Below are 57671 nucleotides of genomic sequence, written 5' to 3' on the forward strand. Positions count from 1 at the left end.
GACCGCTCGCTCTTCGTCTGCCTGGTCCTGGACGACGCGACTCACACGATCACCGCCGAAACCGTCCGGGGTATCCGCCGGCTGCGCTCCGTGAACGCCGGGGCGGTCCTCTCCCTGCGCACCCTGGACGACGTGCCCGAGGAACTGCACACGGCACTGCTCGGCGCGGTCGGCTGCACCATGGCCTTCCCCGGCGTCACCACCTGGGACGGCAAACGCTTCGCCGAGGCCTGGGGCAAGGAGTGGGTGGAGGTCCGAGAGGTGGCCCAGCACGGTGTCTTCGCCGACCAGCCACTCACCCGAGCCGTGCACGCCCTGCGGAAGCTGGCCACCGGCAAGGCCGTCACCACGGACGCGGTGACCGTGCGCCAGGTCGAGCGGGAACGGTGGTCGGCCTCCGGACTGGCGTACGAGCTGCCCGCCGGCCATGCGGTCCTCTCTCTCACCACGGTCGACGGCGACCATGCGCCCCCGCTCCTGGTGCGGCTGGGGGAGTGAGGGTTACGCCGGAGTAGCCGTGCGGACGGTCCGCCGACGGTGACGGGGACTCTGCCACCCTGGCAGAATCGGCGGGAGCCGTTCATACGGGACGGCGAAAATCACCCCCTCCCAAAGGTCCCCGATCCCCATGCCCCCCACTCTCGCCTCGCTCGTCCAGCACTCGGCGCTCAAGCTCACGGTGCGTGCGGGGGCGGACCGGCTCGACGCGCCGGTGCGCTGGGCGCATGCCAGTGAGCTGGCCGACCCCGTCCCCTACATGGAGGGCGGCGAGCTGCTCCTGGTCACCGCGACCAACCTCGACGCGGAGAACCCGGAAGTGATGCGTCGGTACGTACGACGGCTGGCCGGGGCCGGAGTCGTCGGGCTGGGTTTCGCCGTCGGGGTCACCTACGACGACGTACCGCAGGCCCTGGTCGACGCCGCCGAGGAAGCCGGGCTGCCCCTGCTCGAAGTGCCGCGCCGCACCCCGTTCCTCGCCATCGCCAAGGCCGTGTCCTCGGAGATCGCCGCCGATCAGTACCGGGCCGTCACCGCGGGCTTCGAGGCGCAGCGGGAGCTGACCAGGGCGGCGCTCGCCGGGGACGGCCCCGCCGAACTCCTCACCCGGCTCGCCGCGCACGTCGACGGCTGGGCCGCGCTGTACGACGCCTCCGGGGCCGTCGTGGCCGCCGCCCCCGACTGGGCGGCCCGCCGCGCCGCCCGGCTCACGCCCGACGTGGAACGGCTGCGGGAACGCCCGGCACCGGCCAGCGTCGTCGTCGGCGGCACCGACGACCGGGTCGAGCTCCAGTCCCTGGGCACCGGACGGCGAGTACGCGGGGCGCTGGCCGTGGGCACCGGGGCGGCACTCGGTACCGCGGAGCGCTACGCGGTGCACTCGGCGGTCGCCCTGCTCACCCTCACCACGGCGCGTTCCCGCTCGCTCCAGGGCGCCGAACAGCGGCTCGGCGCGGCGGTGCTGCGCATGCTCCTGGCCGGTCAGCCCGACCACGCGCGCGGTGTCGCCGGGGACCTGTACGGCGGGCTGCTCGACGCGCCCTTCCGGCTGCTCATCGCCGAGGCCGCCGAACCGTCGACCACGGCGCAGCTGACCGAGGCCATGGAGACGGCCGCCGCCCGGTCCGGCGAGGCGCTGCTGATGGTGCCCGAGGGTGAACGCCTCGTCGTGCTGGCCGCCGACGGCGGGGCCGCGGTCGCCGCCTGCGCCGCCTACGCCGAGGCGCAGGAGGACGCGCCCCCGCGCGAACCGTCGGCGGAGGACACCGACGTGGTCGTCGGCCTCTCCGCCCCCGCGGGACCGATCGCCGTCTCGGCCGCGTACAAGCAGGCCGAACAGTCGCTCTCTGTCGCCCGCCGCCGCGGCAGGGCCCTGGTCGAGCACGAGGAACTGGCGGCCGGGTCCGTACTGCCGCTGCTCGCGGACGACGCGGTCAGAGCCTTCGCCGACGGCATGCTCCGCGCCCTGTACGAGCACGACGCCAAGGGGCGCGGCGACCTCGTGGCCTCCCTGCGGGCCTGGCTCTCCCACCACGGGCAGTGGGACGCGGCCGCGGCGGACCTGGGCGTCCACCGCCACACCCTGCGCTACCGCATGCGGCGGGTGGAGGAGATCCTCGGCCGCTCCCTGGACGACGCGGACGTGCGGATGGAGCTGTGGCTGGCACTCAAGGTCGCGAACCCCCCGACCGCGTCGTAGGGACCCCGCCGGCTCCCCGTCCCTCATCCGACAAACCGGCGCACCCCGGCACGCCTCTTGCTCCATGCCGGACAAACACCAGGCGGACGATGCGGCCCTACGGTGGGGACGGAACACCCCACGACATCGAAGGGCCGGAACCTCCATGACCTCCACCCACGCCTTCTGGCTGGCCGGCCGCGAGGCCACCGGCGAGGAAAGCTTCGACGTCACCAACTCCTGGGACGGCCGACTCGTCGGCACCGTCAGCGTGCCCACCGAGGCCCAGGTCGAGGAGGCCGTCGCCGCCGCACACGCCGTGCGCGACGAGTTCGCCGCGACCCCGGCCCACGTCCGCGCCGCCGCGCTCGACCACGTGGCACGGCGCCTGACGGAGCGCACCGAGGAGATCGCCCAGGTGATCTCCGCCGAGAACGGCAAGCCGATCAAGTGGGCGCGCGGCGAGGTCGGCCGGGCCGTCTCCGTGTTCCGGTTCGCCTCCGAGGAGGCGCGCCGCTTCAACAGCGGCGACGCCCAGCGCCTGGACACCGACGCCGGCGGCACCGGCCGCCTCGGCCTGACCCGCCGCTTCCCGCGCGGCACGGTCCTCGGCATCGCACCCTTCAACTTCCCGCTGAACCTGAGCGCCCACAAGGTCGCCCCGGCCATCGCCGTCGGCGCCCCCATCATCCTGAAGCCCGCCCCGGCCACCCCGATCTCCTCGCTGATCCTGGGCGAGCTGCTGGCCGAGACCGACCTGCCGGCCGGTTCCTGGTCCGTGCTGACGGTCCCCAACGACCGCATGCCCGCCCTCGTCCAGGACGAGCGGCTGCCCGTGATCTCGTTCACCGGGTCCGCCCCGGTCGGCTACTCGATCATGGACTCGGTGCCGCGCAAGCACTGCACCCTGGAACTCGGTGGCAACGGCGCCGCGGTCGTCCTCGGCGACTACGCCTCGGAGAAGGACCTGGACTGGGCCGCGACCCGTATCGCGACCTTCTCCAACTACCAGGGCGGCCAGTCCTGCATCTCGGTGCAGCGCGTCATCGCGGACGCCGCGGTCTACGACCGGCTCCTGCCGAAGATCGTCGCGGCCGTCGAGGCCCAGGTCACCGGCGACCCGTCCGACGCCACCACCGACGTCGGCCCGCTCGTCGACGAGAACGCCGCCAAGCGCGTCGAGTCCTGGGTCGACGAGGCCGTGCAGGCCGGCGCCCAGCTGCTCGCCGGCGGCAAGCGCGACGGGGCGACGTACGCGCCGACCGTCCTCGCCGACCTTCCCGACGGCGTCACCCTCTCTCACGAGGAGGTCTTCGGACCGGTCCTCTCGGTGCAGAAGGTGGAAGGCGAGGCCGAGGCGTTCGCCTCGGTGAACTCCTCCAAGTACGGCCTCCAGGCAGGCGTGTTCACCCACGACCTGCAGACCGCATTCCGCGCCCACCGCGCCCTGGAGGTCGGCGGCGTGATCATCGGCGACGTCCCCTCGTACCGTGCGGACCAGATGCCGTACGGCGGCGCCAAGCAGTCCGGTGTCGGCCGCGAGGGAGTCCGGTACGCGATGGACGACTACACCTACGAGCGTGTCCTGGTCCTCACCGGCCTCGCCCTGTAAGACCCCTGCCGCCCGCCGGCCGCCCGCACTCCGCCCGGACAGCGAGACGGCAGGCGGCGGGCGGCAGGTGAACGGCCCGAACCCGCTGTGCGGGGGTTCGGGCCGTTCTCGCGTACAGGGTCCGTCCGCGCGTGACCGGCGGGGGACTCCGGGGGCACAAGGCCGAACCGGCTTCCCACGCCCCTCCGAGGAGATGCCCGTCCGGCTCCCTCAGGCGCCGCGCCTGACCACCGTGCGATGACTCCAGCCGTTCCTGGCATGCCGCACGCCCCGGCGGGCAGTGGAGTGGTGACCGACCCGATCGGCGCCCGAAGGCTGGTGGCACCGTCAGGAATCGGGTACATACGGACGAGTAGAACCGATAGGTACGCAAAGGGCGGACGGTCCCCCGGCCGCCCGCGGACCTGTCGGAACCACCCACCCGACGAAGCGGCGAGGTGAGCTCCTCATGTCCGCACCATCCGCACAACGTCCGTCCGCACAGACGCCCACGCCCAAGGTCACCGAACGCGAAGCACGACAGGTGGCCGAGGACGCACGCGAGCAGGACTGGCGCAAACCCAGTTTCGCGAAGGAACTCTTCCTGGGCCGTTTCCGGCTCGACCTGATCCATCCGCATCCGCTGCCCGCCGCCGAGGCCGTCCGGCGGGGCGAGGAGTTCCTCGCGCGACTGCGCGACTTCTGCGAGACGCACATCGACGGCGCCCTGATCGAGCGCGAGGCGAGGATCCCCGACGAGGTGGTCAACGGCCTCAAGGAACTCGGCGCGCTGGGCATGAAGATCGACGTGAAGTACGGCGGCCTCGGGCTGACGCAGGTCTACTACAACAAGGCCCTCGCCCTGGTCGGCTCCGCCAGCCCCGCGATCGGCGCCCTGCTCTCCGCCCACCAGTCCATCGGGGTTCCGCAGCCGCTGAAGATCTTCGGCAGCCAGGAACAGAAGGACACCTTCCTGCCCCGGCTGGCCCGTACCGACATCTCGGCGTTCCTTCTCACCGAGCCGGACGTGGGCTCCGACCCCGCACGGCTCGCCACCACAGCTGTGCGCGACGGGGACGACTACGTCCTCGACGGGGTGAAGCTCTGGACGACCAACGGGGTCGTCGCGGACCTGCTGGTCGTCATGGCGCGCGTACCGAAGTCGGAGGGCCACAAGGGCGGCATCACGGCCTTCGTGGTCGAGGCCGACGCTCCGGGCATCACCGTGGAACACCGGAACGCCTTCATGGGCCTGCGCGGCCTGGAGAACGGCGTCACCCGCTTCCACGGGGTGCGGGTCCCCGCAGCGAACCGCATCGGGCCGGAGGGGGCAGGGCTCAAGATCGCTCTCACCACCCTCAACACCGGGCGGCTCTCGCTGCCGGCCATGTGCGTCGGCTCCGGGAAATGGTGTCTGAAGATCGCCCGCGAATGGTCGGCGGTCCGTGAGCAGTGGGGCCGCCCCGTGGCCCGGCACGAGGCCGTGGGCGCCAAGATCTCCTTCATCGCGGCGACCACCTTCGCCCTCGAAGCCGTGGTCGACCTCTCCTCGCAGATGGCGGACGAGGACCGCAACGACATCCGGATCGAGGCGGCGCTCGCCAAGCTGTACGGCTCCGAGATGGGCTGTCTGATGGCCGACGAGCTGGTCCAGATCCGCGGTGGCCGGGGCTTCGAGACCGCGGACTCCCTTGCCGCCCGCGGCGAACGGGCCGTTCCCGCCGAGCAGATGCTCCGGGACATGCGGATCAACCGGATCTTCGAGGGCTCGACGGAGATCATGCACCTGCTGATCGCCCGTGAGGCGGTGGACGCCCACCTCAAGGTCGCGGGCGACATCATCGACCCCGACAAGCCGCTCTCGGCCAAGGCCAGGGCGGGCGCGAACGCGGCCGGCTTCTACGCCAAGTGGCTGCCGAAGCTCGTCGCCGGACCGGGACAGCTCCCGCGCACCTACGGGGACTTCCACCCGTCCGGCCACGCCGACCTCTCCGGTCACCTGCGCTACGTCGAACGGTCCTCCCGCAAACTGGCCCGCTCCACCTTCTACGCCATGTCCCGCTGGCAGGGCCGGATGGAGACCAAGCAGGGCTTCCTCGGCAGGATCGTCGACATCGGTGCGGAACTCTTCGCCATGAGCGCCGCCTGTGTCAGGGCCGAACTGCTGCGCACCGAGGGCGACCACGGCCTCGAGGCGTACCAGCTCGCCGACACCTTCTGCCGCCAGTCCCGCATCCGGGTCGAGGAGCTCTTCACCCGGCTCTGGTCCAACACCGACGACCTCGACCGGCGGGTGGTCGACGGCGTCCTTTCCGGCACGTACACCTGGCTGGAGGAGGGCATCATCGACCCGAGTGGGGACGGCCCCTGGATCGCCGACGCCACCCCGGGCCCCTCGGCCCGGGAGAACGTGCACCGGCCGATCCGCTGAGCCCCTGACACCCCCGGGCCCGGCCGGCGGGGCACGTCCACTCGCTGGACGTGCCCCGCCCACGCGCGCGCGGCACGGCAGGATGGGCGCCCGTGACCGTCATCCATGTCCCCGGTTCCAAGTCCGTCACCGCGCGCGCCCTCTTCCTGGCCGCCGCCGCGAACGGCACCAGCACCCTCCTGCGCCCCCTGCGCTCGGACGACACCGAAGGCTTCGCCGAAGGTCTCACCGCCCTCGGCTACGAGGTGGTGCGGGAGGCCGAGGCCTGGCACATCACGGGCCGCTCGTCCGGGCCCGCCGCCACCGCCGCCGACGTCTACTGCCGGGACGGCGCGACCACGGCCAGGTTCCTGCCGACCCTCGCGGCGGCCGGCGCCCGCGGCAGCTACCGCTTCGACGCCTCCGCCCAGATGCGCCGCCGCCCCCTCGCCCCGCTCACCGAGGCGCTGCGCACCCTCGGCGTCGACCTGCGCCACGAGGCCGCCGAGGGCCACCACCCGCTGCGCATCGAGGCCGCCGGCATCAAGGGCGGCGAACTGACCCTGGACGCCGGACAGTCGAGCCAGTACCTCACCGCGCTGCTGATGCTCGGACCGCTGACCGCGGAAGGGCTGCGGATCACGGTCACCGATCTGGTGTCGGCGCCGTACATCGAGATCACCCTCGCGATGATGCGGAGCTTCGGCGTCGAGGTCACCCGCGGCGGCCCCGGCAACGCCGTCTTCACGGTGCCGCCAGGTGGCTACCGGGCCACCACGTACGCCATCGAGCCCGACGCCTCCACCGCCGGCTACTTCTTCGCGGCGGCCGCCCTCACCGGCCGTGAGGTCACTGTCCCCGCACTCGGGCGGGGCGCCCTCCAGGGCGATCTGGGGTTCGTCGACGTACTGCGCCGCATGGGCGCCGAGGTGCACATGACGGCCGAATCCACCACGGTCCGCTCCACCGGTGAGCTCCGCGGCCTCACCGTCAACATGCGCGACATCTCCGACACCATGCCCACACTGGCGGCGATCGCTCCCTTCGCCTCGGGGCCGGTCCGCATCGAGGACGTCGGCAACACCCGGGTCAAGGAGTGCGACCGGCTTGAGGCGTGCGCCGGGAACCTCCGGCGGATGGGCATCACGGTCACCACCGGTCCGGACTGGATCGAGATCCTGCCGGGCACCCCGCGGCCGACGGAGATCGCGACCCATGGCGACCACCGCATCGTCATGTCCTTCGCCGTCACAGGTCTGCGTACACCCGGCATGACGTACGACGACCCCGGCTGCGTGCGCAAGACGTTCCCCCGCTTCCACGAGGCCTTCGCCGAGTTCGCGGAGCTCATGACCGGACAGGGCGCCGGGCCGGGGAATCTCCGGGCGCGAGGCGTTGCGGGCGGGACCCCGTAACCCCGGCACGGGACAAACGAGAAGCCCTAGACTCCGCGGCATGATGTCCGCATCCGATGTGCTGTCCGTTCTGTCCGTGGTGCGTGAGGCCGGTGCGGATGTGGTGATCGCCGGTGGCTGGGGTGTCGACGCCCTGCTCGGTGAGGAGACCCGCGGCCACAAGGATCTCGATCTGCTGCACCGCCGCGAACAGGAAACCGCTCTCGTCGCCGCCCTGACGGCGGCCGGCTATGCGCAGACGCTCGACTGGCGCCCCGCACGGTTCGTCCTGAGTCACCAGTCCGGACTCGAAATCGACCTGCATCCCTTGCAGTTCGCCCCCGATGGTTCGGCGACGCAGTCCTCGCTCGACCCGGGGGAGCCGTTTCGCTACCCGGCGGACTGCTTCGTCACCGGCACCATCGGCGGGACACGGGTGCGCTGCATTTCGGCGCAGCAACAGGTCGAGTTCCACCAGGGGTACGACCCCGGCGCAGCCGACCTGCACGACATGGCCCGGCTCCGCAGGGAGTTCGGGGTGGCCACGCACTTCTGAGCAGGAGCGAACCGGCCGGGCCGGCAACGTCCCGGACCGGTCCCACGCGGCAGCAGTGGGCGTCGGCCGGGAGCACGACGAAGCAACACGGGAACCGGCGAAGCAACACGGGAATCAGGGAATCGGGAATGGGGACAGGCATGTACGGGGCGAGGAACCTGCGGGGGCGGTGGCGCCGGGTGGCGGTCATCGGGATTGCGGCCACGATGGCTCTGGGCGTATCCGCCTGCGGCGGTGACGAGGACAACGCGGGCGGGGCCGGTGGCCCGGCCGGTTCGGACAAGGACAGCAAGGCCTCGGCCAAGCCCTCCGCGCCCGGGGCAGCCGACGGGGCACGGCTGAAAGCCGCGTCCTTCACGGACGGCGAGAAGGTCGGCCGCTACACGGCGTCCGAGTACGTCGTCGGCGGCCCGCTCGGCGACGGGTACACCGCCGCCCCGGCCGGCTGCCAGCCGCTCGTCAGCCTTGCGGGCGAGGTCGGCGACCCGGACCCGGCCGCCCAGGTCCAGCGCCAGGTCGATGTCCCGGACGAGATGCTCGGCCTCACCGTCGACGTCACCCTGCGCAGCTACGCGAACGGCGGCGCCGCCACCGTCATGAAGGCCCTCGGCAAGGCCGGCCGGGACTGCGCCGGCGGCTTCACCGAGCAGCGGGTCGTCGCGGCCGCGAAGTACCTGAAGGTCGAACCCGCCAAGGCCCCCGCCTTCGCGGCCGAGGCCGACGGGGCGAAGGCGTACCGCTTCACCATCCTCGACGTGAAGGGGAAGGAGAAGCTGTACGAGTACCTCACCGTCGTGCGCTCCGGCTCCACGACGCTCGCCTTCCGGGCGGAGATCATTTCCACCAAGGACATCGGCGGGGTGCCGTCCGAGGTCATGGCCGCCCAGTGGGCCAAGTTCCGTGCGACGAAGGGCTGAGGGCTCGATGAGTGAGCAGCCACGACGCGGCGCGAGGGGCGCCCTGTCCACACGCACAGCCGATGCGGCAACAATGGGGGGCATGAGCGACAGCCCCGCCCCCCTCGCCGACCCGCACCTCGTCTTCGACGCCGTGGAAGGCCGCAGGGATCTCGTCATCCTCGGCTCCACCGGGTCCATCGGCACCCAGGCCATCGACCTGGTGCTGCGCAACCCCGACCGCTTCCGCGTGACCGCGCTCTCCGCGGCGGGCGGCCGGGTCGCCCTCCTTGCCGAGCAGGCGCGCCGGCTGAGGGTGCGCACGGTCGCCGTCGCCTCACCCGAGGCGGTGCCCGCCCTGCGCGAGGCGCTGCGCAAGGAGTACGGCGCGGGGGAGCAGCCTCCCGAGATCCTGGCCGGACCCGACGCCGCTACGGAGCTGGCCGGCAGCGACTGCCACACCGTGCTGAACGGGATCACCGGCTCGATCGGTCTCGCCCCCACCCTGGCCGCGCTGAAGGCGGGCCGCACGCTGGCGCTCGCCAACAAGGAGTCGCTGATCGTCGGCGGTCCGCTGGTCAAGGCGCTCGCCGCTCCCGGCCAGATCATCCCGGTCGACTCCGAGCACGCCGCGCTCTTCCAGGCACTCGCGGCCGGCAAGAGGGCCGATGTGCGCAGGCTCGTCGTCACCGCGTCCGGCGGCCCGTTCCGGGGACGTACCAGGAGCGAGCTCGCCGACGTCACGCGGGAACAGGCACTCAACCACCCGACCTGGGCCATGGGCCCGGTCATCACGGTCAATTCGGCCACCCTGGTCAACAAGGGTCTTGAGGTCATCGAGGCGCATCTCCTCTACGACATCCCGTTCGACCGGATCGAGGTCGTGGTCCACCCCCAGTCGTACGTTCACTCCATGGTGGAGTTCACCGACGGCTCGACCCTCGCCCAGGCCACCCCGCCCGACATGCGCGGACCGATCGCGATCGGCCTCGGCTGGCCGCAGCGCGTCCCCGACGCGGCCCCCGCCTTCGACTGGACGAAGGCCTCCACGTGGGAGTTCTACCCGCTCGACACCGAGGCCTTCCCGTCCGTCGGACTCGCGCGGCACGTGGGCACGCTGGGCGGCACCGCGCCGGCGGTGTTCAACGCGGCGAACGAGGAGTGCGTGGACGCGTTCCTGGCCGGGCGGCTGGCGTTCAACGGCATCATGGACACGGTCACGGCGGTGGTGTCCGAACACGGAACGCCTCCGCCGGGAACTTCGCTGACGGTCACGGACGTCCTTGAAGCGGAGGCCTGGGCACGGACCCGGGCCCGGGAACTCTCGGCCAAGGCCACCGCGGAGGCGCGCGCATGAGCATGACGACGATCCTGCTGACCATTCTCGGCATCGCGGTCTTCGCCGTCGGCCTGCTGTTCTCCATCGCCTGGCACGAGCTGGGCCACCTGTCGACCGCGAAGCTCTTCGGTATCCGCGTCCCCCAGTACATGGTCGGCTTCGGCCCGACCGTCTGGTCGCGGAAGAAGGGCGACACGGAGTACGGGATCAAGGCCATTCCGGCCGGCGGCTACATCCGCATGATCGGGATGTTCCCGCCGGGACCGGACGGGAAGCTGGAGGCGCGGTCCACCTCGCCGTGGCGCGGCATGATCGAGGACGCCAGATCCGCCGCCTTCGAGGAGCTGGAACCGGGCGACGAGAAGCGCCTCTTCTACACGCGCAAGCCGTGGAAGCGCGTCATCGTCATGTTCGCCGGCCCGTTCATGAACCTGATCCTGGCCGTGGCGATCTTCCTCGGCGTCGCCATGACCTTCGGATTCCAGACGCAGACGACCGACGTCGCCGGTGTCCAGAAGTGCGTGATCTCCCAGAGCGAGAAGCGGGAGACCTGCAAGAAGTCCGACCCGGTCTCGCCCGCGCAGGCCGCCGGCTTGAAGGTGGGCGACAAGATCGTCGCCTTCAACGGCCAGAAGATCGACGAGTGGTCCGTACTCTCCGACAAGATCCGCGACACGATCGGCCCCGCGACCATCACGGTCCAGCGCGACGGCCAGGAGAAGACCCTCCACGCCGTACTCAAGAAGAACGCCGTGGCGAAGAAGGACTCCGACGGCGAGGTGGTCCCGGGGAAGTTCGTCTCCGCCGGCTACCTCGGCTTCGCGGCGCAGACGGAGATCATCCCGCTCTCCTTCGGCGATTCCGTCGTCCGCATGGGCGACATGATCGAGAACGGCGTCGATTCGATCGTCGCCCTGCCGTCCAAGATCCCCGCCCTCTGGGATGCGGCCTTCAGCGACGGCGAGCGGGCGGCCGACTCCCCGGTGGGTGTCGTCGGCGCCGCCAGGATCGGTGGCGAGGTGATGACGCTGGACGTACCCGCGCAGAACCAGATCGCGATGATGCTGTTCCTGCTGGCGGGCTTCAACCTCTCGCTGTTCCTCTTCAACATGCTGCCGCTGCTGCCGCTCGACGGCGGCCACATCGCGGGGGCGCTGTGGGAGGCGCTGCGCCGGAACGTGGCACGGGTCTTCAAGCGCCCCGACCCCGGCCCGTTCGACGTCGCCAAGCTGATGCCGCTCGCGTATGTGGTCGCCGGGGTGTTCATCTGCTTCACCCTGCTCGTCCTGGTCGCCGACGTCGTCAACCCGGTCAAGATCTCCTGACCGGCCCGTCCTGGGGGCGCCTGTACCCCGAGTGACGGCGGATGCGCACGGTGCGTCCGGGACCCCATATTTTGCCCGGGTTCCCGGACGCGGTGTGCTTCACGCCGTGCTCGGTGCCGTAACCTCGAAGGCCGGAGCCCGCCGACTTCGGGACCTCGATCCACACCTTGGGGATGCTCAGCGCATGACTGCGATTTCTCTCGGAATGCCCACCGTTCCGACCCAGCTCGCCGTACGGCGGGTCAGCCGCAAGATCCAGGTCGGGTCGGTGGCGGTCGGTGGGGACGCGCCGGTCTCGGTGCAGTCGATGACGACGACGCGTACGTCGGACATCGGTGCCACGCTCCAGCAGATCGCGGAGCTGACGGCCTCGGGCTGCCAGATCGTGCGAGTGGCGTGCCCGACGCAGGACGACGCGGACGCGCTCGCGACGATCGCGTCGAAGTCGCAGATCCCGGTGATCGCGGACATTCACTTCCAGCCGAAGTACGTCTTCGCCGCGATCGACGCGGGCTGCGCGGCGGTGCGGGTGAACCCCGGGAACATCAAGCAGTTCGACGACAAGGTCAAGGAGATCGCGCGGGCGGCGAACGACGCCGGGACGCCGATCCGGATCGGTGTGAACGCCGGTTCGCTGGACGCGCGACTGCTGAAGAAGTACGGCAAGGCCACTCCTGAGGCCCTGGTGGAGTCGGCGCTGTGGGAGGCATCCCTCTTCGAGGAGCACGGCTTCCGGGACATCAAGATCTCGGTCAAGCACAACGACCCCGTCGTGATGGTCAACGCCTACCGGCAGCTCGCCGCCCAGTGCGACTACCCGCTGCACCTCGGCGTGACCGAGGCCGGCCCGGCGTTCCAGGGCACCATCAAGTCGGCCGTCGCCTTCGGCGCCCTGCTCAGCGAGGGCATCGGTGACACGATCCGGGTCTCGCTGTCCGCGCCGCCGGCGGAGGAGGTCAAGGTCGGACTCCAGATCCTGGAGTCGCTGAACCTGAAGCAGCGCCGGCTGGAGATCGTGTCCTGCCCGTCGTGCGGCCGTGCGCAGGTGGACGTGTACAAGCTGGCCGATCAGGTGAGTGCGGGCCTCGAGGGCATGGAGGTGCCGCTGCGGGTCGCCGTGATGGGCTGTGTCGTCAACGGCCCCGGCGAGGCGCGCGAGGCCGACCTGGGCGTCGCCTCGGGCAACGGGAAGGGCCAGATCTTCGTCAAGGGCGAGATCATCAAGACCGTGCCCGAGTCGAAGATCGTCGAGACCCTCATCGAGGAAGCCCTCAAGATCGCCGAACAGATGGAGAAGGACGGCATCGCCTCCGGCGAGCCCGAGGTCTCCATCAGCTAGGGGCCCCCGCCCATGACAACCACGACAGCGCCCCGCCGGAGGAACCCTCCCTGCGGGGCGCTGTCCGTGAGCCAGGTCACCGGCATCCGCAGAAACGGTTCACAGCCACGAGCGGCGCCCCTCAGCCTCTTTGGGTACAGTGCGGAAATCAGCAGACCGCATGGTGAGGCCCCCTCGTGTTGACGCAGACCACCACCCGGGTCCTCGAACCCAGCGACCTCGGCGCCGCCCTCGCGGTGCTCGAGAGCGAACCCGTAGCCAACGCCTTCGTGACCTCCCGGGTCCAGATCGCAGGCCTCGACCCCTGGCGCCTCGGCGGCGAGATGTGGGGCTGGTACGCCGACGGCCGCCTGCGCTCGCTCTGCTACTCGGGGGCCAACCTCGTCCCCATCTGCGCCACCCCCGAGGCCGTCCGTGCCTTCGCCGACCGCGCACGCAGGGCCGGCCGCCGCTGCTCCTCGATCGTGGGCCCGGCCGGGCCCACCGCACAACTGTGGCGGCTCCTCGAACCGGGCTGGGGCCCCGCCCGCGAGGTCCGGGCCAACCAGCCACTCATGGTCACCGAGAGTCCCTCCGCCGACGTGGCACCCGACCCGCTGGTCCGTCGTGTCCGCAAGGACGAGGTCGACGTGCTCATGCCGGCCTGCGTCGCCATGTTCACCGAGGAGGTCGGCATCTCCCCGCTCGCGGGCGACGGCGGACTCCTCTACCAGGCCCGCGTCGCCGAGCTCGTCGGCACCGGCCGCTCCTTCGCCCGGATCGAGGACGGCAAGGTCGTCTTCAAGGCGGAGATCGGCGCCACCACCGCGCAGGCCTGCCAGATCCAGGGAGTCTGGGTCGCCCCCGAGTTCCGTGGCCGAGGCCACTCCGAGACCGGCATGGCGGCCGTCCTGCGGTACGCGCTGGCCGACGTCGCACCGGTCGTCAGCCTGTACGTGAACGACTACAACACCCCCGCGCGCAAGGCGTACCGCCGCATCGGCTTCCGTGAGACCGGTGCGTTCATGAGCGTGCTGTTCTGATCCCGCCGGCCCGCCCCGGCCCGTACCCCGCACCCCGCCACGGACAGTAGGGTCTGCTCATGGCAGCAGCTTCCGGGGGCGGCCCCCACACTACCGGCGTCCGGATCGGACCGATCGATCTTGCCGCGCGCGTGGACGAGGCGCTCGCCGTACAGGCCGTCGCCTTCGGACTCGGCCCCGAAGAGATCGAAGTACGCCGCCACATCGTCCTCAGACATCTCGACCACCCCTGCGCCCGCGCGCTCGGCGCCCTGACCCCGGACGGCGGCCTCGTCGCCTTCGTCTACGGCATGCCCAACGAACGCGGCCACTGGTGGTCCACCGTCGTCGAGCCCTACCTGCGGGCCACCGGCTCGGCCGGCTGGCTCGACGACTCCTTCGTGATCACCGAGCTCCATGTCCACCCGGAGTTCCAGAACCGCGGCATCGGGCGCGCCCTCATCACCACTATCACGGACGCCGTCGACCAGCCCCGCTCGATCCTCTCCGCGATCGATACGGAGAGCCCGGCACGCGGTCTGTACCGCTCGCTCGGTTATCGGGACCTCGCCAGGCAGGTGCATTTCCCCAGCGCTCCCACGCCGTACGCGGTCATGGGAGCACCGCTTCCGCTGCTCCGCCCCGGGCACGCCTGAGACCGACCGGCAATGGGGGGCGGCGTCGCGGGGCCGGGCGCGCTCATCCGCCGCGTCGTCGCCGATCACCATGTCCCCGAGCTCCCGGCTCCGCCCGGGCAGGGGAGCCCCGTTCGCCATGTCCCGATCCGCCGCCCTGCAGCGCCGCGCACCCGGCTGCGCTCCTTCTTCCACCCCCATGTGCCGGTCGGTCCGGGGCAATCGATTTCCGCCCGCCCGTGCCACCCGGCTAACCTCCTGCACATCACCCTTCCGAGCAGGAGTTCATCATGGCCCAGGTCCAGCGCATGTCCCGATTGATGATCAAGACACTGCGCGACGACCCGGCGGACGCCGAGACGCTCAACCACAAGCTCCTCGTCCGCGCCGGTTACGTACGCCGCACCGCGGCCGGAATCTGGTCCTGGCTGCCGCTCGGCAAGAAGGTCCTGGAGAACATCACCCGCGTCGTCCGCGAGGAGATGGACGCCATCGGCGGCCAGGAGGTACTGCTCCCCGCGCTGCTCCCCAAGGAGGCGTACGAGGCGAGCGGCCGGTACGACGAGTACGGCGACCTGCTGTTCCGGCTCAAGGACCGCAAGGGCGCCGACTACCTCCTCGGCCCGACGCACGAAGAGGTCTTCACCCAGGTCGTCAAGGACATGTGCTCGTCCTACAAGGACCTGCCCGTGATCCTCTACCAGATCCAGACGAAGTACCGCGACGAGGCCCGCCCCCGCGCCGGCGTGCTGCGCGGCCGCGAGTTCCAGATGAAGGACTCGTACTCCTTCGACACCACGGATGAGGGGCTCGCCGAGGCGTACCAGCTGCACCGCGCCGCCTACATCCGGATCTTCGAGCGGCTCGGTCTCGACCACCGCATCGTCTCCGCGGTCTCCGGCGCCATGGGCGGCTCGGCGTCCGAGGAGTTCCTCGCGCCCGCCCCGGCCGGCGAGGACACCTTCGTCGACTGCCCCAACTGCGACTACGCCGCCAACACCGAGGCCGTGACCTACAAGGCCACCCCGGTCGACGGCTCGGCGACCGCCGCTGTCGAGGAGCTGGACACCCCCGACACCCCGACCATCGAGACCCTCGCCGCCCACCTCGGCGTCCCGGCCTCCGCCACCCTGAAGAACCTCCTGGTCAAGGTCGACGGCGAGATCGTGGCCGTGGGCGTGCCCGGCGACCGCGAGGTCGACCTCGGCAAGCTCGGTGAGCACCTCACCCCCGCCGTCGTCGAGCTCGTCACCGCCGAGGACTTCGTGGGCCGCCCCGACCTAGTCCGCGGCTACGTCGGCCCGCAGGGACTGGAGAAGGTCCGCTACATCGCCGACCCGCGCGTCACCGCCGGCACCGCCTGGATCACGGGTGCCAACAAGGAGGGCAAGCACGCGAAGAACGTCGTCGCGGGCCGTGACTTCGAGGTCGACGACTACCTCGACGTCGTTGTCGTCGAGGCGGGCGACCCCTGCCCCAACTGCGGCGCCGGCCTCCAGGTGGACCGTGCCATCGAGATCGGTCACATCTTCCAGCTCGGCCGCAAGTACGCCGACATCTTCTCCCTCGACGTGCTCGGCCAGCAGGGCAAGCCCGTCCGCGTCACGATGGGCTCGTACGGCATCGGCGTCTCCCGCGCGGTGGCCGCCCTCGCCGAGCAGACCGCTGATGACAAGGGCCTGTGCTGGCCCCGCGAGATCGCCCCGGCCGACGTCCACGTCGTCGCCGCGGGCAAGGCGCTCCAGACCGAACTCGCTCTCGACGTCTCCGAGAAACTGAACGCCGCCGGCCTGCGCGTCCTGGTCGACGACCGCCCGGGCATCTCGCCCGGCGTCAAGTTCACCGACTCCGAGCTCATCGGCGTCCCGAAGATCCTCGTCGCCGGCCGCCGCTCGGCCGAGGGCGTCCTGGAGCTGAAGGACCGCCGCACGGGCGAGCGCGAGGAGCTCACCGTCGACGAGGCGATCGCCCGTCTCACCGAGCAGGGCTGACCACCACCCCGTCATACGCCGGAGGGCGCCGCACGGATGTCCGTGCGGCGCCCTCCGGCATGTGGGGGCTACAGCCAGCCCGCGAACTCCAGCGTCACTTCGCCTTCCTGGCGGCGCCCGGCCGCCAGCGCACGGGTGCCCGACTCCACCGCACGGAACAGCGTCCAGCCGTGCAGCCGCTCACGGTCCACGTCCAGCGCGTCCGCGAGCTTCTTGATCCTCCGCCGGGCGGTGACCGCACCACCGGGTGAGGCGATCAGGTCCTCGACCCGGTCGCGCACCAGCCGCGCCAGATCGTAAGCGCGCTCCCCGACCACCGGCTCGGGGCCGACGGTCAGCCAGGGCGCGCGTTCGCCCGAGAGCACCTTGCTCTGCCGGAAGTTGCCGTGCAGAAGCAGGTCGGTCTCGGGGGAGTGGGCGACCAGTTCCGCGCGTGCCGCCAGGGCCGCCGAGACCAGGGGTTCCAGGGCGGGATCGGCCGCCGCGGAGGCCCGCATCGCATCGATCCGGAGCCCGGTCCGCCCGGCGACGGTCTCGAAGGCGTGCCCGGCGGGAGGTTCGACCCAGAGCCGCCGCACCGTCCCGGCCGCCTCCAGCAGTGCCTTCGCCTCCGGGAGCGAGCGCAGCGACACCTCGGGGTGCAGCCGCTCCAGCAGCAGGGCGCCGCCCTCGGTATCCGTGGCGGGCACCTCGTCCGGGGTCGCGATCAGCTTCACCGCGCCCCAGCCGTTCCAGTGCGCCAGCGCCGCCCTTTCGAGCTCGGGCGCCGCCCCGGCCGGGGCAAGCTTCAGCGCTGCCGGGGTGCCGTCGGCCTCGCGTACCAGCAGGACCAGGCTGCTGCGCCCGCCCGGGGCGGCGACCCGTTCCACGGTCGCTTCCCGTCCGGTCGCGGCCAGCGCCTGCTCGGTCAGACCGGGAAGCCGTGCGAGCCAGTCCCCGGCGGCCGTATCCCCGTACGACTCGCCGAGCGCTCGCACCAGACGCTGCGGCGGTTCAAAACCCATACGTGCCGTGTTCCCTTTCAGAGTTCTCTCAGCGCGCCGTGCCGGCCCGGGCCTCGGACCGGCGGGCCGTCACCTTGTCGCTGTCACCGGTCCCGTCGGTCCGGGACCCGTCCGCGGCCCGCTCGGCGAGCCCGGGAAAGGGTACGCCGCTGCCGCGCCAGCGGACGGCGCGCACCGCTGCCTCCCGCAGGGCGTCCGCCGCCGAGCGCCGCAACGGCCCCTCACAGGCCCGTACGAGGTCGGAGTAGACATCCGCGACCCGGTCCTCCAGCACCGCGGCGAGGCGCGCGGCCGAGGCGGCGTCCGGTACCGCGAAGGGCAGAGCGTACGCGGGACCCGCGGCCACCGGCTCCCCGCCCAGGTCGCGCACCGTCCGCACCAGCGCGTCGCGCCTGGCCCGGTGGGCGTCGTACGCGGCGGTGGCTTCGGTGCGGCGGTCCGCGGCGACCCGGGCGCCCGCCACCCCGTATCCGTACACGGTCGCGTGTTCGGCGGCCAGCGCGGCCTGCGCGGCCTCCAGGACCCCGTCGTCGCTCATGCCTTCGTCTCCTTGGCCAGTTCGGTCAGCAGATAGGCGTGGGCCGAGGCCGCCGCGGCGACCGAGGCGAGCAGCCGGGCGAGCTCCGGCGGGGCCTTCATCAGCGCCTGGGTGTGCGAGGCCGCGGCACGGCGTTCCGCGGCGGCCAGTTCCCTGACCGCCGCCGCGGCGTCACCGGTGCCGGGCCGGGTCCGGACGAGGCCGAGCGCGTCGCCGGGGCCCAGGGCCGTGATGTGGGCGCGGACGGCGTCCCGCAGGGGGGTGAGCCCGGCCGCGGTCGCCGGATGGGCCCGGACCACGTGCTCGTACTGGGCGAACAGCGACGTGCTCACGCCGCGGGCCTGGCTCCGGAGCGACGTCTCAGCCGACGACCGGTCGGCCGCGGTCCGCGCGTCGGCCCGTGCGGAACCCTTGCGTCCGGCGCTCTCGTCATCGCCGCTGCCGCAGCCGGCCAGCACCGCCCCCATGGCGATCGCTCCCGTCGCGGTCAGCGCTCCCCTGCGCGTCGTCCCCGTGCGCCGCACTTGTTCTCCTTCGGGCCTGGACCTGTCTTGACTGGATCTGTCCGGAAGTGATCACCGTTGGCGAGCGTACCCGCGCCCCGGGGGCCGACGGACAGCAACACCCCTTGGGACCGGATACCCTTTGACCAGACACACGACGATCCCCACAACAGCACACGCGGCCGAGGAGTCACCCGGATGAGCACCACCCAGAGCGAGAGGCTGCGCGGGCTGGTAGAACCGCTCGTCAGCGCCGAGCAGCTGGATCTGGAAGAGATCGAAGTGTCCCGGGCCGGCCGTCGCCGGGTGCTGCGGATCATCGTGGACTCCGAGGAGGGCGTGGAGCTCGACGCCTGTGCGGATCTGAGCCGCGCGATCTCCGAGAAGCTCGACGAGACCGACGCGATGGGCGAGGAAGAGTACGTCCTGGAGGTCAGCTCTCCCGGTGCCGACCGCCCGCTGACGGAGCACCGCCACTACGTACGTGCCACGGGCCGCCTGGCCAGGCTGACGTTGAGCGAGGGCGGCGAGCTGGTGGCCCGCATCCTCGCGGTCGACGAAGAGGGCCTGGATCTTGAAGTACCGGGCGTCAAGGGCCGTAAGCCCACGTCCCGCCGCATCGCCTTCGCCGAGATCGCCAAGGCGCGCGTGGAGCTGGAATTCAACCGCAAGGACAAGAAGGAAGAGGAGGCGTAGCCGTGGACATCGATGTGAAGCTTCTGAAGGGCTTGGCGCAGGACAAGGAGATCCCGTTCGACGTGCTCGTCGAGGCGATCGAGTCGGCCCTCCTCATCGCGTACCACCGCACGGACGGCAGCCACCGCAAGGCGCGGGTGGAGCTGGACGAGCGCGGCCACGTGACCGTGTGGGCCAAGGAGGACCCGGCCGACCTCGAGGAGGGCCAGGAGCCCAAGGAGTTCGACGACACCCCGTCGGGCTTCGGCCGGATCGCCGCGACCACCGCCAAGCAGGTCATCCTGCAGCGGCTGCGCGACGCGGAGGACGACCGGACCTTCGGCGAGTACGCGGGCCACGAGGGCGATGTCGTGACCGGCGTCGTCCAGCAGGGCAAGGACCCGAAGAACGTCCTGGTCGACATCGGCAAGCTGGAAGCCATCCTGCCGGTCCAGGAGCAGGTGCCCGGCGAGGAGTACACCCACGGCCTGCGGCTGCGCACCTACGTCGTACGTGTGGCCAAGGGTGTCCGCGGCCCGTCCGTGACGCTGTCGCGGACCCACCCCAACCTGGTGAAGAAGCTCTTCGCGCTGGAGGTCCCGGAGATCGCCGACGGTTCCGTCGAGATCTGCGCGATCGCCCGCGAGGCCGGCCACCGCTCCAAGATCGCCGTACGCTCCACCCGCTCGGGCCTCAACGCCAAGGGCGCCTGCATCGGCCCGATGGGCGGACGTGTGCGCAATGTCATGGCCGAGCTGCACGGCGAGAAGATCGACATCGTGGACTGGTCGGACGATCCGGCCGAGATGGTCGCCAACGCACTGTCGCCCGCACGGGTGAGTGAGGTCGAGGTCGTTGACCTCGGTGCGCGCTCCGCCCGGGTCACCGTGCCGGACTACCAGCTCTCGCTGGCGATCGGCAAGGAGGGGCAGAACGCCCGCCTGGCCGCGCGTCTGACGGGCTGGCGCATCGACATCCGCCCGGACACCGAGACCGACGCCGAGCGCGACGTCGCGGACCGTGAGCGGGCCGAGCGGGCCCGGGAGCGCTCCGAGCGGCGCTGACCGACGACGACCCCGAAGGCCCCGTCGGACCCCGGTCCGGACCGGGGTCCGACGGGGTGACAAGGAATAGATCTCGTCGGCACGCCGCTGAGATCACGACAACATCCGTTCGATTTTTGCCCCAAACGGGTGAGGTCGGTACGGGGAGGTAGACTTAAACGTGTCTGGCCGGACGCACGCCCGCGCTTGCCCCGAGCGAACCTGTGTGGGATGCCGGGAACGAGTGACCAAGAGCGAGCTGCTGCGCATCGTGGTGGACGGGGACGCATGCGTCCCTGATCCTCGCGGTACGCTGCCCGGCCGGGGTGCATATGTTCACCCCGTCTCCGTCTGTCTGGACCTGGCGGTTCGCCGCCGGGCATTCCCCCGGGCCTTCAAGGCCAAGGGGCCGTTCGACCCTGCTGCGGTGCAGCGGTTCGTCGAGCGGGTGACACCGTAAGAAATTGAACGGCACGGGTCCCCGTGCGGTCAGGTACCTCGCGAGTTGGAAGTAGGTCGAGATTGCGATGAGCACTCGATGAGTACGCGATGAGTACGCCCATGAAGTAGCGACGGTCCGGCGGTAACCCGGACCTAAAAGGAGCGAAGTGGCTAAGGTCCGGGTATACGAACTCGCCAAGGAGTTCGGGGTTGAGAGCAAGGTCGTCATGGCCAAGCTCCAGGAACTCGGTGAGTTCGTACGTTCGGCGTCCTCGACGATCGAGGCGCCGGTTGTACGCAAGTTGACTGACGCACTGCAGGGGCCCGGCGGCAACGCCGGCAAGTCCGCTGCAAAGCCCGGCGCGCCCCGCAAGGCAGCGCCCGTGAAGCCCGCAGCGCCCTCCCCGGCCGCTGCGGCACGTCCCGGTGCCCCGAAGCCCGGCGCACCGGCTCCCAAGCCGGCCGCTGCCGAGGCCCCGGCGAGCACCACCCCCGCTGCACCCTCCGCGCCGTCGGCGGGCCCGCGTCCGGGCCCCAAGCCCGCGCCGAAGGCCGCCCCGGTCACCCCGGTGCCCGCAGCCGAGTTCTCGGCTCCGGCTCCGGCCCAGCCGGCAGCACCGCAGCAGCAGCAGGCCCCGCGTCCCGCGGGTGCCACCCCGGGTCCCCGCCCCGCCCGTCCGGCTCCGGCCGGCGGTCAGCGTGACGGCGGCCGCGAAGGTGGTCAGCGTGACGGCGGCCGCGGTGGAGAGCGTGGCGCCGAGCGCCCCGCCCGCCCCGCAGGCCAGGGCGCCCCGCGCCCCGGCGGCGCCCGTCCGGCCGGTCCCCGTCCGGGCAACAACCCCTTCACCTCCGGCGGCTCGACGGGCATGGCCCGTCCGCAGTCGCCCCGTCCCGGTGGCGCCCCGCGTCCCGGTGGCGGTCAGGAGCGCCCCGGCGCCCCGCGTCCGCAGGGCGGCCCCGGCGGCGCCCCGCGCCCGCAGGGTCAGGGCGGCGCACGTCCGTCTCCCGGCGGCATGCCGCGCCCGCAGTCCCCTCGTCCCGGCGGCGCCCCCGGCGCCGGCGGTAACCGTCCGAACCCGGGCATGATGCCGCAGCGTCCCGCTGCCGGCCCGCGTCCCGGTGGTGGCCCCGGCGGTGGCCGTGGTCCCGGTGCCGGCGGCGGCGGTCGTCCCGGCGGCGGTGGCGGCGCAGGCCGTCCCGGTGGCGGCGGCGGCTTCGCAGGCCGTCCGGCCGGTCCCGGTGGCGGTGGCGGCGGCTTCGCCGGCCGTCCCGGTGGCGGCGGTGGCGCTCCCGGTCGTCCGGGTGGTGGCGGCGGCTTCGGCGGTCGTCCCGGCTTCGGCGGTCGTCCCGGTGGCCCCGGTGCCCGTGGTGGCACGCAGGGCGCCTTCGGCCGTCCCGGCGGTCCCGCGCGTCGTGGCCGCAAGTCGAAGCGGCAGAGGCGCCAGGAGTACGAGTCGATGCAGGCCCCGTCGGTGGGCGGCGTCATGCTGCCCCGCGGCAACGGGCAGGCTGTCCGGCTGTCTCGCGGTGCTTCCCTCACCGACTTCGCCGAGAAGATCAACGCCAACCCGGCGTCGCTCGTCGGCGTGATGATGAACCTCGGCGAGATGGTCACTGCGACGCAGTCCGTCCCCGACGAGACGCTGAAGATGCTCGCGGACGAGATGAACTTCGTCCTGGAGATCGTCAGCCCCGAGGAGGAGGACCGCGAGCTGCTCGAGTCCTTCGACATCGAGTTCGGCGAGGACGAGGGCGGCGAAGAGGCCCTGGTCTCCCGTCCGCCGGTCGTGACCGTCATGGGTCACGTCGACCACGGTAAGACCCGACTTCTGGACGCGATCCGCAAGACGAACGTCGTTGCGGGCGAGGCCGGCGGTATTACGCAGCACATCGGTGCGTACCAGGTCGGCGCCGAGGTCAATGGCGAGGACCGCAGGATCACCTTCATCGACACCCCGGGTCACGAGGCGTTCACCGCCATGCGTGCACGTGGTGCGAAGTCCACCGACATCGCGATCCTCGTGGTCGCGGCCAACGACGGTGTGATGCCGCAGACGATCGAGGCGCTGAACCACGCCAAGGCGGCCGACGTGCCGATCGTGGTCGCGGTCAACAAGATCGACGTCGAGGGTGCCGACCCGGTCAAGGTGCGCGGTCAGCTCACCGAGTTCGGTCTGGTGGCCGAGGAGTACGGCGGCGACACGATGTTCGTCGACATCTCCGCCAAGCAGGGCCTCAACATCGAGGCTCTTCTGGAGGCCGTCGTCCTCACCGCCGACGCCTCGCTCGACCTGCGGGCCAACCCGGAGCAGGACGCTCAGGGTATTGCGATCGAGTCCCACCTCGACCGTGGCCGCGGTGCCGTCTCGACCGTCCTCGTCCAGCGCGGCACGCTGCGCATCGGCGACACGGTGGTTGTCGGCGACGCTTACGGCCGAGTCCGCGCGATGCTCGACGACAAGGGCGAGAACGTCGAGGAAGCGGGTCCCTCGACCCCCGTCCTCGTGCTGGGTCTCACCAACGTCCCGGGTGCCGGCGACAACTTCCTGGTTGTCGACGAGGACCGCACGGCCCGTCAGATCGCCGAGAAGCGTGCCGCTCGTGAGCGCAACGCCAACTTCGCCCGCAAGGGTGTCCGGTTCTCCCTGGAGAACCTGGACGAGGCGCTCAAGGCCGGTCTGGTCCAGGAGCTCAACCTCATCATCAAGGGCGACGCGTCCGGTTCGGTGGAGGCTCTCGAGTCCTCGCTGCTCCAGCTCGACGTCGGTGAAGAGGTCGACATCCGGGTCCTGCACCGCGGTGTGGGTGCGGTCACCGAGTCGGACATCAACCTGGCGACCGGCTCCGACGCCATCGTGATCGGCTTCAACGTGCGCGCCGCAGGGCGTGCCGCGCAGATGGCCGAGCGCGAAGGCGTGGACGTCCGGTACTACTCGGTCATCTACCAGGCGATCGAAGAGATCGAAGCAGCCCTCAAGGGCATGCTCAAGCCGGAGTACGAAGAGGTCGAGCTCGGTACGGCGGAGATCCGCGAGATCTTCCGCTCGTCCAAGCTGGGCAACATCGCCGGTGTGCTGGTCCGGTCCGGCGAGGTCAAGCGCAACACCAAGGCGCGCCTGCTGCGTGATGGCAAGGTCATCGCGGAGAGCCTCAACATCTCCGGTCTGCGCCGCTTCAAGGACGACGTCACCGAGATCCGCGAAGGCTACGAGGGCGGTATCAACCTCGGAAACTTCAACGACATCAAGATCGACGACGTCATCGCGACGTACGAGATGCGCGAGAAGCCGCGAGGCTGACCCGTACCTCAACAGTCGGGGCCGGTCGACGGGACGTATATCCGTCGATCGGCCCCGGCCGTTCCGTGTACGGTTCTTGTGTCCCTGCCAATCACCGGCGGGGCGCGAACCCGAACCGGCGGGACATCCGGACACACATGTATGTGGGGACACTGTCCTTCGATCTGCTTCTCGGCGACGTACGGTCGTTGAAGGAGAAGCGCTCCATAGTCCGTCCGATCGTTGCCGAGCTCCAGCGGAAGTACGCGGTGAGCGTGGCGGAGACGGGCGGTCAGGACCTCCATCGCAGGGCCGAGATCGGCCTCGCCGTGGTCTCCGGGGAAACCGGGCACCTCACAGACGTACTCGACCGGTGCGAGCGGTTGGTCGCGGGCCGGCCGGAAGTGGAGCTGCTGTCCGTACGGCGGCGGCTGCACAGCGACGAAGACGATTGAGCAAGGCGAGAAGGAGACGGACCAGTGGCCGACAACGCGCGGGCTAAGAAGCTGGCGGACCTCATCCAGGAGGTGGTCGCCGAGAAACTGCAGCGTGGAATCAAGGACCCGCGCCTGGGTACGCACGTGACCATCACGGACACCCGCGTCACCGGCGACCTGCGGGAGGCCACGGTCTTCTACACGGTCTACGGCGACGACGAGGAGCGGGCGAGCGCGGCGGCCGGGCTGGAGAGCGCCAAGGGCATCCTGCGCTCGGCGGTCGGCTCGGCTGCGGGGACGAAGTTCACCCCCACCCTCGCCTTCGTGGCGGACGCGCTGCCCGAGAACGCCAAGGCGATCGAGGACCTCCTCGACCGGGTACGGGCCTCCGACGCCAAGGTGCGCGAGGCGTCCTCGGGCGCCACGTACGCGGGTGACGCCGACCCGTACCGCAAGCCGGAGGACGAGACCGACGAGGACACAGCCTCCGAATGACAGCGCAGAACAAGACGCCGGACGGCCTTGTCATCGTCGACAAGCCGTCCGGCTTCACTTCGCACGACGTCGTCGCCAAGATGCGCGGTATCGCCAGGACCCGCCGCGTCGGCCACGCCGGCACGCTGGACCCGATGGCGACCGGTGTGCTCGTGCTCGGCGTCGAGAAGGCCACCAAGCTCCTCGGCCATCTCGCACTGACCGAGAAGGAGTACCTCGGTACGATCCGGCTCGGCCAGGACACCGTCACGGACGACGCGGAGGGCGAGATCACCTCGTCCACCGACGCCTCCGGGGTGACGCGCGAGGGCATCGACGCGGGCGTCGCCGCCCTGACCGGCGCCATCATGCAGGTGCCGTCCAAGGTCAGTGCCATCAAGATCGACGGCAAGCGGTCCTACGCACGGGTGCGTGGTGGCGAGGAGTTCGAGATCCCGGCCCGGCCGGTGACCATCTCGTCCTTCCACGTCTACGACGTCCGTGAGGCCGTCGCCGAGAACGGCACCCCGGTGGTCGACCTGGTCGTCTCGGTGGTCTGCTCGTCGGGTACGTACATCCGGGCGATCGCCCGGGACCTCGGCGCCGGGCTCGGCGTGGGCGGGCATCTGACCGCCCTGCGGCGCACCCGCGTCGGTCCGTACGGTATCGACGCCGCGCGGACGATCGACCAGCACCAGGAGGAGCTGGTCGTGATGCCGGTGGCCGAGGCCGCCGACTCGGCGTTCCCTCGGTGGGACGTCGACGACAAGCGCGCCAAGCTGCTGCTCAACGGCGTGCGGCTGGACATGCCCGCGTACCCGCCGGGGCCGGTCGCGGTCTTCGGGCCCGACGGGCGGTTCCTGGTTCTCGTCGAGGAGCAGAAGGGCAAGGCCAAGAGCCTCGCCGTCTTCGCCTGACCTCCGGGCCCCTCCCGGGACGTAGGGCCTTTCGTCCGGATCATGCCGGGTCCCGCGAGCCCTGCATGATCGAGACGAAAGACCCTGGTCGTGGAGCGGGCAGGGCCTCTGAGCCCGCTCCACGCCCCCACCGGATTCTGTCCGGCGAACGCCCCTGATTCACCCCAACGAGCAGGCGCTCGGAGTGAATCGGGGGTGCGAACGGGGCGCTTTTACCCTGTTCGCCTCTCGTGCGGATCACCGTCGTCCTAACGTCGGATCATGGGATGCGGGGACCGGGCGACACTGGTACGACTGTGCGATCCGGCGGGCCGGCCGCGGGGGACGGGCTTTGTCGCGGACGATCGGGGCACGGTCGTGACCAGCCACGAAGCCGTCGACGGCCTCCCGCACCTCCTTCTGCACGGCCCGGACGGCCGTAGCTGCCGCGTCGAGGCTCACGACATCACCGCACTGCCGCAGTCCGACCTCGCGCTCCTGCCCACGGGCGGACCGGACGTGCTCGGAGCGCCGCCCCTGCCGATCGTCCAGCGGGAGCGGACCGACGCCGGTACCTATGTGGCGATCGCCGCGCACGGCTGGCGTGAGGCACGCGTCCTCGGCGCGACCTCCGTGACGTACACCGCCGGCGGCCGCACCCACACGATCGGCCGGGCGCTGGAACTGGCCCTCGGCACGGACGGCAGCGATGCGCTCCGGCTCGGCGGCGCGGCCGTCGGCGGGCCCGTGCTCGACCCGGACAGCGGCGCCGTCATCGCCGTCCTGGGCACCGCCCTGCGCGCCGGTCACGCCGCCGCCGGATGCGCGGTGCCACTCGCCGGACCGGACCGGGACGGCGAGCTCGGCGCGCTGCTGCGGCGCAATGCGAGGGTGGTACCCGGATACGGAATCGATCTGAACGCTGCGGGGGCGCTCCAGCTCACCGCAATGTCGGTCGGCTCCGCGGGCGGCCCGAGTGCCTGGCCCGATCCGGTGGAACGGCCCGACGCCCTCGCGGAGTTCAACGCCTTCACGTCGGCCGGCCGGACGGTGGACGGGGCCGATCCCGCGGTGGTCCTCGGCCTGGTCGGAGCGCCCGGCACCGGCCGCACCACCGAACTTGCCGCGCTCGCCGCGCGACGGGCCCGCGGCGCGGTACCCGAGCTCACCCTGTGGCTGCGCGGAGCCGATCTGCTGGCCGACGACACCTCCGTGGCCGACGCGATCGCCCGCATGCTGCAACAGGCCGGGCGCATCGTCACCGCCGCCGGAGCCGTCGGTGACATGGCGACCGCCACTCCCGAGCGGGTGGCCCGGCTGGCCGCGGATAACGGCAGCCCGCTGCTCGTCCTGCTGGACGGCCCCGAGGAGATGCCGCCCGTCCTGGCACACCGGCTGGCCGGGTGGACCGGGGGGACGGTCGACTGGCTGCGTGAGCACGGGACGCGGCTCGTCGTCGCCTGCCGGCCCGAGCACTGGGAGACCGCGGGTGCGCTCTGCCCGCCCGGCGCGCTGCACCGCCCGGCCCGCCCCGCCAGGCGGCTCCCCTCGGCTGTCCGCATCGGTGACCTGACGGGGGACCAGGCGGAGCGGGCCCGGACGGGGTACGCGCTCCCGCCCGACGGACTCGCGGTCGGCCACGACCGGCACCCGCTCACGCTGCGGCTGCTCGCGGAGGTACGTGAAGCCCTCCCGGCGGACATCCCCGGGCGTCCCGACACGGAAGAGGTCTTCGGCGCCCACCTGGACCTCATGTGCTTGCGCGTCGCGGTCCGGATCGCCGCCCGGTGGCGTCCCGCGCCGCACGGCACGGCGGTGCGACGGCTGGCCGCGCGGGTGGCGGGCCAGGTCCACGAGGCGGCCAGGCGCTGCCTGGGGCCGGGGCAGGGGGAGCTGGACCGGGCCGCGTTCGAGGAGGTCTTCCCGTGGCGCACGGGCTGGGCGTCGGCGGTGCTGGCCGAGGGCCTGCTGGTGCCGGCGGGAGCGGGATACCGGTTCGCGCACGAGGAGCTGGGCGACTGGGTGCAGGGGGCGCATCTCGACCTGGAAGCGGCCCTGCGGGCGCTGGTGCACCGGTGGCACGCGGATGCGGTGGCAGGGGGAGGGGGCCGGGTGCCGCAGCCCCGTCGGCCGGCCGGGCAGGCCGCGCCGGAGACGGCACCCGCACCGGAGCAGCCTCATTCCCTTCCCGTCCCGCGCCACCGGATCGGGCCGGTGATCCAGGCACTCCTCCTCCTGGGCCGTCGCCAGGGCCCGGCCGCGCTGGCCCACCGGCTCGCCGATCTGATCGAGGCGCTGGACCGGCTCTCGGCGGGGGAGGCCGCACAAGCCGAAGAGGCGGCTGAGGCGGCAGAGGCCACAGGGGCCACAGAGGCCATGGACTCCACGGATGCAGCCCCGGACAGCGGCGTGCCGTTCCCCGACGCGCGCTGGTGGGCCGTGCATCTGCTGTCCGAGACGCTGCTGCGGGTCCCCGACGCGCGGCCGCATCTCGGGGTGCTCCGGTTGCTCGCCGGGCGCATCGTCCGGAGCTCGGCCGAAGGCGGCGGGTCCGGGGCGCGGGGTGCGTACGCCGAGTTCGGGCCATGGTTCTGGCGGCGGCTGCGGCTGCCCGAGGCGGACAGGACGGATCTGTTCCGGCGGCTCGTCCCCGCCGACGGACCACCGCGCGCCGACGCCGACGGCGGTGGGCGGTTCCTGGACGCCGTGGCCCGGCGGCTCGCCGCCCATCCGCGCACGCTCCAGCCGCTCCTGTGCACCTGGTTCACCGACGACCGCCCGCTCGCCGCCGAGGAGGGAGTGGCCCTGCGGCCCACCGTGGCGGCGGCCGCGCAGGCGCTCCTCTACGCCCGCCGCGACCTCGCCGTGGACGATCTGACCGACGCGCTCGTGTCCTCGGGCCACCCCCGGGCCGACGAGCTGCTCGCCGCGCTGGCCGAGGACGAACCGGCAGCGCTCTGCCGGGCCGTCGAGCGGTGGTCACGCGACGACGACTGCCGCGTCCGGCGGATGGCGGCCGCCTCGTACGGGGCGCTCGTCGCCCCGCATCTGTCCCGTGAAGCGGATCGCGCCCTGCTGCGCCGCGCCGCGCTCGCCCTGCTGGCCCGCCCCGCCGACAGCGATGTGCACGGCTCCGCGCTCGCTCTGCTCGTGGCCGATCCGCAGACCCGGGACCGCTATCTGCCGCAAGCCCTCCGGGCCTTCGCCGCGGACGGGCCGAAGGTGTCCGCCGCCGCGCTCGCTGTCGCGCTGCCCACGCATCCGGAGCCGGTGCTGGCCGGGTACCGGGACCGGCTCGTGCGGTCCGGGGACGGCGCCGGTGAGGTGCTCCGCGCGCTCGCCGGGCTCGACGCCCCCGCGCTCGCCCTGCACCACGCCGGGCTCGTACGCGCCTTCGTCGACAGCCACCCCGGGGACGCTTCGCACATCGCCGCGTACCTCGACCGCAGGCTGGAGCACGGGCCCGCCGCACGGGCTCTGCTGCTTCCCCTGCTGAGCGGACTGCTCCGGGACCGTCCTGCGCCCGCGCCGGTCCGCGGCGCACTCGCGGGGGTGCTCGCCTCGCCCGGCAGCCCCGCGTCCCAGCAACTGCGGGACACCTTGCTGGAGGTGCTGCTGGACTTCGAGCAGGGCGGCGCGTACCGCGACCCGATCGTGCTGGAAGCGCTGCTGCGGGCAGCCGCGACCGGCTGCGCGGGGCGGTCACCGGCCCGGACCCGGGCCCTGGTGCACCGCACCGGGATGCTGCTCGTCCGCACCACCGAAGGGGCCGGTCTGTTCGACCGGCTGGTGGTCGCGCTCGCCCGTGACGTGCCCGGGTTCGGCGCCCTGGTCATCGGGTGGCTGGCCGACGCCCCGCAGGAGTGGGCGGCGGTCATCGGGCCCAGCGCGCGGCGGACGGTGGAGGCACTCGGTGCCCCGATGACCATGCCGATGCAGGCCGCAGGGCGTGAGCATGGCAGTCTTAGACCTGCGTAAGAGACAAACCCACGTACACAGGTTCGGGCGAGGAGCGGTCAGAGTGCAGCGCTGGCGTGGCTTGGAGGACATCCCCCAGGACTGGGGACGCAGCGTCGTCACCATCGGTTCCTATGACGGGGTGCACCGCGGACACCAGCTGATCATCGGCCGGGCCGTCGAGCGGGCCCGCGAGCTGGGGGTGCCGTCGGTCGTCGTGACGTTCGACCCGCACCCCAGCGAGGTCGTCCGGCCCGGCAGCCATCCACCGCTGCTCGCACCGCACCACCGTCGCGCCGAACTGATGGCCGAGCTCGGCGTGGACGCGGTGCTGATCCTGCCGTTCACCACCGAGTTCTCGAAGCTCGCTCCGGCCGACTTCATCGTGAAGGTGCTCGTCGACAAGCTGCATGCGCAGCTGGTCATCGAGGGCCCCAACTTCCGGTTCGGTCACAAGGCCGCCGGGAACGTGCAGTTGCTCACCGAGCTCGGCGACACCTACGACTACCGCGTCGAGGTCATCGACCTGCGGGTGCGAGGCGAGGCCGGAGGCGGCGAGCCGTTCTCCTCGACCCTCACCCGGCGCCTGGTCGCCGAAGGGGACATGGCCGGTGCCGCGGAGATCCTCGGCCGTCCGCACCGCGTCGAGGGCATCGTCGTCCGCGGGGCACAGCGCGGCCGTGAGCTCGGCTTCCCCACCGCGAACGTGGAGACCCTGCCGCACACCGCGATCCCGGCCGACGGCGTGTACGCGGGCTGGCTGCATGTGGACGGCGAGGCGATGCCCGCCGCGATCTCGGTCGGCACCAACCCGCAGTTCGACGGCACCGAGCGGACGGTGGAGGCGTACGCGATCGACCGTGTCGACCTCGACCTGTACGGCCTGCACGTCGCCGTGGACTTCCTCGCGTACGTACGCGGCATGCTGAAGTTCGACTCGATCGACGATCTGCTCGTGGCGATGGCCGCCGATGTGAAGCGGTGCAGCGAGCTGATCGCCGCGTACGACAAGGGCTGAGGGCTCACCTCGTCCCTACGGCTCCGGCCGGAACCGCTGTCACGCGGTCCCGGCCGGAGCCGTAGCAGTACGGGGGCTGCTCAGCTGTTGAGCTCCTCCAGCGTCTTCCCCTTGGTTTCCACGGCGAACAGCGCGATCACCGCACCCACCACCGCGATACAGCCCAGCTGGGTGAAGACCATGGCCAGTCCGGCGCCCGAGCTGATGATGGCGCCGACCACGATCGGTCCCAGGATGACTCCGAGCCGGTTCCACACCCCGCCGAACGACGCCCCGCGCGCCCGGCTCCGGGTCGGGTAGAGCTCGGGTGTGTAGAGGTAGAGGCTCACGTTGGTGGCGAAGACGAAGAGCGTCGCGACCGAGGCCCATGCCGCGACCTGGCCACCAGAGGTGGCGCCGGAGACGGCCAGCGAGAGCAGTGCGACGGCTGCCCCGCCGAGACCGACGGTCAGGGAGACCCGGCGCCCCACCTTGTCGATGACGAGCGCGACCAGCAGACAGCCGATCAGACCGGTCACGTTGCTCAGCAGCGAGTAGTTGAGTGCGGTAGGCAGATCGAGACCGAACTCCTTGGTGTAGAGCGACGGCAGCCACGTGGCGATGCCGTGGTTGACGTAGTACGCGACGAACCACAGCGCCGACACCACGACCGTGCGCCGCAGGTACCGGCCGGTGAACAGGTCACGCATCCCGCCCCGCTCGGTCTCGACGACCGTCGCCGGTCCGGGTTCGGGGAGCGGAGCGCCGGTGGACCTCGCCACGTCCTTCTCGATCCGCTCGATCACCTGTTCGGCCTCCGCGACCCGGCCCCGGGAGAGCAGCCAGCGGGGCGACTCCGGGACCTGGCGGCGCAGGACGACGACGAGGAGGACGGGCAGGGCGCCGATCATGAACATCACCCGCCAGCCGAAGCTGGGCACCACCCACCTCGCGACGAGCGTGGCCGTGGCGAGACCGGCCGGGAAGATGAGTTCGTAGAGCAGCACGAACCGTCCGCGGTGCTCCGCCCGGGCGATCTCGTTGATGTACGTGGCGGCGACCGGCACGACACCGCCGATGCCCAGGCCCTGGACGAAGCGGAAGAGGGTGAACAGGGCGAAGCCGGGGGAGACGGCGACGGCGAGGCTGGCCAGCGCGGTCACGGCCACGCCCAACGCGACGGTGTTCACCCGGCCGATGCGGTCACCGAGCCAGCCGGCCACGAGGGCGCCGAGCAGCATGCCGACGGAGCCGCTGGTGACGATCATCGTGCCCTGACCGGTGCTCAGCTTCCACTGTTCGGTCAGGACGGGCAGGGCGGAGGCGGTCAGCAGCTGATCGAACGCCTCGAAGAACGTGACGGTGCCGATCAGGGTGCGGACCTTGATGTGCCAGCGAGAGCTCGGCAGGCGTTCGAGCCTGGCCGAGACGGAGCTCACCGTGGGGCCGTTGGCCACGATTGACATGGGAATCCTTCCGCGAACAGAGGAGTTGCGGTGACCCTAGAAAGAAGTGTCTTAGCGGTCAATAACTAAGTGCTTAGATTTAATAACGAAGTGAAACCGGTCCTGAGCTGGGGTTTCGTGGATGGGGATGACCCCGGGCATGACGGACCGGCCCGGGGCGAACGGTGCCAGGGGCTGGGTGGCGGATGCCGGTGCGGGTCGGCGCAGGCGGGACCGCGGGGTGTCGAGGGTCCGTATCCCGTTGGGGCGGGGTGTGTGGGCCGCGCCGATGGCAGAGAGTTACCTAATGGCTCAAACAGCTAATGGTGAGAGTTCTAGCACTAAGAAATTGCCGTCGCAAGGGTTCCATGACCGTCACCGGTTGTACCGTGAACACCTCACCGCTGCGCCGTGCGCGGTGTTCAGGTAAGGAGGCGCGGGGTCGCGGCATCGCGCCGGTCTCCCAACGCACATGACTCGTGGAGCTTCCGGCCGCCCCGACGCGGTCGACCTCATCCTGGAGCAGTGGAAGCGTGAGCTGCCCGCTCTCGATGCCTCGCCGATGGAGGTGCTCGGCCGGCTCCACCGCAGCTTCCTGCGCTACCAGGGGCTGCTGTCCGACCTCTTCGAATGCTTCGACCTGAACATGGCATCCTTCGATGTGCTGGCAGCTCTTCGCAGGTCAGGGCCACCCTACCGACAGACCGCCGGTCAGCTTGCGGACATTGCCCTGGTCACCACGGGCGGCATCACGCTCCGGCTGGACAGGCTGGAGAAGGCCGGCCTGGTGACCCGGGAGCGTGATACGGCGGACCGCAGGATCGTCCACGCACGGCTCACCGAGCGCGGGACCGAGATCGCCGATGTCGTTGCCGTCGCGCACTTCGCCAACGAGGAGCGGATGCTCGCCGAACTGTCCGCCACCGACCGGCGCAGCCTGAGCCTGCTGCTGGGCAAGCTCGAGCGCTCCCTGGAGACGGCGGAACAGACCCCGCCCGACCGCGCCGCGCTGAACGCACCCATCCGGCGGGACACCACCCCTGACCCGGAGCGCTCAATATCTCAGCGCTGAAGCTTCGCTTATGGTGAGCGCATCGGGGCCGGGTGTGCCGGGCCGGAGGAGGTCCGAACCGTGCGTGAACTGCTGTCGGAACTGCGCGCCTGGCTCGACGCCGGTACGCCCTTCGCGCTGGCGACCGTCGTATCCGTCCGTGGCAGCGCTCCCCGGGCGCCCGGCGCCATGATGGCCGTGACCGCCGACGGCACGGTGGCGGGCAGCGTCTCCGGGGGATGCGTCGAAGGTGCGGTGTACGAGGTGGCCGGCGAGGTGCTCGCCACTGGAACCCCGCAACTGCAGTCGTACGGGATCAGTGACGACGAGGCGTTCGGCGTGGGTCTGACCTGCGGCGGCACCATCGATGTCTTCGTCGCACCCTTCACCGGGGCGGCCGACCGGACCTGGCTCCGGGACGTCGGCGCGACCGTCGCACGCGGCGAACCGGTCGCCGTGGCCTCCCTCCTTCCGGACGCCGCCCGTGCGGGCGCGCGGCGGGTGGTCCGGGCGGACGGCGCGGAGGGATCCCTGGGCGACGAGGGACTCGACGTCGCCGTCACCGACGACGCCCGGGGCCTCCTCGCCCAGGGTGCGACCGGCCGGCAGTGGTACGGGGCCCATGGCGAGCGCCGGATGCAGGACGTGTCCGTCTTCATCCAGACGTACGCGCCACCGCCCCGCATGATCGTCTTCGGTGCCATCGACCACGCGGCGGCGACCGCCCGCATCGGATCCTTCCTCGGCTACCGGGTCACCGTGTGCGACGCCCGCCCGGCCTTCGCCACCCGCGAGCGCTTCCCCACCGCCGACGAGGTCGTCCGTGCCTGGCCGCACACCTATCTCTCCGGCACGGACGTCGACGAGCGCACCGTCCTCTGCGTGCTCACGCACGACCCCAAGTTCGACGTCCCCCTGCTGGTCGCCGCACTGCGCACCCCGGCGGCCTACATCGGGGTGATGGGCAGCCGGCGTACCCACCTCGACCGGCTGGCGCGGCTACGGGACGAGGGCGTGAGCGAGACCGACCTGAACCGGCTCGCCTCACCGGTCGGCCTCGACCTCGGAGCCCGGACACCGGAGGAGACGGCAGTCTCGATCGCCGCAGAGATCATCCAGCACCGGTGGGGCGGCACCGGGCGGCCGCTCGGCGAACTGTCCGGCGCGATCCACCACCACGTACAGCGGTGACGGGCTGCCCCAGCGGTATCGGGCGGCCCCCCAGCGGTGACGGGCGGCCCCTCGAACAGGAGAACCACCCACACCGCATCGCGGCCCTACGGCCGCGCCGCCACCGCCGCGTTCGCCCAGTGGCACGCCACCTGGGTCTCGCCGCCGCCCGCGAGCACCGGCAGGTCCTTCGTACGACAGGCGTCGGCGACACCGGCCCGCTCCGCCTCGCCCGAGGCCAGGACCTGGCAGCGCAGATGGAAGCGGCAGCCGGACGGCACCTTGGACGGGTCCGGCGGCTCACCGGTCAGCACCACCGGTTCGCCCCCGGCCTCCGGCAGCACGGACAACAGCGCCTGCGTGTACGGATGCTGCGGAGCCGTGAGGATCTGCTCCACGTCACCCGTCTCCACGATGCGCCCGAGATACATCACCGCCACCCGGTCCGCGATGTTCCACGCGAGACCGAGATCGTGCGTGACCACCAGCGCGGACAGGCCCAGTTCGTCCCTCAACCGCAGCAGCAGCGCCAGGATCTCGCCGCGCACCGAGGCGTCCAGGGAGGCCACCGGTTCGTCCGCCACGATGAGTTCCGGCTCCAGCACCAGCGCGCCCGCGATCACCACGCGCTGGCGCTGACCGCCCGACAGCTCGTGCGGATAGCGCAGGAGGAAGCGCTCCGGAGGCCGCAGCCCGGCCCGGGACAGCGCATCGGTCACCGCCTTCCGCTCGTCGCCCGGGTAGCGGTGGATCCGCAGACCCTCGGCCACCGCGTCGTAGACGGTGTGCCGCGGGTTCAGTGAGCCGCTGGGGTCCTGCAGCACCAGCTGCACCCGCTTGCGGTACGCCTTCAGCGCACGGCTCCCGTAGTCGAGCGGCTTGCCGCCGAAGGTGACCTGCCCGCCCGTCGGCCGGACCAGGCCCAGCAGCGAGCGGGCCAGGGTCGTCTTGCCGCACCCCGACTCGCCGACCAGCGCGACGATCTCGCCGGGGCGGATGTCCAGGTCGACCCCGTCCACGGCACGGGCCGGGTCGGCGCCGTGCCTGCCGGGGAACGCGATCCGGAGATCGCGCGCACTGAGCAGGTCCGTGGTGGTGGTCATGATGTGCTCCTTGCTTCCTCGGCGGCCTCCGGGGCCGCGGCCCCTTCCGGCCCCACCAGCACACAGGCGGCCTGCCGCCCGGGTCCCGACACCCGCAGCACCTGGTCCTGCGTGGTGCAGGAGTCCACGGCCACCGCGCAGCGCGGATGGAACGTGCAGCCGGCCGGCAGCGCCGACGGGTCGGGCGGATCACCCGGCAGCCCCCGCGGCGCGAACCGCGAGGCGGGGTCCCCGATCCGCGGGAAGGCGCCCGACAGGGCCTTGCTGTACGGGTGGTGCGCCCGCTCGTAGACCTCGGACGCCGGACCCTGCTCCACGACTCGTCCCGCATACATCACCGCGAGCCGGTCGCAGGTGTCCGAGAGCACCGCGAGGTCATGGCTGATCATGATCAGTCCGAGGTCCTGCTCGGAGACCAACTGCTCGATCAGCCGCAGGATCTGGGCCTGGATCATCACATCGAGGGCCGTCGTCGGCTCGTCCGCGATGATCAGGCCCGGATCGCAGGCGAGCGCCATCGCGATCATCACGCGCTGCCGCTGACCGCCGGAGAGCTCGTGCGGATAGGCGTCCGCCCGGGCGGCGGGCAGACCCACCTGCTCCAGCAGCTCACCGGCGCGCTTGCGCGCGGCGGCCTGCGTCGTCCTCCTGTGCAGCACGATCGGCTCGGCGATCTGGTCTCCGATGCGGTGCACCGCGTTCAGTGAGTGCATCGCGCCCTGGAAGACGATCGACGCACCCGCCCAGCGCACGGCCCTGACCTGGCCCCACTTCATGGCGAGGACGTCCTCGCCGTTCAGCAGGATCTCGCCGGTGACCTTCGTGCCCGCGGGCAGCAGGCGCAGCAGCGCGAGCGCCAGCGTGGACTTCCCGCACCCCGACTCCCCGGCGATGCCGAGCTTCCTGCCCGCGTCGACCTCCAGGTTCACCCCGCGGACCGCCTGGGCCCCGCCGGCGTACGTCACCGTCAGATCGCGTACTTCGAGAAGAGGCGTCTTGCGGATGCTCGTCGTGCTCAACGGGCCACCCCCAGCTTGGGATTGAGGACGGACTCGATGGCGCGGCCGCACAGCGTGAACGCCAGGGCCACCAGGGCGATGGCGATGCCGGGCGGCGCCAGGTACCACCAGTCACCCGCGCTCACCGCACCGGCTTCGCGCGCGTCCTGGAGCATGCCGCCCCAGGAGGTGATGGTCGGGTCGCCGAGGCCCAGGAAGGCCAGGGTGGCCTCCGTCAGGATCGCGCTGGAGATCACCAGCGTGGTCTGCGCGAGCACCAGCGGCATCACGTTCGGCAGGACGTGCCGGAGCATGATGTGTCCGTGCCCGCCGCCCAGCGCGCGGGCGCGCTCGATGTACGGGCGGGACTCCACGGCAAGCGTCTGCGCCCGCACCAGCCGGGCCGTCGTCGGCCAGGTCGTGACGCCGATCGCGATGATGACCGTCCACAGGGAGCGGTCCATCACGGTGGCGAGCGCGATCGCCAGGACCAGGGTCGGCATCACCAGGAACCAGTCGGTGACCCGCATCAGAACCGTCGAGTACCAGCCGCGGAAGTGCCCCGCGACGATCCCGACGACCGTACCGATGGCCACGCAGAGGAACGCCGCGAGCAGCCCCACGGTCAGTGAGACGCGCGCACCCCAGATCAGCAGGGCGAGGACGCTTCGTCCGAACTGGTCTGTACCGAGCGGGAACTCGGCGCTCGGTGACTCCAGTGCGCCGCCCGGAGCCTCCGTGACGCTCTGCGCGTTCGCACCCGTCAGCAGAGGGGCGCACACGGCGATCAGCGCGATCAGGGCGAGCCCGGCAAGCCCCCACAGACCACCCCGGTGGCTGCGGTACTCCCGCCAGAACCGGGCCAGGGAACGCCGCTTGCGGGCCCGGGCCAGCGCGCCCGGGCTCTTGGCCGCCTCGGGCCCGGATTCCTCGGGTGCGGGGGCCTCGGCCCCCGGCGTGGACGCGGGCATGGATTCGGTCGTCATCGGCCCACCCGGGGATCGAGCAGCGGATACAGCAGATCGGCCAGGGTGTTCGCCAGGATCACCGCGGTGGCGAAGACGAAGAACAGCCCCTGGACGAGCGGAAGGTCGGGGACGCTCAGCCCTTGGTAGAAGAGGCCGCCGAGACCCGGCCAGGAGAACACCGTCTCGACCAGGATCTGTCCCGCGACCACATGGCCCAGGTTGACGAACATCAGGGTGAAGGTCGGGAGCATCGCGTTGGGGACGGCGTGCCGGCGGCGGACCGCGTCGTCGCGCAGCCCCTTCGCGCGTGCCGTCGTCAGATAGTCGCTGCCCATCTCGTCGAGGAGCGAGGAGCGCATCACGAGCAGCGTCTGCGCGTAGCCCACCGCGACCAGGGTGATCACGGGGAGCACCATGTGGTGCGCGACGTCGAGCACGTATGCGAAGCCCGATTCGTTGCCCGACTCCAGGCCGCCCGTCGGGAACATGCCCGGGATCGGTCCGACGCCCACCGAGAAGACGATGATCAGGAGCAGGCCGAGCCAGAACGACGGTACGGAGTACAGCGTGAGCGCGAGCGCGGTGTTGAAACGGTCGCTCTTCGACCCGTTGCGCCAGGCGGTACGGGTGCCGAGCCAGATGCCCAGCGCGCTGTAGAGGACGTACGCCGTTCCGGTGAGGAGCAGGGTCGCGGGGAGCGCCTCGGTGATCTTGTCCATGACCGGGGCGTGGTACTGGAACGAGGTGCCGAAGTCGCCGGTGAGCGCGTCGCCCACGTAACTGGTGAACTGCTGCCACATCGGCTGGTCGAGGCCGAACTGATGCCGCAGCGATTCGAGTTGCTCGGCGGAGACGCGACGCCCGCCGGTCATCTGCTTCACCGGGTCGCTGGGGATGAGCCGGAAGAGGAAGAAGCTGGTGACCAGTACGGCGAACAGCGAGACGGCCGCGCCGACGATCTTGGCGGCCACGTACTTCAGATAGGCCTTGGTGTTGCGCGCCCGTGGGCCGCGGGCGGCCGGGGGCGCGGCCGGAGCCGGGCCGTCCGTGTCCGCATCCGCCTGTTTCACGAGCGCCGGAGTGCTGTCAGCTGTCATGGGAACTCTCGTTACTCGTGCTGCACTTAGAGGGATCGGCCGACGGGGCCCGGCTGCCCGGACCCCGCCGCCGATCGCTCTCATCCCGTCCGCGGGAACTACCCGCGGTCCGCGGAACTACTCGCGCTCGTCCGCGGTGGTGCGGCGGCGCCGGGAGAGGAGGAACCCGCCACCGGCGAGGACCACCACGGCCACGACGATTCCGATGACGATCCCGGTCGAGCTCGAACCGGAGTCGCTGTCACCGTCTCCGCCGTCACTGCCCGCCGGAACGGCAGACCACCAGCTCCAGTACCCGTCCTGGCCGTAGATGTTGCCGGCCGCCTCGGGCATGGTCGTGATCGACTTGATCTGGTCGGTGCGGTAGGCCTCGACCGCGTTCGGGTACGCGATGACGCTCATGTACCCGGAGTCGTACAGCCACGACTGCATCTGCCCGACGAGGTCCGCCCGCTTGGCGGGGTCGTACTCGGCGAGCTGCTTCTTGTACAGCCCGTCGTACGTCTTGTCGCAGATGAAGTTGTCCGTGGCCGCGCTGGCCTTGGCCTCGGTCGGCAGAGCGGCGCAGGTGTGGATGCCGAGGACGAAGTCCGGGTCCGGGTTGACGGACCAGCCGTCGAAGGCGAGGTCGTACTCACCGGCGTACCAGGGAACGGAGACGTCGTCGAGGCAGTCGACCTTGAGGCCGACCCCGATCTTGCCCCACCACTCCTTGAGGTACTTGCCGATCGCCTTGTCGTTCGGGTCCGTCGCGTGGCACAGGATGCGCAGGTCGAGCGCCTTGCCGTCCTTGCCGACGCGCCTGCCGCCCTTGAGCTCGTAGCCCGCCTGGTCCAGCAGCTGTCCCGCCTTGTCGGGGTCGTAGGCGAGGCTCTGGCTCGCCGAGGGCTGCCAGTTGTATGCCGAGAAGCGCGGCGGAATGTAGCCCTGACCCTCGACGGCGTGGCCCTGGAAGACCTTGTCGATGATCGTCTTGCGGTCGATCGACAGGAACAGCGCCTGGCGGACCTTCTGGTCCAGCAGTGCCTTGTTGCCGTTGCCGAACTTCTTGCCGTCCTTGGTCTGCGCGCCCGGGTTGGTGGCCAGCGCGAAGAAGCGGCGGCCCGGACCCTCGTTGACCTTGATGTTCGCGTCACCCTTGAGCGACGCGGCCTGGGCGGGCGTCAGCGCGGGCGAGCCGGCGACGAAGGAGACCTCGCCCTTGCGGAGTGCGGCGACCGCGGCGTCCTGGTCCTTGTAGGTCTTGAAGACCAGCTCGTCGAACTTGGGCTTGCCGCGCCAGAAGTCCTTGTTGGCCTTGAGCTTCACGTACTGGTCGACCTTGTAGTCGCTCAGCACGAAGGGGCCGTTGCCCACGATCGGGAAGTCGGCGTCGTTGTTGAACTTCGAGAAGTCCTTGACCTTCTCCCAGACGTGCTTGGGGACGATCGGGACATCGAGCGCGGCCATCGTGGCCTGCGGTTCCTTGAGCTCGATGACCAGCTCCGTCGGGCTGGGGGCCGTCACCTTCTTGAAGTTGGTGACGAAGCTGCCGTTCGCCTGGGCGGCGCCCTCGTCGGTCATGATCTTGTTGAACGTCCAGGCCGCGTCCTCGGCGGTGGCCTGCTGACCGTCCGACCACTTGGAATTCGACCGAATGGTGTACGTCCACGTCAGCTTGTCGGCCGACGGCTCCCACTTGGTGGCGAGACCCGGGACGGCGTGGTTGTCCTTGGGGTCGTAGTTCGTCAGGAAGTCGTACATGAGCCGGGAGACGCTCGTGCTCAGCAGCTTCTGGGCGAGGAACGGGCTCAGGGAGTCGACGCTCTGCGCGACCGCGACGGTCAGCGTCTTGTTGCCGCTGTCGGCGGCCTGCGCCTGCTGGGGCGCGGCCACGAGGGGTACGCCCGGCACGATGGACCCGGCTGCGAGAGCAAGGGCGGCGGCGCCGGAGGCCAGGAGGACACGCCGACGTGAGCGTGGCTGGGCTGAGGACGGTGGAACTCTTTCGACCATGGTCAGGGACCTCGCGTCATGACTCGCACGGAGAAGGCGGGTTGATCTGTGGTTCGCCAGCTGGTGAAGCGAAGGTTTATCAGCGGTGGTCGAGCCGCGTCAACGGTCACCGAAACGGCGTGTGGTCTGCGGGAATGCAATGAGGGTCCACATCGCGAGAACGATGTGGACCCTCATTGGTTCAGACCTCTGACGCCTTACTGCTGAGGCGCTGGCGGCGGCTGCGGAGGCTGCTGCTGCCACCCCGCGGGCGGGACGGGGCCCTGGAGTTCGGGGTGGGCGGGCTGCCCCGGCTGACCTGGCTGTCCGCCGTACTGCGGCTGCGGCGGCGGACCCGCCTGGCCGGCCTGAGGCTGCGGCTGGGAGGGCGGCTGCTGCTGCCAGTTCTGCCCGGCGCCGGGGGCCGGCTGCGGGGGATAGGGCTGCTGCGGCTGACCGCCGTAGGGCTGTTGCGGGTACGGCTGTCCGGGTTGCTGTGGATACGGCTGCTGGGGTGCGTACGGCTGCTGCCCGGGTGCCGGCTGGCCCGGTGCCTGCTGGCCGGGCATCGGAGGGGCGTACTGCGGCGGCGGGTTGCTGCCGTTCGCCGTCCACAGCCCCTGCTGCTGCTGGGCGCGCGCGAAGTCCTCGGCGACGAGCGCGGAGAGGTGGAAGTACGCGTCCCGGGTCTTCGGACGCATCATGTCGAGGTCGACCTCGGCACCGGCCGACAGGTGTTCGTCGAACGGTACGACGACCACGCCGCGGCAGCGCGTCTCGAAGTGCTGGACGATGTCGTCGACCTTGATCATCTTTCCGGTCTCGCGGACCCCGGAGATGACGGTGAGGGACCGCTGGACCAGCTCCGCGTACCCGTGTGCCGACAGCCAGTCCAGCGTGGTGGAGGCACTTGACGCACCGTCGACCGACGGGGTCGAGATGATGATCAGCTGGTCCGCGAGGTCCAGCACGCCGCGCATCGCGCTGTAGAGCAGCCCGGTACCCGAGTCCGTGAGGATGATCGGGTACTGCTTGCCCAGTACCTCGATCGCACGCCGGTAGTCCTCGTCGTTGAACGTGGTGGAGACCGCCGGGTCCACGTCGTTGGCGATGATCTCCAGGCCGGAGGGCGCCTGCGAGGTGAACCGCCGGATGTCCATGTACGAGTTGAGGTGCGGGATCGCATGGACCAGGTCGCGGATGGTCGCACCGGTCTCGCGGCGGACCCGGCGGCCCAGCGTGCCCGCGTCGGGGTTGGCGTCGATGGCGAGGATCTTGTCCTGCCGTTCGGTGGCCAGGGTCGCGCCGAGAGCGGTGGTCGTCGTGGTCTTGCCCACGCCGCCCTTGAGGCTGATCACCGCGATCCGGTAGCAGGAGAGCACCGGAGTGCGGATCAGCTCGAGCTTGCGCTGCCGCTCGATCTCCTCCTTCTTGCCGCCCAGCTTGAAGCGGGAGGCGCCGGACGGGTTGCGGCTGCTCTTCGCCTTCTGCCTGCCCCGGACGAGCCGGTCGGAGGAGAGCTCCACGGCGGCCGTGTAACCGAGCGGAGCACCCGGCACCGAACGCTCGCGCTGGTCGTGGGTGACCGGTGTGGGCCACGCGCTACCGGCCCGCGGGTCGGCGGGCACGCCCTGCGGCATTCCCTGCGGCATTTCCTGTGGCGGGAGTTGCTGCGGGTACTGCTGCTGTGCGTGCTGAGGCTGTTGCGGGTGCTGAGGCTGCTGCGGGGGAATCTGCGCGGGCAGATTCGGGGTGGGCTGAGCCGGCGGCTGGGCACCCTGGGGGAATCCGTAACCGCCCTGCGGCTGCTGCGGGGCCTGAGGCAACTGAGGTGCATGAGGTGCCGGCGGGGGCAGTGCCGCGCCCTGCTGCTGCGGGGGCCACTGGTGCGCCTGAGGTGTCTGCGGCGCTTGGGGTGCTTGCGGCGCCGGGGGCTGCGGGAGCTGCGCCGGAAGCGCGGCTCCCGGCTGGGCCTGCTGGGGGTGCGGTTGCTGCGGGAAGCCGTACCCTCCCTGAGGTGCCGAGGCGGTCTGCTGCGGGAACGCGGGGGCCTGCGGGTTCGCCGGAGCCTGCGGGAATCCGTAGCCGCCCTGTCCTGCGTCGGCCGGGGCCTGCGGAGGCCAGTGGGACGCCGGCTGAGGTGCGGCGGGCTGTGCCGTCGCGGGCTGGAAGGAGGGCGGCAGCGGCGGCAGGCCGCCCGCTCCCGGCGCAGGCGTCCAGGGGGCCGGTGCCGTGTTCCGGGCGGCGCTGTCCGACGGTACGTCGAGGGGGGCCGCGCCGGTGGGAGCGGCCGGAGGCGCGGAGTCCGTGGGTGCCGGGTCCGTATGTACGGCGTCGGCGGGCTCGTCGGCCTGCGGGCCGTCGCCGGAGTCGTGGCTCGCGGCGGCTGCTGCTCCGTCCACCGGCGGGGTGCCGAAGGGGGCGTCGCCGGCGGTCACGCGGGGCTCTTCCTCCGTTGCGGAGGACGGCCCGGCGTCGGCGGGTGCCCGAGGTGCGTCGGACGGCACGGCGTCGGACGAAGGCGAGGGGGATTCGGACGCGGAGGAGTCCGGGTCCGCCCCGGTCTCCCCGGAACCGGTCTCTCCGGAACCGGTCTCCCCGGCTGCCCCGGAATCGTTCTGCGCGGCGTCCGCGGCCGCATCGGCTCCGGCTTCCGCGACCTCCCCGTCGGCACCGGCCGCAGGGGCGCCGGCCTCCGCCTCGGCGGTGCCCACCGCAGCGGCCTCGCGCTCGGCGATCTCGCGCTTCAGCGCGGCGGCCGGGAACCGCATGGTCGCGCCGCTCTCCACGTCGCCGCCCCCGAAGGGATCCGGCGCACCGCTCGCGCCGGCCGCACCCGGCACCGGATGACTGGCGGCCGCATCGTGGGCCGGTGCCGGTGCCGGTGCCGGTGCCGGTGCCGGTGCCGGTGCCGGTGCCGGGGTCGGCGGTGCCGGAGTCCAGTCGGGTTCGAAGCCGCTCCCCGGCGGCAGTCCGGGCACGGACACCGGGAGGCCGCTGGGCGGCGGGGGCGGTGCCAGGTGTGTTCCGGCGCCGCCCGACGAGTCGCCCGGCGCGTTCTGCGTGTACCAGGCGGGCGGGGTGTAGTCGATGGTGAACTCACCCGTCATCTCGGCGGGTTCCGCGTCGGACGACTCGTCGACGGGCGTGTTCCAGCCCCCGCGCATCTCGTCCCGATCGCCGTTCACTTTGCCTCCTGGTGTGGTCGAGCACCCTTGTGCCGTGGGGGGGGTGGGGGCGACCGTTCCCGCAGTGCGAACCGCCCGGCTCTCCCCCTGGGACGGCCTTGCCTGCCCGCAGGTTCTTCTGCCGCGCCCGGACCCACCCTAATCGTCATCGGGCTCACCACGGCAGGCCGTACGGCACCGCGACCGCTGTCCCGTACGTCACGTACTGCCCCCAAGTGGTCTGAGTGCGGCCGGGAGTGAGTCATAAAGCGGTCAAACATGTACATCTGCGCAGGTAAATCCGAACAATTCGCACACGTGATGGTGGGTCGTCAGTCCATCCTGCGGGCGCTGCCGAGCAGTCCCGATTCCGCATCGGTCGGATGGATCATCACGAACCGGCGGTCCTGGCGGGTGCACCAGAGGGTGACTCCGTCGGTCAGAGTGGACAGAGCCCGGGTCTCGCCGGGCCCCAGGCGCATGAGATGACCGATCTGTTCCGCTTCGCCGGGAGACACCCGTTGAATGCCGACCAGGGACGACTTCGCCATCAACCGGGGCGCCACCGGGCTCAGATACGGCAGCAGCGTCACCACCGACTGCCAAGGGCCGGCCGCCACCCGCCCGCGCGGTGGCCTCGTGCCGCAGTCCCGCACCACCACGACCGGCGATCCGGCCGAGGGCCCCTGCGGCGGCACCCGGCCAACCTCGTGCAGCGCGATGCCGCAGCCGTCACCGCCGGCCGCCCGCACCAGCCCGTCCCAGGCCGCGGCCCGCCCCGTCTCCACCACGATCCGGGCGCCGGTCGCAGCCGCCCGCAGCGCGAGCACCTGCGCCGTCCACAACCCTCCGACCAGGGTGACGTCGTACGGAGTGGGCCGGATGATGCCGAGCACGGCGGGGCGCCCCTCGCCGTCCACGCCGATCACCACACCGTCGTCGCCGACCGGCAGGGCCAGCGAGGCCAGTTGCTCGGGCCGGACCGTATGGCGGAGCCGGCGCGGGCCCGTCAGCCCGAAGCCCAGTCGCCCACGGCCTCCTGCGGGTACGGACATCAGCGGGTGCCTCCGAGGGGCAGGGTGGCGAGCACCCCGGGCAGCTGTTCGTGGTCCAGCCGCACCAGTGACGTCTTCACGCCGCGGGCCGTGAGCTCCAACTCATGGCGGGCGGACCTCAGTTCCCGGTCGTCGCGACCGGTCACGCGGATGTGGCCGGTGACCGTGATCTCCTGCCGGTCGCCGTGTCCCAGCGTGAGGACGAACGTCGTGGCCAGGGCCGGCACGGAGGTGAGCAGCGCGACGAGCTGCGGCATCGGGGCTCCGCCCCCGCCCAGCTCCGGCCAGCGGCGCACCCAGTACGTGGTGTGCAGCCGGTCGTCGCACTGCCAGGTGCGCGAGGTCTCCCGGGTGCGGCGGGCGGGCGCCCCGTTCCGGCCGGCCCGTGCCGTGGCCGACGGGCTCGCACAGACGGACGTGGCGATCGCCGCGCCGAGCTCCTGTTCCGTGAGCACCGTCGCACGCAGCCCCGCCCCTGTCAGCCTGCCGGCCAGCTGGTCGGCCGCGCGCACCAGGCACTTCTGCGCACCGGTGAAGCCGCCGCCCCGCGCCCGTACGGCCTCCGGGCAGAGCTCGGGGGCCAGCTTCAGCGCGATCCAGGTGATCCGGACCGCGGGGGAACCCGCCCGCGCCTGCAGGGGCGCGTAGTTGCGGGCCACGACCGACTGCTCCGGCAGATGTGACGCGGGCGCAGGCTGGGTGTGCTGCACGATCTGAGCCGACTCCAGCCGGATGCCGTCGACGTCCAGTGCGTCCCGCACGAGTGCCAGGGGAAGCGGCCGCGCGGACCGGTCCGGGCGCAGTGCCGTGCCGTCCGCGTCGATCCTGAGGACGGCCGTCAGGTACGTTCCGTCGCCGATCATGCCGACCGGCTGCCGGTCCGGGCCCCCGAACGAGTGCGTACGCAGCGCCGGTTCGCACTCGACCGCGGGCGCGATGCCCGGCTCGGCTCCGGCGGCCGGTCCCGTCGACGCGGACCTGCGGTTACGGGCCCGCAGCGCGAGGACCGCGTACAGCAGTACCGGAAGCGAGCGCCGGTGCCGTCGCACGACGGCGAGCATCACCAGCAGTGCGGCCGCCACCGAGGCCGGGGCCAGCAGCAGCGGATCCACGACCCCGGCACAGAGCAGCAGCGCCCCCGCGATCTCGCACAGGACGAGTTGGTGCAGCCGGAACGGTCCGAACGATCCGGCCCGCCCGCCCCACCGCACGATGCCGGGCCCGCCGCCGTGTACCGAGGCGTCCGGCGCTCCGGCCCGGGGCGGTCTGGGCGGCCGTGTCTCCGGGGCCGGAGCCGTCCGCGTCGTGGAAGCCGTCATCGCGGCATCCCCCCGTTCATCCGGGTCCGGTGTCTCGCGACCCGGCCCGTGCCACGCCCGTCCCGCCGAGGTCTCCGGCGGGGTGAATCACCCTACCCGGACCGCAACACCCCTGAATCGACAGGCATAGTAGGGAGCCGGTCCGGCATCGGGGGGTCCGAAACGGGACGCCGGCCGCGGTCGCTCCCGGTGCCGCGCGGTCGGACACGGGGAGACGGACGGACTCATGGCATCGCGGCGCGACGACCTCAACGCGTACACCTTCGAGAAGCGGCGCATGGTGGCGGCATTCCTTCAGCCCTCGCCCACCGGTTCCGACGAGGGTGCCCCGCGCCCCCTGCGCGCCGTCGTGCCGGGCCTCGTCGTCGGCACCCTGATCCTCGCGGGGTTCGGCGCCTACGGCATGTTCAGGCCCGCCGCCCCCGAGGACTGGGACAGCCCCGGCACCAAAGTGATCGTCGGCAAGACGTCGACCACCCGCTACGTGGTGCTCACCACCGGCAAGGGCGGAAACCGCAGGACGCTGCTGCACCCCGTGCTGAACCTCGCCTCGGCCCGGCTGCTGCTGACTCCACAGAACTACGGTGTCGTTCAGGTCGCCGACGACATCCTCGACGCGGGCAAGCCCCCGCGCGGGCCCGTCCTCGGCATCCCGTACGCCCCCGACCGGCTGCCCGAGAAGAAGGACGCGGGCACCGCCAAGCGCTGGGCCGTCTGCGTCCAGCCCGGCAGCGGCAGCACCGTGCAGAAGGCCTCCTTCGTCCTCGCCGAACGCGACAACGCCCTGACCGAGAACGGCGGCCGGCTCAGCGGCGGCCAAGTGCTCTATGTCAAGGGACAGGACGGGACCCGCTACCTCGTCGACGCCCGCGGCACCAAGTACCGCGTCGACGAGACCGCCGCCGACCTCGGCCATCTCACCGGCGCCCTGGTCGGCAGCGCGCAGCCGCAGTCGGTCACGGACGACTGGCTGGCCACGCTGCACGACGGCAGCCCGGTCGCCTTCCCGCGGATCCCCGGCGACGTCGGCGCCCCGGCACACATCGAGGGACACCTGTCCGCGCGGGAGAACCGCGTCGGCACGGTGCTGCGCACCAGGAACGGAGAGGGCACCGCCCACTACGTCGTCCTCGACGGCGAGGTCCGGCCCGTCTCCGAGTTCACCGCCTGGCTGCTGATCAACTCCCCGCAGACCGCGTCCCTCGACCTGGCCGGAGAGGCGCGCCCCGCCGGCCTCCAGGACTTCGTTCCCGGCCCCGAACCCTTCGCGGGCCAGGCCGCGCGCTGGCCCACGCACAGAGCCGTCCGCGTCAACGCCACCGATGCGGGTGCCGCCGGCCGGGACACCGTCTGCAACGTGTTGCGCGGCACGGACGGCACCGGCCGGACGACGCTGAGTACCTGGGCCGGTGTCGCGTACCCCGCCTCCGTCGGCGCAGGCGGCACGAGCACCTACGTGACCCCGGGCAGCGGGCTGCTTTACACCCAGGTGAGGGAAGGGCAGAGCAGTCCGGACGGATCACTCTTCCTGGTGACGGACACCGGCCTGCGGTACGCGGTCCAGGCGAACGGCGACAGCGACGCCGAACGGTCCGGCATCGGCACCGGCGGAGCGAAGGACGGCTCCGACGGGCGGCCCGAACCCAGCCAGGCACAGATCAGGCTCGGATACGAGAAGGTGACGCCCGCCCTCGTCCCGATCGCCTGGTCGGAGTTCCTCGCCAAGGGCCCCAGGCTCGACACCAACAGCGCCCGTCGGCCGCAGGGTTCGTGACGCACCCGGGCGGGGCGGCGCGACACCGGAACACACGCGGGGGAGAGAGCGCGATGCCGTACCGGAAAAGGGTCCTGCTGACGGCGGCCGCCGCCGCGCTGGGCGCCCTGGCGGGGCCGCAGGCCGCGTACGCCGTTGCGGACCCGGGCGGTCCGCACCTGGACGGCGGCGGCGCGTGCGAGTTCCCGATGAAGGAGCAGTTCGAGGGACGCCCGTGGCCGCTCCAGCGGGTGCTTCTCGACGAACTGTGGCAGGACACGCGGGGCAAGGGGATCCGCGTCGCCGTCATCGACACCGGGGTGGACGACACCAATCCGCAGCTCAGGGGCGCCGTGGACGCCTCCGCGGGCATCGACTACACCGACGGCGGGGGAAGCGACGGGACGGTGGACGAGGTCGGTCACGGCACCAAGGTCGCCGGCATCATCGCCGCCCGCCCCCGCGGCGGCACCGGCTTCGTCGGCCTGGCCCCCGAGGCCACCGTCATCCCGATCCGTCAGAACGACGGGCGGCACAACGGCAGGGACAGCGCGATGGCCGCCGCGATCGACCACGCGATCGCCGAGGGCGCCCAGGTCATCAACATCTCCCAGGACACCAGCAGGCCGCTGGCCGACGACTCGCTGCTGGGCAGGGCGGTGGCGCGGGCGATCGCCGAGGACGTCGTGGTCGTCGCCGCCGCGGGCAACGGCGGCATGGACGGCAGACGGAGAAGCACCTACCCCGCAGCCTTCGACGGCGTCCTCGCCGTCGCCGCGTCAGACCGGAACAACGAACGCGCGCCCTTCTCCCAGGCAGGGGATTTCGTGGGGGTCGCCGCCCCCGGTGTCGACATCGTCTCCACCGTCCCGGGCAACGGCCAGTGCACCGACAACGGCACCAGCTTCTCCGCGCCGTACGTCACGGGGGTCGTCGCGCTCATGCGCGCCAAGTACCCGGACTGGACGGCGGCCCAGATCATCGCCCGTATAGAACAGACGGCGGAGCGCTCCGTCAACGGCCGTGACGCCTTCATCGGATGGGGTGTAGTCGATCCGGTCCGCGCACTGTCCGGAGACGACGCTCCGCAGGACGCCCCCCACCCGGACACGCCCCCCGCCGGGGCCCAGGCTCCCGAGCCGGCGCCCCTGCTGACGTCGGAGACCGCGCAGCAACGCAGTAAGCGGTACGCGGCCTACGCACTGGCCGCGGCTGCCGTGCTGGTGGCCGTGGTGGCCGGTGCCACGACCGTGGCGCGCGACCTCCGCAGACGCCGCGCTCCGCGCCGGCGGTGACCCGCACGAGGCGCCTTGGGTGACCCGGACCGAGGCGGCTCCCCGCCGCCGGGGGCGGCGGCACGAGGCGCCGAAGTGGCTAGGGTGATCGCGGACTTGAGACGGGTGACGGGGGATCAGGACCGGCCGGGGTGCTCCGGAGCCGGTGCGGCGCCCCCTGCCCGCATCCCCCAGCGAACCGAGAGAGGACCTCCGCATGACCAACCCCGCGGGCGGTTTCGGACTTGCCGACGAGCCGGTCATCCAGGCCAGGAACAAGATCGTCAAAACCGCAGAGGCGGTCTCCGTACAGGCCAGGGAGCTTGCCGACATCCTCGCGACGGCCGCGGCGGGCTGGACCGGTGCCGGGGCCTCGGGGTTCACGTCCGCGCAGCTCGTGATCAACGAGGACCACGACGAGATCCGCCGGCTGCTGAATGTGCTGCTCCACGCGGTGGGCAGTACCAGGAACCTCAGCAACGCCAATGACGAGGAGGTCCGCGCGGCCTTCAACGCGGTCAGGACACCGGCCTCGGCGGGCAACGCCTCGGGGCTCAACGGAGTCTGAACCGGTCCCCCCGCACCCGAAGCAGAGGAGAACCCGGATGGGGCACGACCCGCACACCAAGGTCAAGTACGAAAGCGTCCAGGAGATGGCGAACCGCATCCGCGTGGTGTCGCAGAACATCTGCCGCGACCTGGAGGAGATGGACGGCGCGCTCAAGGTGGTGACCGATACCTGGGACGGCGAGGCCCACACCGCGTACGTGATGCTCCAGAACAAGTACCGGGGCAAGGCCGACGACATGAAGGGCCGCCTGGAGCACGTCGCGAGGATCATCGAGAACGGCAAGGACAACTACCGCGCCACGGACCTCAGGGCCTCACGCCTCTTCACCGAGGCGTACTGAACGCACGAGGCACGGCGCCGCGCACAGGCAGGAGGGGTGCACGGCGCCGCGCACAGGCAGGAGGGGTGCACGGCGCCGCGCACAGGCAGGAGGGGTGCACGGCGCCGCGCACAGGCAGGAGGGGTGCACGGGGCCGCGCACAAGCAGGAGGGGCACGTTCCGGTGAACGTGCCCCTCCCGTACGCAGCCCCGCCCCTACGTCAGGTCGAACTCACCGTCCCGGGCGCCCAGTACGAACGCATGCCACTCGGCCTCCGTGTACCGCAGCACGGTGTCCGGATCCAGCGAGGACCTCATCGCCACGGCCCCGCCCGGCAGATGCGCGATCTCGACGCGCTCCTCCGCCTCCTCGGTCCCGGGCGCACTCAGCCATTCCACCCCCGAGATGTCGAGTGCGTACAGCTCGTCCTTCTCCGCCTGCGTGCCCATGGTCAGGGTTCCTCTCCGTACGTGGCTCTGCACGGCACCGTACAGGCAGTGCCGCGGCCTTTGGCGAGGTCGCCGATTCCCCGGCGAACGGCGCCCTTCTGTGCTCCCATGACGCAGTGCGCGCTCCTCGTCGCCCGTCTCAGGGCCGCTCCGGAAGCCTTCCGGTCTGCACCAGCGCACTGCCCTGCCGCCGGGTGGCGAAGTACCCGCGCCCCGGCGGCATCGGATGCCCGCGCACCGCGCCGATGAGATCCCCCTCGGCCGGATTCCCGGACAGCACCACCCCCTGCGCCCCCAGCTCCTTGATCCGCTGCATGAACACCTCGTACATCGCCCGCGAGGCCCCCGCCGAACTGCGCGCGATGACGAAGCGCACCCCGGTGTCCCGGGCGAACGGCAGATACTCCGCCAACGGGGCCAGCGGACCGCCCGCGCCCGTCGCCACCAGGTCGTAGTCGTCGACGACGACGAAGATCTGCGGACCCGTCCACCAGTTCCGGTCCCGCAGCTGCTGCGGAGTCACGTCCGCCGGGGGCTGCCGTCGCGCGAACACACCGGCCAGCGCCTCCATGTGCGTCCCCAGCGCATCCGGCGTCGGCGCGTACTCCAGCAGATGGCTCTCCGGCAGCGCGCCCAGCAGCCCGCGCCGGTAGTCCCCGACGACCAGCTTCGCCTCGTCGGGCGAGTACCGCTCCGCGATCTGCTTCGCGACGAGTCGCAGCAGACTGGTCTTGCCCGACTCGCTCTCGCCGAAGACCAGGAAGAACGGATCGGTGTCGAAGTCGACGAACACCGGCTCCAGATCCGTTTCGGCGATCCCGATCGCGATGCCGCGGTGCGGGAACTCGAACCCCTTCGGCAACAGCTCCGCGGGCAGCCTGAGCGGCAGCAGCCGTACGGCAGGCGCCGGCGCGCCCGCCCAGTCCGCCCGCACCCTGCCGACGAGCGCGGTGGTCGCATCGGCGAGGCCTGTCGCATCCGTGACCGAGTCGATGCGCGGCAGCGCGGCCATGAAGTGCAGTTTCTCCGCCACCTGCCCGCGGCCCGGCGTCCCGGCCGGCACCCTGCCCGCGACCTTCCGGTCGAACTCGGAGTCCATGACGTCGCCGAGCCGCAGTTCGAGCCGCCCGAGGATCTGGTCCTTGAGCGCGGCGCGCACCTCCATGTGACGCGTGGCCGACAGCACCACATGGACGCCGTAGCCGAGACCGCGCGCGGCGATGTCCGTGACGACCGGCTCCAGCGACTCGTACTCGTTCCGGAACCCGCCCCAGCCGTCGATGACCAGGAACACGTCCCCCCACGCCTCGCCGGGCAGTTCACCGAGAGCGCGCCTGCGCCGGTACGTGGCGACGGAGTCGATGCCCCGGGCGCGGAAGAACTCCTCGCGCCGGCTCAGTACCCCCGCCACCTCCGCGACCGTACGCCGCACCCGCTCCGGATCCAGCCGCGAGGCGATCTGCCCCACATGCGGCAGCTCCGCGAGCGGGGCCAGCCCGCCACCACCGAAGTCGAGACCGTAGAACTGCACCTCCTGCGGGGTGTGCGTGAGCGCGAACGACGCGATCAAGGTCCGCAGCAGCGTCGACTTGCCTGACTGCGGCCCTCCGACCACCATCTGATGCCCCGCCGCCCCGGAGAAGTCGCGGTACAGCACCTCGCGCCGCTGCTCGACCGGCTTGTCGACCAGGCCCAGGGGGACCGTCAGCCCGCCGGGCCGGTTGTACTCCGTGGCGGTGAAACCGCGCCCCTCGGACGACGCGAGGCCCGGCAGCAGCTGGTCCAGCGCCGGAGCCCGGTCCAGCGGCGGCAGCCACACCTGATGGGCCGGCACCCCCTGACCCTCCAGCCGCCGCACGACCACATCGAGCACTGTGTCGGACAACGCGTCGTCCCGCACCGGGGCGGCCGGCAAGACGGCCCCGCCGGGCTCCGCACCCGCCGACGGCACCGGCAGTGCGCGGAACAGGGCGGCCCGCCGCACGGCCGGGACGGGCCCCACCGCGGGGGCGGTGCCGCCCGCGCGGTACGCCCCCGACACGTACGCCGCCTTGAACCGCACCATCTCCTCCGTACCGGACTTGAGAAGGCCCGAGCCCGGCACCGACGGCAGGTGGTACGCGTCCGGCGCCCCCAGCACCGTCCGCGACTCGGCGGCCGAGAAGGTCCGCAGCCCGATCCGGTACGAGAGATACGTGTCCAGACCGCGCAGTCTGCCCTCCTCCAGCCGCTGCGAGGCCAGCAGCAGATGAACACCCAGCGAACGGCCGATACGGCCGATCTGGATGAACATGTCGATGAAGTCGGGCTTGGCGGTGAGCAGTTCGGAGAACTCGTCGATCACCAGTACCAGCGAGGCCAGCGGCTCCAGCGCCGCGCCCGCCGCCCGTGCCTTCTCGTAGTCGTGGATGCTGGCGTAGCTGCCCGCCGAGCGCAGCAGCTCCTGCCGGCGCTGGAGCTCCCCGCGGATCGCGTCGCCCATCCGGTCCACGAGGGCCAGGTCGTCGGCCAGGTTGGTGATGACCGCGGCCACGTGCGGCAGCTGCGACATACCGCTGAACGTCGCCCCGCCCTTGAAGTCCGCGAGCACGAAGTTCAGCGTCTCGGACGGGTGTGTGACCGCGAGACCCAGCACCAGCGTCCGCAGCAGCTCCGACTTGCCGGATCCCGTCGCGCCGACGCACAGCCCGTGCGGCCCCATGCCGCCATGGGCCGCCTCCTTGAGGTCCAGCATCACCGGCAGCCCGTCCTCGCCGACCCCGATGGGCACCCGCAGCCGTTCGGAGGCCGGTCGCGGCCGCCAGGTGCGCGCAACATCGACCGTGTCCGCGTCGCCGAGATCCAGCAGTTCGGTGAAGTCCAGGTCGGACAGCAGCGGTTCACCGTCCCTGCCCCCGCCCGTCCGCAACGGCGCCAGCTGCCGGGCCAGCGCCTCGGCCACAGGCAGCGAGATGCCGTCCGGCACACCCTCGTGCACCGCACCCGTCCCCGACTTCACCCGCAGCAGACCCGGCCGCGCCATCACGGTGAGCCCGTCGCGGGGAGCGGCCGGCTCAGCCTGCACCACCTCGACGAGGGTCACGCCCTGCAGCCCCTCGGGCGCCGCCGGCACCGAGCCACCTGCCGGCCACCCGCCGTCCAGGACCACCACGATGTGCGGCTGGTCCGGCAGCGGCGCGCTCTCCCCGCCGAACCGCGGCCGCCCCTCCAGCCGGCCGGCGAGTAACGGCTCCAGACCGGCCAGGTCCGCCGCGAACAGCCGCTTCGGTCCTGCCCCGTCGACCTGCCCCGGCACCTGCGTGTGCGGCAGCCACTTCGTCCAGTCCCAGCGCGCCACCGCTTCCGGCCCCGCCACGACCGCGACCACCAGGTCGTCGGGCGAGTGCAGCGTCACCAGCTGGGCCACCATCGCCCGCGCCACCGACCGGGCCGACTCCGGCAGGCCGCACACCGTCACCCGGTGGAACGCCCGCACCGGGAACGCCACCGGCAGCCCGTCCAGCGAGCCGTGCACCGCCAGGAACCGCCGCAGCGCGCCCGCGCACACCGGCTCCGCTTCGTCGGCCGGATCGGTCTCGGGCGCGGACAGGGGTGTCGACAGCCCCTGAACGCCGAGCCCGATCCGAACCTGCCCGAAGTCCTGGTCACCGGACCGCCGTTCCCAGACCCGGACGCCCTCGGCCACCACCGTCCGAAGCTGTTCGGGGCCCGGGTGCAGATACAACTGCGCGTCACGCTGGGCGCGCGCCGTCCGGCGCACCGCACGCCGGGTATGCGCCAGATACATGAGGTAGTCGCGCCGGGCATCCGCCAACTGCCCCTGTGTGCCCCGCCGATGACGGACCAGCTGGGCGACCGCCATGGCCGCCGTCGACACCAGCATCAGCACGCCCATGATCCGCATGAAGGGCGGCGCCTGGGGCGAGAAGAAGAAGACCACCGACGAACCCATGCCGAGCACCGGCAGGATCTGCATCAACCAGCCCTCCCGCTGCCCGCGCGGAAGCGGGGGAGGGGCTTTCAACACCAGCCCGTCCGCGGGCAGTTCCGGCGGCAGGGCCCGCGGCGGACGCTTCACGACGATCTGACTCACCGGTGCATCAATCCCTCGGTACGGACGGGCCGGGGGCGGAGGCCGGACGGACCCGCACCGGCGCCCCGTGGCTGCCTCCGCCCACGGAACGGCTCCCGCGCGACCGCGATCCTATGTGCCGGACTCCTGCGGAGATTACGGGATTCACCCTTTCCAGTAGGGTTGCGCGCGCATCGTGGGCAATTGCGGAACAGGGGGACCAGACACGTGAGTACGACCGCAGCGACCGGTTTCTGCCGGGTCACCGTCGTGGCACCCGACAGCCGGATCGACGTCGCGCTGCCCGAGGACCTCGCCGTCGCCGACGTCTGCCCGGAGGTCCTCCGCCTCACCGGCCGGACCCAGGCCGTCGCCACTCCCACCGGCTACCACCTCGTACGACGCGACGGCACCGTCCTCGACGACGCCCGCACCCTCGCCGCCCAGCAGGTGCTCGACGGCGAGATCCTCAGCCTGCGCCCGTTCGCCGAATCGCTGCCGCCCGCCTTGTTCGACGACGTCCCGGACGCCATCGCCTCGGCCGTGAGCCGCGACCGTCATCTGTGGAGCGACGACCTGCTGCGCGGCGCCGGCCCGGCGGGCGCCGCACTGCTCCTCGTCCTGCTGGGCCTCGTCCTCTGGTTCGCCGACCCGGTCCACCACGACACGCACAGCCTCCCCGGCGCCATCGCGGGCGCCGCCGGAGTGCTGCTCACCGCCTTCGCCGGGGTGCGCGCCCGGGTCTACGCGGACCGGACCACGGCCGTCGCGCTCGGCCTCGGCGCCCTGCCCCTCGTCCTCATCGCGGGCTCCGGGATCATCGGCCCGGACGCGGGCCAGGGGCCGGGCAGGCTTCAGCTCCTGCTCGGCTGCGTCGCGGTGCTGGCCGCCGCCGTCGTCCTGGTCGCCGTCACCCCGGGCGGCGACGCCCCGTTCGTCGCGGCGGCCTTCCTCGCCACCGCGGGAGCCCTGGCGGCCTTCGCCGCGATCCTCACCGCGTCCGCCGCCGCCTCGGCGGCAGCCGTCTGCGCCCCGGCCGCCATCGGGCTCGTCGCCTTCCTGCCCGGCCTCTCGGCCCGCTTCGCCCGGCTCCCCATCGGGGACGCCCCGCAGCGCCCCGCCCGGACCGGCTACGACGACCCCTTCGCCGATCCCGACGCCGGAGACGGGGACGCCGCCGTCGACGCCGCGCACATCGCGGAGCGGGCGCGGCGAGGCCATGAGCTCCTGCTCGGCCTCGTCGGAGGCTGCGCGGCCCTCGTCACCGCGTCCGCCGCGGTGCTCGGCTTCTCCGGCGACGCCTGGGGGCAGCTCCTCGCCGTGGCCGCGGGGCTCGCCATGCTGCTGCGCGCCCGGCTCTTCCGCTACACCTCGCAGGTCGTCTGCCTGCTCGCGGCGGGCCTCGGAGCCCTCGCCCTGCTGATCCTCGGCCTCGCGCTGAATCCGCCCGCCGGCCTGGCAGCGGAGCTCGCCAGGTACGGAGAGCGCGGCTCGCTCGACATCCGTACGGTGTGGCTTTCCGCGGCCGTCACCGCCGGTGCGGCCCTGCTGACAGCGGCGGGCCTGATTGTTCCCCGCAAGGGACTCTCCCCCTTCTGGGGCCGGACCCTGGACCTGACGGAGAGCGCGCTCCTGCTCTCCCTGGTGCCGCTCTGCATGGCGGTCCTCGACGTCTTCGCGCGCGCCAGGGCCCTCACGGGCTGAGGCCAGTCGGGGCCGCTCCGAACGGCTGGTAGTCTGGCTGTGGCCGTTTGTGTACGCGTTCCCGGTTGTCTCTGGGGGCTGCGCTCATCGGACCTTCGCTCTCGAGTCACTCAAGCTCCCCTGAGATCAAGACCAGGGGCACTCGTGGGCGCATCGAAGACCAAGAGGAGTACCGCGTGCCGCTCGACGCCGCTACGAAGAAGCAGATCATGACCGAGTTCGCGCAGAAGGAGGGCGACACCGGTTCCCCCGAGGTTCAGGTCGCCATGCTTTCGCGCCGCATCTCGGACCTGACGGAGCACCTCAAGACGCACAAGCACGACCACCACTCCCGTCGTGGTCTGCTGATCCTGGTCGGCCAGCGTCGCCGCCTCCTGCAGTACCTGGCCAAGAAGGACATCCAGCGCTTCCGTGCGCTCGTCGACCGCCTCGGCATCCGCCGTGGCGCGGCCGGCGGCGCCAAGTAAGGACGCTGTGAAAGGGAGCGGTTCCCACTTCTAGGGGGCCGCTCCCTTTGCCGTACGTGCGGTACCGGGGGCAACCTCAGTAACCTGGACGTACAACAACAGACGAGGAGAGGCGCGCCACGGCCGCCGCCGGTCCTCGGTAGTGGCCCCCGGGACAACGCCCGGGAGCTTCGATCGAAGACCGGCCCCGCACACACGGTGCGCCTCTCCGCACCGTCCCGCGCCACACGGGCGTAAGGACGAAAGACGACGAGTATGGAGAAAACACTAGTGGAGAACGAGACCCACTACGCCGAGGCCGTTATCGACAACGGAACCTTCGGCACCCGCACCATCCGCTTCGAGACGGGCCGCCTTGCCAAGCAGGCCGCCGGCTCCGCCGTCGCGTACCTGGACGACGACACCATGGTGCTGTCGGCCACCACCGCTTCCAAGCGGCCCAAGGACCAGCTCGACTTCTTCCCCCTCACGGTGGACGTCGAGGAGCGGCAGTACGCCGCAGGCAAGATCCCCGGCTCCTTCTTCCGCCGGGAGGGCCGCCCCTCCGAGGACGCGATCCTCACCTGCCGCCTGATCGACCGCCCGCTGCGCCCCTCCTTCAAGAAGGGCCTGCGCAACGAGATCCAGATCGTCGAGACGATCATGGCGCTCAACCCCGACCACCTGTACGACGTGGTCGCGATCAACGCCGCCTCCGCTTCCACGATCCTGGCGGGCCTGCCCTTCTCCGGCCCGATCGGCGCCACCCGCGTCGCCCTGATCAAGGGCCAGTGGGTCGCGTTCCCGACGCACACCGAGCTCGAGGACGCAGTCTTCGA

At 71.7% G+C, this 57671-nt stretch carries 45 protein-coding genes (2 of these 45 running past the window's edge); 31 read left to right on the forward strand and 14 right to left on the reverse strand.

Translation table 11 applies throughout. The features are described 5' to 3' along the window. The 13 genes from ACIOEW_RS21755 to ACIOEW_RS21815 form a co-directional block, all read left to right on the forward strand. Positions 1-498, forward strand: the 3' end of a protein-coding gene (locus tag ACIOEW_RS21755; protein ID WP_401965174.1) for an ATP/GTP-binding protein. The gene continues 1974 nt to the left of window position 1, outside the view; 498 of the gene's 2472 nt are visible here — the last part of the coding sequence; its start codon lies beyond the left edge, outside the window; its stop codon occupies positions 496-498. Between the two features lie 130 nt (positions 499-628). Further along, entirely contained in the window at positions 629-2197 is a 1569-nt protein-coding gene (locus tag ACIOEW_RS21760) for a PucR family transcriptional regulator (protein ID WP_362550371.1), read from the forward strand. Between the two features lie 145 nt (positions 2198-2342). After that, positions 2343-3788, forward strand: coding sequence for an aldehyde dehydrogenase family protein (locus tag ACIOEW_RS21765; protein WP_362550374.1), 1446 nt, complete (start codon positions 2343-2345; stop codon positions 3786-3788). 448 nt (positions 3789-4236) lie between these two features. Continuing rightward, positions 4237-6198 (forward strand): acyl-CoA dehydrogenase family protein, encoded by a 1962-nt coding sequence (locus ACIOEW_RS21770; protein ID WP_362550377.1) that lies wholly within the window; start codon positions 4237-4239, stop codon positions 6196-6198. Positions 6199-6290: 92 nt separating this feature from the next. Then, positions 6291-7592 carry a 3-phosphoshikimate 1-carboxyvinyltransferase gene (gene aroA / locus ACIOEW_RS21775; protein WP_401965175.1) on the forward strand — a complete coding sequence of 434 codons (1302 nt, stop codon included), beginning with the start codon at positions 6291-6293 and terminating at the stop codon, positions 7590-7592. 43 nt (positions 7593-7635) lie between these two features. Beyond that, positions 7636-8127, forward strand: a complete 492-nt coding sequence (locus ACIOEW_RS21780) for a nucleotidyltransferase domain-containing protein (protein ID WP_401965216.1) — start codon at positions 7636-7638, stop codon at positions 8125-8127. Between the two features lie 128 nt (positions 8128-8255). Further along, positions 8256-9044 (forward strand): hypothetical protein, encoded by a 789-nt coding sequence (locus ACIOEW_RS21785; protein ID WP_401965176.1) that lies wholly within the window; start codon positions 8256-8258, stop codon positions 9042-9044. An 82-nt stretch (positions 9045-9126) separates the two neighbouring features. After that, complete coding sequence (dxr, locus tag ACIOEW_RS21790; protein ID WP_362550389.1) at positions 9127-10380, forward strand: 1-deoxy-D-xylulose-5-phosphate reductoisomerase; 1254 nt, start codon at positions 9127-9129, stop codon at positions 10378-10380. Next, entirely contained in the window at positions 10377-11687 is a 1311-nt protein-coding gene (locus tag ACIOEW_RS21795; RefSeq protein WP_362550392.1) for a site-2 protease family protein, read from the forward strand. Before dxr ends, ACIOEW_RS21795 begins: the two co-directional genes overlap by 4 nt. A gap of 184 nt (positions 11688-11871) precedes the next feature. After that, positions 11872-13026: a flavodoxin-dependent (E)-4-hydroxy-3-methylbut-2-enyl-diphosphate synthase gene (ispG, locus tag ACIOEW_RS21800; protein ID WP_219571918.1), complete on the forward strand. Its 1155-nt coding sequence runs from the start codon at positions 11872-11874 to the stop codon at positions 13024-13026. 179 nt (positions 13027-13205) lie between these two features. Beyond that, positions 13206-14048, forward strand: a complete 843-nt coding sequence (locus ACIOEW_RS21805) for a GNAT family N-acetyltransferase (RefSeq protein WP_401965217.1) — start codon at positions 13206-13208, stop codon at positions 14046-14048. A 59-nt stretch (positions 14049-14107) separates the two neighbouring features. After that, complete coding sequence (locus tag ACIOEW_RS21810) at positions 14108-14683, forward strand: GNAT family N-acetyltransferase (protein WP_401965178.1); 576 nt, start codon at positions 14108-14110, stop codon at positions 14681-14683. Positions 14684-14952: 269 nt separating this feature from the next. Continuing rightward, entirely contained in the window at positions 14953-16653 is a 1701-nt protein-coding gene (locus ACIOEW_RS21815) for a proline--tRNA ligase (protein WP_362550398.1), read from the forward strand. 68 nt (positions 16654-16721) lie between these two features. Here ACIOEW_RS21815 and ACIOEW_RS21820 read toward each other — a convergent pair whose 3' ends face one another. Genes ACIOEW_RS21820 through ACIOEW_RS21830 form a run of 3 tightly spaced genes read right to left on the reverse strand, consistent with a single transcriptional unit; the run spans position 16722 to position 18719 of the window. Next, complete coding sequence (locus ACIOEW_RS21820; protein ID WP_362556418.1) at positions 16722-17657, reverse strand: aminoglycoside phosphotransferase family protein; 936 nt, start codon at positions 17655-17657, stop codon at positions 16722-16724. A gap of 28 nt (positions 17658-17685) precedes the next feature. After that, positions 17686-18195, reverse strand: a complete 510-nt coding sequence (locus tag ACIOEW_RS21825) for a ferritin-like domain-containing protein (protein ID WP_362556420.1) — start codon at positions 18193-18195, stop codon at positions 17686-17688. Continuing rightward, a complete protein-coding gene (locus ACIOEW_RS21830) occupies positions 18192-18719 on the reverse strand; it encodes a hypothetical protein (RefSeq protein WP_362556422.1) in 528 nt (175 codons plus the stop codon). The genes ACIOEW_RS21825 and ACIOEW_RS21830 overlap by 4 nt, the downstream gene beginning before the upstream one ends. A gap of 177 nt (positions 18720-18896) precedes the next feature. On the opposite strand from ACIOEW_RS21830, the gene rimP reads away from it, so the two are divergent. From rimP to ACIOEW_RS21875, 9 genes are all read left to right on the forward strand, one after another. Next, on the forward strand, positions 18897-19394 hold the full coding sequence (gene rimP, locus ACIOEW_RS21835; RefSeq protein ID WP_351000698.1) for a ribosome maturation factor RimP: 498 nt from the start codon (positions 18897-18899) through the stop codon (positions 19392-19394). Positions 19395-19396: 2 nt separating this feature from the next. Beyond that, positions 19397-20437, forward strand: coding sequence for a transcription termination factor NusA (nusA, locus tag ACIOEW_RS21840; protein ID WP_362556424.1), 1041 nt, complete (start codon positions 19397-19399; stop codon positions 20435-20437). A 160-nt stretch (positions 20438-20597) separates the two neighbouring features. Beyond that, positions 20598-20876, forward strand: a complete 279-nt coding sequence (locus ACIOEW_RS21845) for a YlxR family protein (RefSeq protein WP_401965180.1) — start codon at positions 20598-20600, stop codon at positions 20874-20876. 148 nt (positions 20877-21024) lie between these two features. Continuing rightward, positions 21025-24156: a translation initiation factor IF-2 gene (gene infB, locus ACIOEW_RS21850; protein WP_401965181.1), complete on the forward strand. Its 3132-nt coding sequence runs from the start codon at positions 21025-21027 to the stop codon at positions 24154-24156. Between the two features lie 137 nt (positions 24157-24293). Beyond that, complete coding sequence (locus tag ACIOEW_RS21855; RefSeq protein ID WP_136329549.1) at positions 24294-24590, forward strand: DUF503 domain-containing protein; 297 nt, start codon at positions 24294-24296, stop codon at positions 24588-24590. Between the two features lie 24 nt (positions 24591-24614). Then, on the forward strand, positions 24615-25067 hold the full coding sequence (gene rbfA, locus ACIOEW_RS21860) for a 30S ribosome-binding factor RbfA (protein ID WP_362556430.1): 453 nt from the start codon (positions 24615-24617) through the stop codon (positions 25065-25067). After that, the gene (gene truB / locus ACIOEW_RS21865; RefSeq protein WP_362556432.1) at positions 25064-25963 is read left to right on the forward strand and encodes a tRNA pseudouridine(55) synthase TruB; all 900 of its coding nucleotides are present in this window, start codon (positions 25064-25066) and stop codon (positions 25961-25963) included. The genes rbfA and truB overlap by 4 nt, the downstream gene beginning before the upstream one ends. Positions 25964-26224: 261 nt before the next feature. Continuing rightward, on the forward strand, positions 26225-29920 hold the full coding sequence (locus tag ACIOEW_RS21870) for a trypsin-like peptidase domain-containing protein (protein WP_401965183.1): 3696 nt from the start codon (positions 26225-26227) through the stop codon (positions 29918-29920). Positions 29921-29963: 43 nt separating this feature from the next. Further along, positions 29964-30917, forward strand: coding sequence for a bifunctional riboflavin kinase/FAD synthetase (locus ACIOEW_RS21875; protein WP_362556435.1), 954 nt, complete (start codon positions 29964-29966; stop codon positions 30915-30917). A gap of 80 nt (positions 30918-30997) precedes the next feature. Here the strand turns inward: ACIOEW_RS21875 and ACIOEW_RS21880 are convergent, their stop codons facing one another. Then, positions 30998-32362, reverse strand: a complete 1365-nt coding sequence (locus ACIOEW_RS21880) for an MFS transporter (protein ID WP_401965185.1) — start codon at positions 32360-32362, stop codon at positions 30998-31000. A gap of 451 nt (positions 32363-32813) precedes the next feature. On the opposite strand from ACIOEW_RS21880, the gene ACIOEW_RS21885 reads away from it, so the two are divergent. Beyond that, positions 32814-33413: a MarR family winged helix-turn-helix transcriptional regulator gene (locus ACIOEW_RS21885; RefSeq protein ID WP_401965187.1), complete on the forward strand. Its 600-nt coding sequence runs from the start codon at positions 32814-32816 to the stop codon at positions 33411-33413. A 60-nt stretch (positions 33414-33473) separates the two neighbouring features. Next, positions 33474-34583 carry an XdhC family protein gene (locus ACIOEW_RS21890; RefSeq protein WP_401965189.1) on the forward strand — a complete coding sequence of 370 codons (1110 nt, stop codon included), beginning with the start codon at positions 33474-33476 and terminating at the stop codon, positions 34581-34583. Positions 34584-34669: 86 nt separating this feature from the next. Here ACIOEW_RS21890 and ACIOEW_RS21895 read toward each other — a convergent pair whose 3' ends face one another. The 8 genes from ACIOEW_RS21895 to eccE form a co-directional block, all read right to left on the reverse strand. Then, on the reverse strand, positions 34670-35665 hold the full coding sequence (locus ACIOEW_RS21895; RefSeq protein ID WP_401965190.1) for an ABC transporter ATP-binding protein: 996 nt from the start codon (positions 35663-35665) through the stop codon (positions 34670-34672). Next, entirely contained in the window at positions 35662-36684 is a 1023-nt protein-coding gene (locus tag ACIOEW_RS21900; RefSeq protein WP_401965192.1) for an ABC transporter ATP-binding protein, read from the reverse strand. The genes ACIOEW_RS21895 and ACIOEW_RS21900 overlap by 4 nt, the downstream gene beginning before the upstream one ends. Then, positions 36681-37649 carry an ABC transporter permease gene (locus tag ACIOEW_RS21905; protein WP_401965193.1) on the reverse strand — a complete coding sequence of 323 codons (969 nt, stop codon included), beginning with the start codon at positions 37647-37649 and terminating at the stop codon, positions 36681-36683. The genes ACIOEW_RS21900 and ACIOEW_RS21905 overlap by 4 nt, the downstream gene beginning before the upstream one ends. Further along, complete coding sequence (locus tag ACIOEW_RS21910) at positions 37646-38728, reverse strand: ABC transporter permease (protein ID WP_362556447.1); 1083 nt, start codon at positions 38726-38728, stop codon at positions 37646-37648. The genes ACIOEW_RS21905 and ACIOEW_RS21910 overlap by 4 nt, the downstream gene beginning before the upstream one ends. Before the next feature lie 117 nt (positions 38729-38845). Beyond that, entirely contained in the window at positions 38846-40723 is a 1878-nt protein-coding gene (locus ACIOEW_RS21915; RefSeq protein WP_401965194.1) for an ABC transporter substrate-binding protein, read from the reverse strand. Positions 40724-40920: 197 nt separating this feature from the next. After that, positions 40921-43890: an SCO5717 family growth-regulating ATPase gene (locus tag ACIOEW_RS21920; protein ID WP_401965196.1), complete on the reverse strand. Its 2970-nt coding sequence runs from the start codon at positions 43888-43890 to the stop codon at positions 40921-40923. Between the two features lie 311 nt (positions 43891-44201). Beyond that, positions 44202-44924 (reverse strand): hypothetical protein, encoded by a 723-nt coding sequence (locus tag ACIOEW_RS21925; RefSeq protein WP_362556452.1) that lies wholly within the window; start codon positions 44922-44924, stop codon positions 44202-44204. Then, on the reverse strand, positions 44924-46243 hold the full coding sequence (gene eccE / locus ACIOEW_RS21930) for a type VII secretion protein EccE (RefSeq protein ID WP_401965197.1): 1320 nt from the start codon (positions 46241-46243) through the stop codon (positions 44924-44926). The genes ACIOEW_RS21925 and eccE overlap by 1 nt, the downstream gene beginning before the upstream one ends. A 226-nt stretch (positions 46244-46469) precedes the next feature. Here eccE and eccB point away from each other — a divergent pair, with 226 nt between their 5' ends. The 4 genes from eccB (at position 46470) to ACIOEW_RS21950 (ending at position 50181) form a co-directional block, all read left to right on the forward strand. Beyond that, on the forward strand, positions 46470-48017 hold the full coding sequence (gene eccB / locus ACIOEW_RS21935) for a type VII secretion protein EccB (RefSeq protein ID WP_401965198.1): 1548 nt from the start codon (positions 46470-46472) through the stop codon (positions 48015-48017). A 53-nt stretch (positions 48018-48070) separates the two neighbouring features. Beyond that, positions 48071-49291 carry a type VII secretion-associated serine protease mycosin gene (mycP, locus tag ACIOEW_RS21940; protein WP_401965200.1) on the forward strand — a complete coding sequence of 407 codons (1221 nt, stop codon included), beginning with the start codon at positions 48071-48073 and terminating at the stop codon, positions 49289-49291. Between the two features lie 196 nt (positions 49292-49487). After that, positions 49488-49838, forward strand: a complete 351-nt coding sequence (locus ACIOEW_RS21945; protein WP_362556460.1) for a hypothetical protein — start codon at positions 49488-49490, stop codon at positions 49836-49838. Positions 49839-49875: 37 nt separating this feature from the next. Then, on the forward strand, positions 49876-50181 hold the full coding sequence (locus ACIOEW_RS21950; RefSeq protein WP_362556462.1) for a WXG100 family type VII secretion target: 306 nt from the start codon (positions 49876-49878) through the stop codon (positions 50179-50181). A gap of 195 nt (positions 50182-50376) precedes the next feature. Here the strand turns inward: ACIOEW_RS21950 and ACIOEW_RS21955 are convergent, their stop codons facing one another. Both ACIOEW_RS21955 and eccCa read right to left on the reverse strand, forming a co-directional pair. After that, a complete protein-coding gene (locus ACIOEW_RS21955; RefSeq protein WP_351000634.1) occupies positions 50377-50610 on the reverse strand; it encodes a DUF397 domain-containing protein in 234 nt (77 codons plus the stop codon). Positions 50611-50749: 139 nt separating this feature from the next. Continuing rightward, the gene (gene eccCa / locus ACIOEW_RS21960) at positions 50750-54703 is read right to left on the reverse strand and encodes a type VII secretion protein EccCa (RefSeq protein WP_401965202.1); all 3954 of its coding nucleotides are present in this window, start codon (positions 54701-54703) and stop codon (positions 50750-50752) included. Between the two features lie 207 nt (positions 54704-54910). Between eccCa and eccD the strand changes: the two genes are divergently transcribed. From eccD to ACIOEW_RS21975, 3 genes are all read left to right on the forward strand, one after another. Further along, positions 54911-56386 carry a type VII secretion integral membrane protein EccD gene (gene eccD / locus ACIOEW_RS21965; protein WP_401965203.1) on the forward strand — a complete coding sequence of 492 codons (1476 nt, stop codon included), beginning with the start codon at positions 54911-54913 and terminating at the stop codon, positions 56384-56386. Between the two features lie 176 nt (positions 56387-56562). Continuing rightward, a complete protein-coding gene (gene rpsO, locus ACIOEW_RS21970; RefSeq protein WP_018551846.1) occupies positions 56563-56853 on the forward strand; it encodes a 30S ribosomal protein S15 in 291 nt (96 codons plus the stop codon). 270 nt (positions 56854-57123) lie between these two features. Beyond that, on the forward strand, positions 57124-57671 hold the beginning of the coding sequence (locus ACIOEW_RS21975; RefSeq protein ID WP_362556485.1) for a polyribonucleotide nucleotidyltransferase. The gene runs 1666 nt beyond the window's last position; 548 of the gene's 2214 nt are visible here — the first part of the coding sequence; the start codon lies at positions 57124-57126; its stop codon lies beyond the right edge, outside the window.

Source organism: Streptomyces sp. NPDC087901, from assembly GCF_044742205.1.
Taxonomy (GTDB): domain Bacteria; phylum Actinomycetota; class Actinomycetes; order Streptomycetales; family Streptomycetaceae; genus Streptomyces.

Bases quoted from the DNA above. Each gene is read 5' to 3' on its own strand.
- ACIOEW_RS21760 (WP_362550371.1), top strand. From the start codon at position 629: ATGCCCCCCACTCTCGCCTCGCTCGTCCAGCACTCGGCGCTCAAGCTC.
- ACIOEW_RS21765 (WP_362550374.1), top strand. From the start codon at position 2,343: ATGACCTCCACCCACGCCTTCTGGCTGGCCGGCCGCGAGGCCACCGGC.
- ACIOEW_RS21770 (WP_362550377.1), top strand. From the start codon at position 4,237: ATGTCCGCACCATCCGCACAACGTCCGTCCGCACAGACGCCCACGCCC.
- ACIOEW_RS21780 (WP_401965216.1), top strand. From the start codon at position 7,636: ATGTCCGCATCCGATGTGCTGTCCGTTCTGTCCGTGGTGCGTGAGGCC.
- ACIOEW_RS21785 (WP_401965176.1), top strand. From the start codon at position 8,256: ATGGGGACAGGCATGTACGGGGCGAGGAACCTGCGGGGGCGGTGGCGC.
- dxr (WP_362550389.1), top strand. From the start codon at position 9,127: ATGAGCGACAGCCCCGCCCCCCTCGCCGACCCGCACCTCGTCTTCGAC.
- ACIOEW_RS21795 (WP_362550392.1), top strand. From the start codon at position 10,377: ATGAGCATGACGACGATCCTGCTGACCATTCTCGGCATCGCGGTCTTC.
- ispG (WP_219571918.1), top strand. From the start codon at position 11,872: ATGACTGCGATTTCTCTCGGAATGCCCACCGTTCCGACCCAGCTCGCC.
- ACIOEW_RS21810 (WP_401965178.1), top strand. From the start codon at position 14,108: ATGGCAGCAGCTTCCGGGGGCGGCCCCCACACTACCGGCGTCCGGATC.
- ACIOEW_RS21815 (WP_362550398.1), top strand. From the start codon at position 14,953: ATGGCCCAGGTCCAGCGCATGTCCCGATTGATGATCAAGACACTGCGC.
- ACIOEW_RS21820 (WP_362556418.1), bottom strand. From the start codon at position 17,657: ATGGGTTTTGAACCGCCGCAGCGTCTGGTGCGAGCGCTCGGCGAGTCG.
- ACIOEW_RS21825 (WP_362556420.1), bottom strand. From the start codon at position 18,195: ATGAGCGACGACGGGGTCCTGGAGGCCGCGCAGGCCGCGCTGGCCGCC.
- rimP (WP_351000698.1), top strand. From the start codon at position 18,897: ATGAGCACCACCCAGAGCGAGAGGCTGCGCGGGCTGGTAGAACCGCTC.
- ACIOEW_RS21855 (WP_136329549.1), top strand. From the start codon at position 24,294: ATGTATGTGGGGACACTGTCCTTCGATCTGCTTCTCGGCGACGTACGG.
- truB (WP_362556432.1), top strand. From the start codon at position 25,064: ATGACAGCGCAGAACAAGACGCCGGACGGCCTTGTCATCGTCGACAAG.
- ACIOEW_RS21870 (WP_401965183.1), top strand. From the start codon at position 26,225: ATGGGATGCGGGGACCGGGCGACACTGGTACGACTGTGCGATCCGGCG.
- ACIOEW_RS21880 (WP_401965185.1), bottom strand. From the start codon at position 32,362: ATGTCAATCGTGGCCAACGGCCCCACGGTGAGCTCCGTCTCGGCCAGG.
- ACIOEW_RS21885 (WP_401965187.1), top strand. From the start codon at position 32,814: ATGACTCGTGGAGCTTCCGGCCGCCCCGACGCGGTCGACCTCATCCTG.
- ACIOEW_RS21895 (WP_401965190.1), bottom strand. From the start codon at position 35,665: ATGACCACCACCACGGACCTGCTCAGTGCGCGCGATCTCCGGATCGCG.
- ACIOEW_RS21905 (WP_401965193.1), bottom strand. From the start codon at position 37,649: ATGACGACCGAATCCATGCCCGCGTCCACGCCGGGGGCCGAGGCCCCC.
- ACIOEW_RS21910 (WP_362556447.1), bottom strand. From the start codon at position 38,728: ATGACAGCTGACAGCACTCCGGCGCTCGTGAAACAGGCGGATGCGGAC.
- ACIOEW_RS21915 (WP_401965194.1), bottom strand. From the start codon at position 40,723: ATGGTCGAAAGAGTTCCACCGTCCTCAGCCCAGCCACGCTCACGTCGG.
- ACIOEW_RS21925 (WP_362556452.1), bottom strand. From the start codon at position 44,924: ATGTCCGTACCCGCAGGAGGCCGTGGGCGACTGGGCTTCGGGCTGACG.
- eccE (WP_401965197.1), bottom strand. From the start codon at position 46,243: ATGACGGCTTCCACGACGCGGACGGCTCCGGCCCCGGAGACACGGCCG.
- eccB (WP_401965198.1), top strand. From the start codon at position 46,470: ATGGCATCGCGGCGCGACGACCTCAACGCGTACACCTTCGAGAAGCGG.
- mycP (WP_401965200.1), top strand. From the start codon at position 48,071: ATGCCGTACCGGAAAAGGGTCCTGCTGACGGCGGCCGCCGCCGCGCTG.
- ACIOEW_RS21945 (WP_362556460.1), top strand. From the start codon at position 49,488: ATGACCAACCCCGCGGGCGGTTTCGGACTTGCCGACGAGCCGGTCATC.
- ACIOEW_RS21950 (WP_362556462.1), top strand. From the start codon at position 49,876: ATGGGGCACGACCCGCACACCAAGGTCAAGTACGAAAGCGTCCAGGAG.
- ACIOEW_RS21955 (WP_351000634.1), bottom strand. From the start codon at position 50,610: ATGGGCACGCAGGCGGAGAAGGACGAGCTGTACGCACTCGACATCTCG.